The 48451-nt window shown below is 66.2% G+C and carries 36 protein-coding genes and 4 pseudogenes; 27 read left to right on the plus strand and 13 right to left on the minus strand.

The window, feature by feature from the left end:
• The first annotated feature begins 273 nt into the window (after positions 1 to 273).
• The 3 genes and pseudogenes from ACL03I_RS35950 (at position 274) to ACL03I_RS35960 (ending at position 2747) form a co-directional block, all read left to right on the plus strand.
• Positions 274 to 759 carry a hypothetical protein gene (locus ACL03I_RS35950; RefSeq protein ID WP_412808207.1) on the plus strand — a complete coding sequence of 162 codons (486 nt, stop codon included), beginning with the start codon at positions 274 to 276 and terminating at the stop codon, positions 757 to 759.
• A 158-nt stretch (positions 760 to 917) separates the two neighbouring features.
• Positions 918 to 1156: pseudogene (locus tag ACL03I_RS35955) on the plus strand (YnfA family protein); the annotation flags it as partial.
• A gap of 97 nt (positions 1157 to 1253) precedes the next feature.
• A complete protein-coding gene (locus ACL03I_RS35960) occupies positions 1254 to 2747 on the plus strand; it encodes a pentapeptide repeat-containing protein (RefSeq protein ID WP_412808208.1) in 1494 nt (497 codons plus the stop codon).
• Between the two features lie 347 nt (positions 2748 to 3094).
• On the opposite strand, the gene ACL03I_RS35965 is transcribed toward ACL03I_RS35960, so the two are convergent.
• Both ACL03I_RS35965 and ACL03I_RS35970 read right to left on the minus strand, forming a co-directional pair.
• Positions 3095 to 3553, minus strand: a complete 459-nt coding sequence (locus tag ACL03I_RS35965) for a hypothetical protein (RefSeq protein WP_412808209.1) — start codon at positions 3551 to 3553, stop codon at positions 3095 to 3097.
• 14 nt (positions 3554 to 3567) lie between these two features.
• A complete protein-coding gene (locus tag ACL03I_RS35970; protein ID WP_412808210.1) occupies positions 3568 to 3930 on the minus strand; it encodes a hypothetical protein in 363 nt (120 codons plus the stop codon).
• Between the two features lie 328 nt (positions 3931 to 4258).
• Here ACL03I_RS35970 and ACL03I_RS35975 point away from each other — a divergent pair, with 328 nt between their 5' ends.
• The 22 genes and pseudogenes from ACL03I_RS35975 (at position 4259) to ACL03I_RS36080 (ending at position 25079) form a co-directional block, all read left to right on the plus strand.
• Positions 4259 to 5197 (plus strand): tyrosine-type recombinase/integrase, encoded by a 939-nt coding sequence (locus tag ACL03I_RS35975; protein WP_412808211.1) that lies wholly within the window; start codon positions 4259 to 4261, stop codon positions 5195 to 5197.
• Positions 5198 to 5328: 131 nt separating this feature from the next.
• A complete protein-coding gene (locus ACL03I_RS35980; RefSeq protein WP_274752909.1) occupies positions 5329 to 6219 on the plus strand; it encodes an HAD hydrolase-like protein in 891 nt (296 codons plus the stop codon).
• On the plus strand, positions 6220 to 6783 hold the full coding sequence (locus tag ACL03I_RS35985; RefSeq protein ID WP_412808212.1) for a hypothetical protein: 564 nt from the start codon (positions 6220 to 6222) through the stop codon (positions 6781 to 6783).
• Between the two features lie 518 nt (positions 6784 to 7301).
• A complete protein-coding gene (locus ACL03I_RS35990) occupies positions 7302 to 7859 on the plus strand; it encodes a hypothetical protein (protein ID WP_412808213.1) in 558 nt (185 codons plus the stop codon).
• A 329-nt stretch (positions 7860 to 8188) separates the two neighbouring features.
• On the plus strand, positions 8189 to 8935 hold the full coding sequence (locus ACL03I_RS35995; RefSeq protein WP_412808214.1) for a hypothetical protein: 747 nt from the start codon (positions 8189 to 8191) through the stop codon (positions 8933 to 8935).
• Positions 8936 to 9011: 76 nt separating this feature from the next.
• A complete protein-coding gene (locus tag ACL03I_RS36000; RefSeq protein ID WP_412808215.1) occupies positions 9012 to 9572 on the plus strand; it encodes a type II toxin-antitoxin system Phd/YefM family antitoxin in 561 nt (186 codons plus the stop codon).
• On the plus strand, positions 9565 to 9834 hold the full coding sequence (locus ACL03I_RS36005) for a Txe/YoeB family addiction module toxin (RefSeq protein WP_412808216.1): 270 nt from the start codon (positions 9565 to 9567) through the stop codon (positions 9832 to 9834). Before ACL03I_RS36000 ends, ACL03I_RS36005 begins: the two co-directional genes overlap by 8 nt.
• A 28-nt stretch (positions 9835 to 9862) precedes the next feature.
• Entirely contained in the window at positions 9863 to 10123 is a 261-nt protein-coding gene (locus tag ACL03I_RS36010) for a hypothetical protein (protein WP_412808217.1), read from the plus strand.
• 250 nt (positions 10124 to 10373) lie between these two features.
• Positions 10374 to 10607 carry a hypothetical protein gene (locus tag ACL03I_RS36015; protein ID WP_412808218.1) on the plus strand — a complete coding sequence of 78 codons (234 nt, stop codon included), beginning with the start codon at positions 10374 to 10376 and terminating at the stop codon, positions 10605 to 10607.
• A 17-nt stretch (positions 10608 to 10624) separates the two neighbouring features.
• On the plus strand, positions 10625 to 11263 hold the full coding sequence (locus ACL03I_RS36020) for a hypothetical protein (RefSeq protein ID WP_412808219.1): 639 nt from the start codon (positions 10625 to 10627) through the stop codon (positions 11261 to 11263).
• 17 nt (positions 11264 to 11280) lie between these two features.
• Entirely contained in the window at positions 11281 to 12087 is an 807-nt protein-coding gene (locus ACL03I_RS36025; RefSeq protein WP_412808220.1) for a hypothetical protein, read from the plus strand.
• Positions 12088 to 12299: 212 nt separating this feature from the next.
• A complete protein-coding gene (locus ACL03I_RS36030; RefSeq protein ID WP_412808221.1) occupies positions 12300 to 13541 on the plus strand; it encodes a hypothetical protein in 1242 nt (413 codons plus the stop codon).
• Between the two features lie 8 nt (positions 13542 to 13549).
• Positions 13550 to 15003: pseudogene (locus ACL03I_RS36035) on the plus strand (SCO6880 family protein).
• Positions 15000 to 16715 carry a hypothetical protein gene (locus ACL03I_RS36040; RefSeq protein WP_412808222.1) on the plus strand — a complete coding sequence of 572 codons (1716 nt, stop codon included), beginning with the start codon at positions 15000 to 15002 and terminating at the stop codon, positions 16713 to 16715. Before ACL03I_RS36035 ends, ACL03I_RS36040 begins: the two are co-directional and overlap by 4 nt.
• A 6-nt stretch (positions 16716 to 16721) precedes the next feature.
• Positions 16722 to 17846: a C40 family peptidase gene (locus tag ACL03I_RS36045; RefSeq protein WP_412808223.1), complete on the plus strand. Its 1125-nt coding sequence runs from the start codon at positions 16722 to 16724 to the stop codon at positions 17844 to 17846.
• A 141-nt stretch (positions 17847 to 17987) separates the two neighbouring features.
• Complete coding sequence (locus tag ACL03I_RS36050) at positions 17988 to 19040, plus strand: hypothetical protein (RefSeq protein WP_412808224.1); 1053 nt, start codon at positions 17988 to 17990, stop codon at positions 19038 to 19040.
• Between the two features lie 43 nt (positions 19041 to 19083).
• The gene (locus ACL03I_RS36055) at positions 19084 to 19485 is read left to right on the plus strand and encodes a hypothetical protein (protein ID WP_412808225.1); all 402 of its coding nucleotides are present in this window, start codon (positions 19084 to 19086) and stop codon (positions 19483 to 19485) included.
• Positions 19482 to 20561, plus strand: a complete 1080-nt coding sequence (locus ACL03I_RS36060) for a hypothetical protein (protein ID WP_412808226.1) — start codon at positions 19482 to 19484, stop codon at positions 20559 to 20561. Before ACL03I_RS36055 ends, ACL03I_RS36060 begins: the two co-directional genes overlap by 4 nt.
• Positions 20562 to 20609: 48 nt before the next feature.
• The gene (locus tag ACL03I_RS36065; RefSeq protein ID WP_412808227.1) at positions 20610 to 21512 is read left to right on the plus strand and encodes a hypothetical protein; all 903 of its coding nucleotides are present in this window, start codon (positions 20610 to 20612) and stop codon (positions 21510 to 21512) included.
• Positions 21513 to 21574: 62 nt separating this feature from the next.
• On the plus strand, positions 21575 to 22390 hold the full coding sequence (locus ACL03I_RS36070) for a hypothetical protein (protein WP_412808228.1): 816 nt from the start codon (positions 21575 to 21577) through the stop codon (positions 22388 to 22390).
• A gap of 623 nt (positions 22391 to 23013) precedes the next feature.
• Positions 23014 to 23529 carry a hypothetical protein gene (locus tag ACL03I_RS36075; RefSeq protein ID WP_412808229.1) on the plus strand — a complete coding sequence of 172 codons (516 nt, stop codon included), beginning with the start codon at positions 23014 to 23016 and terminating at the stop codon, positions 23527 to 23529.
• Positions 23526 to 25079 carry a hypothetical protein gene (locus ACL03I_RS36080; protein WP_412808230.1) on the plus strand — a complete coding sequence of 518 codons (1554 nt, stop codon included), beginning with the start codon at positions 23526 to 23528 and terminating at the stop codon, positions 25077 to 25079. Before ACL03I_RS36075 ends, ACL03I_RS36080 begins: the two co-directional genes overlap by 4 nt.
• A gap of 666 nt (positions 25080 to 25745) precedes the next feature.
• Here ACL03I_RS36080 and ACL03I_RS36085 read toward each other — a convergent pair.
• From ACL03I_RS36085 to ACL03I_RS36130, 9 genes and pseudogenes are all read right to left on the minus strand, one after another.
• Positions 25746 to 31682 carry a SpvB/TcaC N-terminal domain-containing protein gene (locus tag ACL03I_RS36085; RefSeq protein WP_412808231.1) on the minus strand — a complete coding sequence of 1979 codons (5937 nt, stop codon included), beginning with the start codon at positions 31680 to 31682 and terminating at the stop codon, positions 25746 to 25748.
• Positions 31679 to 34942, minus strand: coding sequence for a Tc toxin subunit A-related protein (locus ACL03I_RS36090; RefSeq protein ID WP_412808232.1), 3264 nt, complete (start codon positions 34940 to 34942; stop codon positions 31679 to 31681). The genes ACL03I_RS36085 and ACL03I_RS36090 overlap by 4 nt, the downstream gene beginning before the upstream one ends.
• A gap of 1012 nt (positions 34943 to 35954) precedes the next feature.
• Positions 35955 to 36272: a methyltransferase domain-containing protein gene (locus tag ACL03I_RS36095; RefSeq protein WP_412808233.1), complete on the minus strand. Its 318-nt coding sequence runs from the start codon at positions 36270 to 36272 to the stop codon at positions 35955 to 35957.
• Complete coding sequence (locus ACL03I_RS36100) at positions 36265 to 37083, minus strand: SGNH/GDSL hydrolase family protein (RefSeq protein ID WP_412808234.1); 819 nt, start codon at positions 37081 to 37083, stop codon at positions 36265 to 36267. Before ACL03I_RS36100 ends, ACL03I_RS36095 begins: the two co-directional genes overlap by 8 nt.
• A 1097-nt stretch (positions 37084 to 38180) precedes the next feature.
• On the minus strand, positions 38181 to 39164 hold the full coding sequence (locus ACL03I_RS36105) for a hypothetical protein (protein WP_412808235.1): 984 nt from the start codon (positions 39162 to 39164) through the stop codon (positions 38181 to 38183).
• Positions 39165 to 39456: 292 nt separating this feature from the next.
• Positions 39457 to 40137 carry an HAD family hydrolase gene (locus ACL03I_RS36110; RefSeq protein ID WP_412808236.1) on the minus strand — a complete coding sequence of 227 codons (681 nt, stop codon included), beginning with the start codon at positions 40135 to 40137 and terminating at the stop codon, positions 39457 to 39459.
• Entirely contained in the window at positions 40138 to 40818 is a 681-nt protein-coding gene (locus tag ACL03I_RS36115) for a hypothetical protein (protein WP_412808237.1), read from the minus strand.
• Positions 40819 to 40846: 28 nt separating this feature from the next.
• Positions 40847 to 42422, minus strand: a pseudogene (locus ACL03I_RS36125) (ISL3 family transposase).
• Between the two features lie 232 nt (positions 42423 to 42654).
• A complete protein-coding gene (locus tag ACL03I_RS36130) occupies positions 42655 to 44172 on the minus strand; it encodes an ISL3 family transposase (RefSeq protein WP_412808238.1) in 1518 nt (505 codons plus the stop codon).
• A 674-nt stretch (positions 44173 to 44846) separates the two neighbouring features.
• On the opposite strand from ACL03I_RS36130, the gene ACL03I_RS36135 reads away from it, so the two are divergent.
• Positions 44847 to 45032: a hypothetical protein gene (locus ACL03I_RS36135; protein WP_412808239.1), complete on the plus strand. Its 186-nt coding sequence runs from the start codon at positions 44847 to 44849 to the stop codon at positions 45030 to 45032.
• 50 nt (positions 45033 to 45082) lie between these two features.
• Here the strand turns inward: ACL03I_RS36135 and ACL03I_RS36140 are convergent, their stop codons facing one another.
• Entirely contained in the window at positions 45083 to 45250 is a 168-nt protein-coding gene (locus tag ACL03I_RS36140) for a hypothetical protein (RefSeq protein WP_412808240.1), read from the minus strand.
• A 265-nt stretch (positions 45251 to 45515) separates the two neighbouring features.
• Here ACL03I_RS36140 and ACL03I_RS36145 point away from each other — a divergent pair, with 265 nt between their 5' ends.
• A complete protein-coding gene (locus ACL03I_RS36145; RefSeq protein ID WP_412808241.1) occupies positions 45516 to 48320 on the plus strand; it encodes a tetratricopeptide repeat protein in 2805 nt (934 codons plus the stop codon).
• Between the two features lie 10 nt (positions 48321 to 48330).
• Here the strand turns inward: ACL03I_RS36145 and ACL03I_RS36150 are convergent.
• A pseudogene (locus ACL03I_RS36150) lies at positions 48331 to 48451 on the minus strand (transposase family protein); the annotation flags it as partial.

A 48451-nucleotide genomic window follows, 5' to 3' on the forward strand; every position in this document is an offset into this window, starting at 1 on the left:
ACCGACCCGCCTCTGCCTGCACCGGTTCCGGCTGCGGTTGCGCCACCACCGCCACCGGCTCGCGAGCCCGGGTTCGAGGCTCGCCGGTCATGGTTGTGCTGGCGAATTCCGAGATCGTTCCTCGGCGAATTCCGACGTCGTATGGGGGCCGTGCGACGTTGTCGTGACGGTGAAAATTGACGTCACTGGGCGTCGGACTTCGGCAGTGCATACCTTGTGTGGAGCCATGAACTCGTGCTGCGCTCGGACAAGCCGGCCTGACAGCATGGCAGGATGCCGGATCTGCTGTGGAGTGAGGTCAAGAACTTCTTCGACCCCGGCCTGATGGGTGCGCTGCCAGATGTATCCGTGTCGGGCACCTCGGTCGAGGACTGGCAAGCGGTGTTCGATCTGGTCCGGTCGAAGGGGTGGGCATGGGAGTACTCGGAGGGTGACGTCACGCAGCGGCTGCCGTCTGCCGCGGAGGTTCTGTCGCGCCCTGCCGATGCGGAGATCGTCACGCTGCGTGTCTGGCCCGTCCCGGATGTGTTGGTGATCTTTCGTCCGTGGTCTGCCACGGAGATCGACTTCGATGTCGACCTCCGCCAGTTGCAGGGTCAGGCGGGGTTGGACACCCTGTGTGGTTTCCTGTGCACGGTCGGCCGGCGGTTGGGCAAGCCGGTGTCCATGAGCGCGGAAGGCGACTACGGTCACCCGGTGCTCGGTTTCGACCCTGCCGCCGACCGCGTCGTGCTGCTGGCAGATCCGGAGCTCGACTGATCTTCTTCCGCGTGCGAATCGGGCTCAAGCACACGAATCGGCGCACTGCAACAGAGAGCACGGCGTCAGAATTCGTCGATACGGATATCGTCCGATCGGCACCAACGCCAGCATTCACCGATCAGTGACCTCGCAGATCACCGATAGAACCACCGGTCATGACCGTGTTGCGTTCGATCCTGTTGTTCGTCCTGGCCGCCGTCGCCGAAATCGGGGGCGCATGGCTGGTGTGGTAAGGGGTGCGACTTCGGACGCATCCTCGCCGCCTACGGCGGGGTGTTCGTCGCGGGCTCGCTGGCTAGGGGCATGGCCCTGGACGGATTCCGGACCTGATCGCTGGGATCTGACCGGCGCCTTGTTCTGCCTGCTCGGCGTCGCCGTCATCATGTACGGCCCCACGCACCGCCTGACCGACAGTTCGGAGGTGTTGAGAATCGATCGTTTTGTGGAAATCTCGACCACGGCGAATCGCCTCCGGCAGCATCGACTACTGGGTGGTGGAGCATGATTTCGATCAGAATCGAGCGATGTTCGGGAGGGTAAGCGCTTCTGGCGCACAGGCACGGACGAGTACGCTGCATGGGCGGTCGAGAAGAGGCTCCCGCGCGGCTCTCAGGCGCCGCGCGAGCCGGATCGGGTTGTTCCCCGCCGTCGCGCTCGCACTACTCGCCGGACTGGCTGTTGCCTTCGCCGCCTACACCTTCTTACGGAGGATCACTCCCGTCGACGTGACCAAGACCGCCGCCGAGATCGACGTCACCCGCGTCGCCTTGACCGTCGTCGCCGGAGTCGGCGGAGTCGTCGCCCTCGTCATCGCCTACCGGCGTCAGCGCGATCTGGAGCAGAGCCGGTTCGTCGAACGCTTCGGCGCTGCGGCCGCGCAGCTTGGGGCGCCCGATGTCGCGGTCCGTATCGCCGGGGTCTACGCGATGGCTGGTGTCGCCGACGAATCTGACGGACTACGCCGCCAGCAGTGCGTCGACGTCCTCTGCGGATACCTGCGTCTGCCATACGACGCGGAACATGGAGCCAGCGGACGAACCAAACTGGTGATCAAAGCGCCTCGTATCGAACGCGGGCGAGTGCGCGGAGAGACCGAGGAACACATCGAGTACCGGCAGAACGACCGCGAGGTCCGCGCCACTATCGTCCGCGTCATCGCCGACCACTTGCGACCCGAAGCCGAGTACAGCTGGTCGACAAGCAACTTCGACTTCCGCACCGCCTACCTCGAAAACGCCGACTTCAGCCAAAGCATATTCTCCGGAGTCGTTCGTTTCGAGGCAGCCACGTTCAGCGGCGACGCCGCGTTCGGTGGGGCCACCTTCAGGAACTACGTCGCGTTCCGGAAGGCCACCTTCAGCGGCTTCGCTCGGTTCCACAGAGTTACCTTCGGTGGCGGGGCCGACTTCAGCGGGGTCGTCTTCGCCGCCGACGCCGCGTTCGGTGGAGCGACCTTTACAGGCGAGGCTGCGTTCGGTGGCGCCACCTTCAACGGCAGGGCCCAGTTCTACAAAGTCGTGTTCGGCAACTACACCGCGTTCGGCTCGGCTACTTTCACCGGTACCACCGAGTTCGAAGCGACCACCTTCACTGGTACCGGCGATTTCAGCTGGGCCACCTTCAACGATGTAACCCGGTTCGAAGGAACCACCTTCACAAAGGCCAAGTTCGAAAGAGCCACCTTCACCGGTATCACCGAGTTCGAAGCGACCACCTTCAGCGGTGATGCCGACTTCCACCAGGCCACCTTCACCGGCGCAACCAGGTTCAAGAGCGCCTTCAGCGGCGCTGTCTGGTTCCAGGGAGCCAGTTTCAGCTGTATCAGCTTCGCAGGCACAGATTTCGGCTCTGAACGGGTAATTTTCACCAGACCGCGGCAGTGGGGGCCGCCACCGCCCGAGTTCGATTGGGCCGCCGACGGCGATAGGAAGCCCTCGAACGTAGAGCCAGCAGACTGGCCACCGACAGTGGTGGCAGCCTCATAGTCACGCTGGAGAGGTGTTGAAAATCGTTCGGTTTTCGGACACTCGACACCCGGCGCCGAAGGCGCGGAATTCCAGCGCATCGCGTTGTCCAAGAAGCGTGTCAAGCCGCCGAGGGAAGCGAGGTCGGGCCCGGGCGGGTGGGTCGTAACGTCACCGGCCCAACAACACATCAGTCTGAAGCGGGTGCCGAGGACGGCCTGGAGACCGACGAGGCCCGTCGCTCCACGCGGAGCGACGGGCCTCGATGCACAGACGCGGCTGCGCTTCGCGAATGGTTTGATCATCCGCGGGATGTAGCTCTAGGACCGGTTGGTAGTCCTCGTCACCTGGGCGCTTCCGGAACGGAGTCAATCCGTGGTGGGTTGATCCCGGTATTGGCCCACGAGGTGCTGGTAGAAGCTGTTCTCTGGTGACTCCAGCGAGATGGCCCGCAGGCCGACGGTGACCTTCCGGCCGACCATCACTGAGTATCCGTCCTGATCGATGCCGAGATCCTCGACGATCGTGGACACCAGTTCCTCCAGCTCGTCATCGGTCACATAGACGGCGAGACGGCATTCAACTGGGACGCGCGCCGGGTCGTATGCGTAGCCCCATGCGCGCTGAGCGAACTCATCGACCGCGGTGACCGGTCCGAAGCTGGTAAAGCACGGGATACGGTTCATCCCGCGGATCCGGTGGGCGCTCTCCTCGAGCGCCAGCGCAACCGGGTGGATTCCCTCGCCGTCGAGGGCACCGGGCCCGGTCGCGTCCGGCAACCCGAGTCCTACCGCGAACTCCCACACTTGGCGTTCGTCGTCGTCCACGTACAACCTTCCTGCTATTTCTTCGATGAGCTCTCGACGCGGCAGTGCTTGACCTTCCGCCCCTTGGGCGCAGCCGCTTGCGCCTTGTTCCAAGCGTCTTTCTCGGCCGCGTCCTTGGTCTTTCCCGTTCCGGTGTACTTCTCTGGGCCGGTGGCGTCGGTCCGGTCCAGATTCTCGAAGTAGCAGGACAATGTCACGGTCCACTTGGCGGTGAGTTCGAACTGCCAGTGCGGGTGTGCCGCGTCGACGGGTTCGGCCGCAATCGTCGGTGTCTCAGCCTGTGCGATGCCGATCCCGGCTGCCGATACGCCCGCGATGCACGCAGCCGTCAGCGCGATTGTTGTGACAAGTCGCCGCCCGGCCGAAATGGTTCGCATGTCGTCCCCTCCGTTGGTTTGAAGGTATCTCCTTCACTGCTCTTGGACGATGCTGCGGCACAACAGGTTCCATCAGTGACCGGTGTCACAAGGCGATGTACTATGTTTTGCTCTGCAGCATCTACGAGCAGCCCACCAGGCACCGAAAATCCTGCCCGATACGGCCGAGCGTCATACGCGCCAGGATCTGCCGTAGACGAGCCATTGCCTGATAACTACGGTTATCGGGCAAGATGGGGCCGGGACGGGTCGAGCGACCTGGCGCGACGGCGCGCAGCGAGGGCTGTTCGTTTCCTGGTTATCGGGCAACTTGGCGGAGGAGGGCGCGGTGCGCGAAAAGACGGCCGGAATCGACGAGGAGATCGTGGTGCCGCTGGCGACCCACATCGAGGAGTTCCTCACCGATCTGGCCAACGCCAATCGGCCTGCCAACACCCTGCGTGCCTACCGCGGCGATCTGACCGGCTTCGCCGAGTACGTCGACGGCGGAATCGACGGGGTGACCGTCGCCGCGGTGCGCGGGTTCTTGTCCGTGATCGCGGATCTCGCGCCGGCCACGCGCAAGCGCAAGCGGGCCGCGGTCGCGGCGTTTTGCCGCTGGGCCGTGCGCCATGACCTGCTCGCGGCCAACCCGATGGACAAGGTCGACACGATCAGCGTGCCGAAGACGCTGCCGCGCCCGGCGCCGGCCGCCGACATCGCCAAGGTGCTCGCCGCGATCTGCGCGCGCCGCCCGCGCAAGGACGTCGCCCTGGACGTGCTGCGGGATCGGGTGCTGTTCGAGACCGCCTATGTGTGCGGCGCCAGGGCGAGTGAGGTGTGCGAGTTGTACGTGGAGGATTTCGACCTGCGCCTGGACGACGAGCATGTCCGGCTGCACGGCAAGGGCGGCTCGGTGCGCACCGTGCTGCTGGATGACCGCGGCTACGTCGCCATGCTCCGGCTCTACCTGGAGCGCACCGGCTACACCGCCGGACCGATGTTCCGGGCCAGCATCAACGGCCGCGGCGGCCCGCTGTCCTACAGCGCGGCGCATCACCGGTGGAGCCGCTACTGCGCGGCGGCTGGGGTGGACATCGACATCCACCAGCTGCGCCACTCCCACGCCACCGAGCTGATCAATGCCGGCGTCTCGATCGAGGTGGTGCGCAAACGCCTCGGGCACGCCTCCACCGAGACCACCCAGATCTACGCCCTGCTCGCCGACAAGGTCGCCGACGTCGAGATCCGGGCAGCCCGCCGGCGTCGCGATACAACGCGGCGCTGATCGATTGCCCCGCCCGACGCCAGCGCGACGCAGGCCGAAGGTAGAGGAAGACCCGGCGTCCAGAGTGCGGTCTCGTCCGCGCTGGGAGCGGAGATATCCAATGTCATAGCTGTCGACTACCTTCGGCTGCCATGGCGATGAGGCAGAGCGACAAGCCACAAGTCGCACTTCTGGTTACCGATCTCGATAACACGCTGTGGGACTGGTTCGAGACCTGGCATGTCTCCTTCTCCGCCATGTTGCGCAGGTTGGAAGAGATGAGCGGGATACCTCAGCCCCAGCTGGAAGTAGAAATCAAGGCTGTGCATCAGCGGAGAGGCACATCTGAGTACTCGGCACTTCTCACGGAGCTTCCCTCGCTTCAGAAGCTGCACCCGAACGGAGACTTGCTGCAGATCTATGACTCCGCGATTCACGTCCTCAATTCCGAACGTGTCCGCACCACCCGCCTGTATCCAGGGGTTAGGGAGACTGTCGAGGAGCTTCGTCAGCGCAACGTGCCGGTCGTCGCATACACCGAGTCAGTCGCCTACTGGTCAGAGTGGCGGATCAAGAAGACCGGTCTTGATGGCCTCATATCGACGCTCTACACCGCTCCCGACCATGACCTCCCCTTGGGCCTCACAGTCAACGACCTGAGGAAACTTCCTGCCGAAGAATACGGTCTGAGAGCAACCGATCATCGGCATGTCCCGAAGGGGGTATTCAAGCCGGATACCAGCATCCTGAGCAAGATCATCACAGACCGAGGCCTCTCCCCGGATCAGGTCGTCTACGTCGGGGACAGCCTCATGAAGGATGTGGTGATGGCACAGCGAACAGGTGCCTACGACGTCCATGCGCAGTATGGCGCCGCGCAGCACCGGCCGGAATATGAGCTCCTCCGTCGGGTATCGCACTGGACCGAGGAAGACGTAGAGCGGGAAAGAACCATCTCGGCAGGCGGCGATATCAACCCCAATTACACTCTCCAAAGGGAATTTTCGGAGCTTCTGCTCCACTTCGATTTCAGGGAGGCGTAGTTGGAGGAGAAAGACATCCCCCACTATCTCGAGATGTGGAAGAAGACAGTGGAGGTGCAGCAGCACTTCAACGACCTTGAGTGGCGCATCCGGGGATTGGCCATGACCGTCTTGACGTTCGCGTTCGGCGCCGCCGCCGTGGCGGCCAAAGACAGCACGGCCGTCAAAGTCTTCGGCTGGTCACTTCAGCTGTCATGCCTCGTGCTGGTTTTGGGCTTGGTTCTGTGGATGTCTTTCTACTTCGTCGATAAGGTCTGGTACCACCGCCTCCTGGCCGGCGCTGTCGAGCACGGCACCCAGCTCGAACAGGAACTCAGAACCCAACTGCCGCATGCAGGTCTGACCCGGCAGATCGGAGAAAGCAGCCCTCAGGTGATCCGGATCTTCTCCTGGAGAAAAGAGCTTCGCTCGACCGGGAAGCTTCGACTCTTCTACGCGATAGGAGCCGCGGCGTTGCTTGTTGCGGCCATCGCCCTCCAGCTCGGTTCGACCCCACCCTCCCAGCCCAAACGAGCCGAAACAACCACGTCGATGACCAGTTACCACTCCCTCAGCCAGCCGTAACTCAAGTAGTCACGCGATGTCGGCGGTAGCCACCTCTAACAGGAAGCTCCGCCCGGTCCGCACACTACGTATCAGAAGGTGGGGAGCCTAGCCAGACAGGGTCAGGATGATGCGAGGACCACTTCATCATGACGCTGTCCGCGCCGCTCAAGCGTGTGGCGGTGGGGTGTACCCCAGATACACGCTCTGATCAGGCCTCACCTGCGGTCCGAGGCGGAGCCGGAGTGCGAACGGGTTGTGGGAGGCTGCCCTGCTGGCTCCATCAGCACATCGCGCTCGACAGCCCACGCAGAGCCTCTGTGACGCCATGCGGAGTGTTCGAAAACTGAATATGTAGTCGCTACGATTCGCGCTACCTATCAAGATGAGGAGCATCATCCGCAATGGCAAACCCCCCCGAACTGCTGTTGAACCTGTTTCACCGATGGAACACGGGCGGGCGCCTAGCGCCCTCACGGCATCGGGGGTTCGAGGACGGCAGTCGAAGTGAGACAACGCTTCGTGAGCATGAGCAAGCTATGGCGCACATCACCGCGATTCGCAACTTGCTCGACGTGCTCGCCGCCACTGACGGCACCTCCGTGGCTGTTTGGCAACGCCAGATTCCTGCCTGGACGCACTATGTCCTCAACTACCCAAGCAGCTGGGCCTCGAACGCACCGGCGTTCGATCCCCATGTGCTCGACCACCTCGAAACGCTGAGTGGGCATCTGCGTCGGATTGTGCCGCCGGTTCCGGAAGCCACCCTCGAGCAACTCCGGGAGACACTCAACGATCTGCTCAAGCTACTCGGCGATGACACCACAATTCCTGCACACCTGCGGGCTTACCTTGCCACCCTCGCCAATCACATGCGCACCGTCCTCGATGAGTACCGCATCCGCGGCGACTACGAGGTCCGCATGGCCGTCGAGATCCTCTTCGCCACCGTCAGTCGCGCTGCCAATGCCAGCCAGAGCGAAGGAGAGACGCGGCAGAGGTGGCGGGATATGGCAGCACGCTTCGTCATTCCAGTCGTTGTGCCAGCAGCGATCGAGGCAGCCAGCGTCTTCTCTCAATTGCAGCTCGGCATGTAGAGAGGGCGTGTGCAGCTCGAGATCCAGGCCCTGACCGCCGAGTTCGAACTGCGCAAGCGACATGACGGCGACGACGGCCGCTGTCGCTGTCACGATGGCGGCGGCGCGTGCGACGGGATGTGCCAATGCGGACTGAACGATAGAGGGGGCACATGACGGAATACGAGTGGCAGCAGGAAGTTCCGGACTACCTGTGGTGCACGCCAGATGTTGTCGGGCAGAGGTTCCCGTCTGCGCTGGCAGGGGAAGCCGTCACGGTACACATGCCCGCAGAGCCGGAGGTCCCGGAGGGCAGGTACCTCACGAAGCCGCCCGTAATCCGCGCTCGGGTGGGGTTCTACCCCGACCCGGCAGCCTGGGGACTTCTTCGTCACGATGCCGTGGAGCCGAAGCTCGTCGCGATAGTGCGGCGGATCGGTTTCACCGCCCACCTGGCCGATCACGACGTCGTCGGCCGGGAAATGAACGGCTGGGCGCGGAGGTTCACGTCCTGGCTGGACATCTTGACCGGCCAGCACCTGACGCCGATCGGGCACAGGCCTCCGCGGGAGTACACCAACCGCACATGCCTGTTCATGCGAAACCCCGACGGCACCGTGGCTTCGCAGTTCACTCCCCGCGACTTCGAGCCGATGTACAAGCTGGCGTACGGTCTGGCGACTCCAGACACCATCGGGACGGCGATCGAGTGGGCAGGCGCGGGGCTGGAGGTCGAGCTGCCCTGGCTACTGCTGCGAGACGCTCGCGCGCTCCATCGGGTGGCTCACACACGTCGCGCCGTGCTGGAGTGCGGAAGCGCCGCAGAAATGGCCAATGTCGCTCTGCTGAAGGCAAGCGGGATCGACCCAGGCAACGCCACGCTCGGCAAGACCTTCTCGCTGCTCAAGGACAAGCTGAAGTACCCACTTCCCGCTGACTACAGGGCCGCGTTCCTCAAGGTCCGAAACGACGAGGTGCACATGAACCCCGGCAGCGGCTCCATCAGCGAGGCCACCTCAGCACGGATCCTGGAAATCACCACCGCGCTCGTCGAGGATGCCTTCCCGCTACCCGGCGGCAAGAAGAATGCATGGTGATCCTTGCTCGATCTCCTCACCCTGCACAGGAGTTGTACAATAAGTTGTACAACCCTGGATGGAAGGTGAGAAGCCGATGCCCGCGCTACCGATCTCGAACGTGCGCCAGAACCTGTTCGGGCTGGTGCAGCAGGTCAACGACGATCACGATCCGTTGACAGTGGTCACCAAGTCGGGCCAGAACGCCGTGCTGGTCGCCGAGTCGGACTGGAATTCGCTGATGGAGACCCTGTACGTGCTCCAGACCCACGGCGGCGTGCACCTGCTGAAGTCCGCGCAGGATGCCCGCGAGGGCCGCACACAAGCGCACACCCTCATCGATCCTGACGCGGAAACATCGGAGGAAGCATGGGACTTCGAAGAAGCGACGGCTGGGCTGAGGGCACTCGTCGCGAAGGTCGCCACTCTCCGCGATCAGCTCGCCGCTCTCCCCGTTCCGGAAGCTCCGGCCGCTGCCGGACTGGTCGATGAGTTGCAGCAGTACGTCTCCCGTATCGCACATGTGTCAGCGCCGCCGCCATTGCTGATGGACCACCCGGCACCGGCAGCCGAAGCGCAGCACGAGGACCTACCAGATGTACCGGATATGCCGGCCCCGGTGAGAACTGTGCCGGGGGAGCTGCGGCGACGTGCCTGACCGGAAACTGACATTCACCGCCCAGGGGTGGCGCAGCTACTCGGCATGGTTGGCACGCGATCGCGCGGTTCTGAAGGCGGCGAACAAGATGATCAACGCCGCTCTCGCCGACCCGTTCGCCGGGATCGGCAAGCCGGAGCCGCTACGCCACCAACTGGCAGGACACTGGTCGCGGCGGATAACCCAAGAGCACCGACTGATCTACTACGTCACCGACACAGAAATAGCGATCGTGCAGGTCGGCGGACACTACGACGACTGACGACCAACCGGTCACCGGAGCGGTCACTGTGCTCGCGCAAGAGATCAAGATCACCCCGAAATCCCCGCCGGGGGCGGACAAGCTGGTCAATCTCGTCAACTATCTGTCCTGGATCGTCACTCTCGCCGGAATCGGTGCCTTGATCTACGCCGGCGGCAAATTCGGCTGGGAACGCTTTCACGGCGGTGCCGTCGAGTCACCCAAGATCATCATGGCCGCCCTGGTCGGTGGCATCATCGCCACCAGCGCCGGACAGATCATGAACGCCGCCGTCAGCGGAGGCGGATAGAAATGCGCCACCTCCGGATCCATCCGCAATTCTTCACGACCACAGGATCGGTCGTCGCCGAACGACCAGCGGCCAGAGGTGGTCAGGACGGCTTGCGGCCGTTGACCATCCTCGGCTCTGAGGAGCTGCGGCTGTCGGGACGCACGCCTGGCTACACCCTCGGTGCCTCCGACGGTGATCGTCAAGACCGCCGAGCCGATCCCGGCCGCCCTCGAGGTCGCCTACCGCACCTATCAACAAGGCACGACCCATGCTGACCACCAAACCGATACCCCCACAGGTGCTTTTGCCGCTGACACAGCTACTGGGCTGGCTGGCGTGGTTCGTGCTGCTGCTGTGCATCGCCCGCGCGGTCTGGGTCGGCGGTCTGCTGGCGATCCGGCTTCACCGGGAGGAAGCCGTCGAAGGACTCGTCGGTGCCCTGGCAGCCGCAGTCCTGCTCGGCTCGGCCAGCTCGCTGGCTCTCGCCGTCCTGCCCACGTAACCGAGGAGACCCTTCCCGTGCACCCGTCCCGAACACGACGAATCGCCACCTCGACGGCCCTGGCCCTTACAGGACCGATCGCCGCTGGTGTGGTCGCCTGCGGCAGTGATGACACCCGCGACGTGGCACCCGACCACAGCGTTACCGCCACCACCATCGCACCCACCGGAGTCCGGTGGCAGCCGTTCCAAGGAGTCAACCTGCCGGTCGCCCACGAAGGTCCCCGCCACATCGATGAGCCGGTGGCCACCGGATTCGATCGGGCCCCGGCCGGTGCCGCGCTGGCGGCCATCCACGCGACCGTGCGAATGTCCATCGCCACCGACAACCAATGGCCTGCGATCGGGCAGCGCATGCTCGCCCCCGGATCAGGCCGCGATGCCTGGGCGACCGCGCGCGCCCAAATCTCGATCACCGCCGCGATCACCAAAGACCCGCCGAAAGTCCTCGGCTACGTGATCACCCGCTACACCCTCGACGCCACCGACGTCGACATCTACAGCATCCACCCCGACAACTCCGTCACCCGCAACCACACCACCGTCGTCTGGCACGGCGACGACTGGCGCCTGCAACTCCCCGACAACCCGACCACCGCGCCGGTCACCGACGTCGGCGTGCCCCCACCTGATGTGGTCACACTCACGCCGCGCTGAGAAGAGACCCGATATCCATGAACTCCCATCGCCTGCTGACCATCCTGCTCGCCAGCATCACCGCCGTCGTCATCGCGGTGTTCGTACTGACCGTCACCAACGACAACAGGGCCCCCGACCGCTCCGTCGATCCCGGCCATTCGAGCGCCCCGACCACCCGAACGTTTCCCGACCAGCCGCCGTCCCCACCGGCACTGCCGCCGACCACCGATCTGTTCGGCAACCGACTGGAAGTCACCGGCGAGGACGCCGGTTCAGCCCTTCCCCAGGATCCGAGCACCCGCCCGGACCCTACCCGGCCGGACTATCTGACCACCTCGCCCGCACAGATGCGATGGCAGCGCGGCTGGGGTGGCGCCGCGCTGCCGGTGTCGGGCAGCGACGGACCCGCCCGCATCCAACACGGCATCGCCACCGGATTCGCTCGCACACCCCAAGGCGCAGCGCTGGCCGCCGCAGATGCCCTTGCGCGTGTTCTGGCCGCCCCGGACGGGGTGTGGCAGCAGGTGGTGCGCGAACGCTACTACGGCGGAGGCCAGGCACTCACCGATCGCTTCGCCCGCTCACGCCAGCGCACTCCGGGCGCCGCGCGCTACGTCGTGGTCCCCGACGGAGTGCGAATCCAGCCCGGCTACCGCGATGACCTGGCCATCGTGCAGTTCGCCGCCCACGATGATTTGGGCTACACCGTGTCGACCTGGCCGATGGTCTGGATCGACGGAGATTGGCGAGTCCGTGTACCCGAGGACATCGAAGCACTGTCGGGTCCGGGCACGTCGACATCCACACTGACCGGTTTCGGGTCATGGAAGGCCGCACCGTGACCGAAAGCTTCTTCGCGCAAGCAACAGCCTCCTCGGAGCCGTGGCGTGCGCAGTTGCCGCCGCTGCCGCCGTCGGACCTTTGCGATATACCGTTAGGACCCCAGCAGGCATGCGAACAAGTCGGGCAAGCCGCTTCCAAGGCCGCTGGTTCGGTTCTCGACGACCTGACGTCGCAACTGGGGGAAAGCTTCGGCGCGCTTCTGCGATTCGTCATGACGTGGTGGACAGCGCTGCCGTCTCCGCAACTGGCAGACGAACGCGGGGGATTGGGACCGGCGTTGTCGGGGATCCGGGAATACACCAGTGGGCTGCAGGTGCTGCTGCTCACCTGCGGGATCATCTTCGCCGCGGCCCGACTGGCGCTGGCCAAACGCGGCGGGGTCGCGGGCGAGGCACAGGAAACCTTCTTGATGTTGGCGCGTGCGGTGTTCGCCTCGATGGCCTTCGCGGCGATCATCGCCACTGGAACTCGTGCCGGTGATGCCTTCGCGGAGTGGGTGCTGTTCGACGCTTCCAGAGGAGACGCACACAAGATCGTCGCCGAAGTGGCCGAGTTCGAGTTCGAGACGAACTCCGGACTGGGTGCCGGGACCTATCTTGTGCTGTTCCTGCTCGGGATCATCAGCATGCTCATCCAGCTGGTGATGCTGGTTCTCCGGCAAGCGCTGCTGATCGTGGTCGTGGCGGTGCTGCCGCTCGCGGCAGCCGCCTCGGGTACCGGGCCGGGTTCCCAGGCATACAAGCGCCTGCTGAGCTGGTCACTGGCCTTTGTGCTGTGGAAACCGGTGGGGGCCTTGGTTTATGCGATCGCCTTTACGGTGGCGGGGCGCGATCAGCAGGACCCGCAGTTGGTGCTGCTCGGCTTGATCCTGCTGGTCATGACAGTGATTGTCCTGCCCGCGCTGATTCGGTTGGTCGCCCCCGCCGTCGCGACACTCGGTGGCGGAGGCGGTGCGGCTGCTGTTGTGGCCGGCGGTGCGGCCGGGATCGCTATGGCGGCGGTCGGGGAACGGTCGAGTGCCCGCAAGCTCAGCGAGGGTGAGAACGCGCCTGGTGGTGGGGGCCCCGGCTCATCTATGGCTGGAAGTCCAGCCGGAGGGGGCGGAGGCGGGGGTGGTGGCCGTCCGATGCCTGGCGGCGGCGCCGGAAGCCCCGCCACGACCAGCGCTGGGACGGGCGGCGGAAAAAGCGGAGGTCCGGCCGGCGGCAGCGGCGGTGCGCGTCCTACCGGTCCCGGAGCAGGCAAGCCGCCGTCGGGGTCCGCAGCGGGTAGCGGCGGCAGTGAGGCGGCCGGTGCCGCGGGCGGTGGTGTGGCTGGTGCGGCGGTGGTGGGTGCGCAGATGGTCAAAGACGCCGCACAGCAGACCATGTCGGCGATCGAAAGCCAGACCCGCGAGGCAGCCGCGACAAGTTTGGACCCGGATGCTTTGGGACCGGGGGAGGTGCGTCGATGACTGCACGCATGTATGGCCGCTGGGAGCGTCCGCGTTCCGCCGGGTTCTTCGGTCTGACCTGGGGCGTGTCGATGCTCGGGCTCGGGCTGATCATCATGGTGATGGTCGGGTTCTTGATCACCCGATCCCTGCTGGCGGCCGGTGTGCTGATCCTCGGCAGCACGGTGGTGTTCACCCCGCTGGCGGTCACCCGTAACGGCCGCACCGGCTGGGAGTTCGCGTTGTTGCGGCTGCAGTTCGCCGCAGCCCACGCCCGTGGCGAGCACCTCTACCGCGCCGGACGATTCTCCCGCATCCCGGAATCGCGAAACTTCCCGGGTTGTTGGCGGATTCGCGGCTCAGTGAGTACGAGACGGCGGGCGGGCACCGGTTCGCGATGGTCCATATCCGTCGCAGCGACCACTACACGGTGGTGTTGAAGGTGATTCCGCGCGGTAAGGAATTGGTCGACCAAGCCCAGATCGACGCCTGGGTCGAAGGGTACGGCCAGTTCTTGGCGACCCAGAGCCGGGGTGGGGAAGTGGTCGCGGTGTGCTCGGTGCTCGAGAACGTGGTCGAAACCCGCCTCAAGCAGGCGCGGGAGGTCGCCCGCTTGGTCCGCCCGACCGCGCCGGAGTTCGCGCAGTCGGTGATGCGGGAAGCCGCCGCCGATATCGGCGGGGTCGGGGTGCGCATCGAAGCCCGGATTTCGATCACCTACCGCGCGATCGGCAAGGGCCGTCGCGACGACGCCGAGCAGGCCCGTGAGATCGGTCAACGCCTGCAAGGCGTGCTCTCCCAACTCGCCCGCGCGGGGCTTCCCGCGACCCCGTTACAGGCATGGGAAATCCTCGGGCTGGTACGTAGCCGCTACGACCTCGCCGCACAACGCGACGTCGAAACCGCAGGCTCAGAGATCACCAGCACGCAGTCGTGGGATTCGGTCGGCCCGGTCGCGCATCAGGATCGCTGGGATCACTACGTCCACGACGGTGCGCGGTCGATCACGTGGGAGATGGATGCGGCTCCGCGCGGGGCGGTGATGGAGACCGTACTCGAGGAGTTGCTGCGCCCACGCGCGGATGTGCCGCGTAAGCGTGTGGCGATCGTGTATCGGCTGCACAGCGCGGCGGAGGCCACCACCCTTGTCGACTCCGATTTCCGTGACGCTGTCGCGGCCGAGCAGACCGAACGCGGCATCGCCTCGGCGTCGGCGCGGATCCGGGTGGGCAACACCCAAGCCGCGCGCGAGGAACAAGCACGCGGCGCCGGGCTGACACGGTTCGGGGTGCTGGTGACGGTCACCGATCACCTCGACGGTGACCTGCCCGGGATCGAAGCCTCGGTCAAGGGGATGGCCGCAGCGTCCCGGTTGAGTGTGCGCCGCTGCTACGGCACCCAAGCCGCCGCCTTCGCCGCCAGCTTGGGAATCGGACTGATCCTGCCCGAGCACACCTCGATCTCCAAGCGGGTGTCGGCATGACCAAGCCCCGTAGTCAGAGAACGCCACGGCCCGCCCGTACCGAAACCGTCGCCGGTGTGCGGGTGCTCTCCGCCTCGGCGCGCGCCGCGACGGAGGCGGCTGCCGCCCAGCCCGGCCTGCGCGGTTGGCGGGCCCGGTGGGCGATATCGAGCGATGATCATCGACGCGCCACCGCCGCACGCCGCGCGAAAGACCGCGGCAGGGATGGCTTCAACCGATGGCCGCTGGCGAATCTGTCCGACCGCGGCTATCGCGGGCTCGGCGGCGGCCGCGCGGCCGTCGTGGCCACCAACCCGGAATGGCGCGCGACCACCGTGCAGGTCGCGGGATTGTGGCCGTTCGCCGTCGGAGCTAGCGCTCCCACCGTCGGCACCCCGATCGGAGCGCACTACATCACCGGCACACCCGTCCACTTCGATCCGATGTCCTGGTTTCTCAAAGGGTTCATCACCGCGCCGATCGCGTTCGTGCTGGCACTCAACGGCTTCGGGAAGTCCTCGCTGATCCGGCGGTTGGTCACCGGCGCGGTCGCGGCCGGAGAAACCGTGCTGTGCATGGGCGATACCAAACCCGACTACCGCGACCTCGTCGAACAGTTGGAGGGGCAGGTCGTCGACCTCGGCTATGGCCACGGCACCGTGAATCCCCTCGACGTCGGCGCCCTCGGCGCCGTGGTCGAACAGCTCACCGACCCAGACCAGCGTCGCCAAGTCGCCGCGCGCGTGGAAGCCGGCCAAGTCAACATCGTCGCCGGACTCGTCGAACTCGGGCGTGGCTCCCGGATCGCCGACTACGAAGAAGTGCTGCTCGCCGCCGGACTGCGCCACCTCTACAGCCCCACCGGCGGCTTCACCTATCAGCGCCCGCCCCAGCTGTCGGACCTCCTCGACGTGATCTCCGGCGGTGCCGAACAACTGCGCCAGTTCGCCGAAGAGGACGACGAGACCGCCTACCGCGCCAGCACCAAAACCCTGCGCCGCTCATTGCGGGCACTGGTGGAGGGCCCATTCGGGGCGATCTTCAACGGACCCACCAGCACCCGGCTCGACCTCGGCAGTCCGGCGGTGTGCGTGGACGTCTCCCGCATCCCCGAAGGCGACACCAAACTACTGGCCGCGGTGTTGATGGTCTGTTGGAGCGAAGGCTTCGGCGCGGTCGCCGCCGCCCACGCCCTCGCCGACGCCGGTCTCGCGCCGCCACGCACGTTCGAGGTCGTCATGGACGAGATCTGGCGCGTCCTCGGGGTAGGGGAGTTCATGGTCGACCGCGTCGACGCCCTCACCCGGCTGAACCGGACGCTGGGCACGGGGTTGATCATGTGCAGCCACACCATCAAAGACCTCGCCGCGTTCGACTCCGCCGCCGCGCAGGCGAAAGCCCTCGGGTTCTTCGAACGGGCGCGAGCGAAGCTGATCGGGCCGGTCGGGCCGGAAGAGATCAACCGCATCCGCAACGCGGTCGGCATCACCGACACCGAGAAGCTTCTGATCACCTCTTGGGCCGCGCCGCGGCCGCCCAGCGACGACGATTTGGATCCCGCCCAGCGTGAAACACCGCCCGGCACTGGCTGTTTCCTGCTGAAGACCGGGGAGGCGAACGAGCCAGGGATCCCGTTCCGGATGGTGTTCACCCCGACCGAACGGGCTGCGGACCTCCACAACACCAACCGACGTTTCGACAACCTTCCCGGCGCAGAGGAGGCGAGCAGGTGAGCGCTGATGGACACCGCATCGAAATCCGTGACAGCGACCGCACTCGGACTCCCCGTCGCGCTGCTACTACTGATCTTGGTGATCCTGGGTGCCGAGCAAGCGACCTCGTGTTCGACACCGTTGTCGGCGGGGGCAGCGGGCGGGGCGAGCGGCCCGACCGGCAGGACGCTGGCGGGGTTGTCGGAGGCGCAGTTGCAGCTGGCGCGCAACGGAGTCTCGATCGGCAGACAGCGCGGCATGCCGCAGAACGTGATCCTCGCCGAACTCGCCGCTCAAGCCACCGAATCGAGCTTCCGGAACCTGGCGAATCCCGTGGTGCCCGAATCGTTGAACTACAGCAACGACGGTCTCGGCTACGACCACGACTCGGTCGGCCCGCACCAGATGCGCGCCAGCGTCTGGGGTTCGGTCGGCATCGCGATATTGATGGACCCGATCTATCAGATCAACTGGTTCTACGACCACGCCGCCCACTTGGGAGCCGCCGCAGAGCAGATGTCCCCGGCCGAGTTGGCCCAAGCGATCGAACGCTCCGCACCCAACGCATACTCCGGGCAACTGGAATTGGCGCGGCGACTGTATGCGATGTTCGCCGACCTCGACCCCGCATCGATGCCCCGTCTACAGCGCGGATCCCAGGCGACCGGGTGCGGGCCGGGGGCCTCCGGTGTGCCGCTACCTGCGGAAGTGAGTGCGTTCGGCAGGGCGGTGATCGAGCACGGCCAGCGTTGGATCGGCACACCCTACGTGTGGGGCGGCGGCGATGCGAACGGTCCGACCGGCGGCGGGTTCGACTGCTCCGGGCTGACCCTCTACGCCGTCTACCACGCCTCCGGGGGCCGGATCCGCTTGCCGCACTACACCCAAGCCCAGCAAGACCACCCGTCCTCGCAGATAGTGCCATTCGCGCAGCGGGCACCGGGGGACCTGATCTTCTTCACCGCCCCGGGCGATACGGATTCCCATCACGTCGGCATCTACTACGGCCGCGACGCCCAGGGCCGCGAGCTGCTGCTGCACGCCCCGCAAACCGGGCAGACCGTCACCCTCACTCCGCTGAGCGCGTGGGAGGGCGAACGCATGGACGTGCGCCGCTACACCAGCCCATCTCCAGGAGAACGAAATGCGTGATCGCACCCACTCACTGATCATTGCGCGCCGCCGAATCCGTGTCCCGGTGAGCGGCTGCTTTCCGGCCGCGGATGAGGAAGCTTTCATGAACCGGCACATCGTTCACCTGCGCAGGTTCGCCCACCGGGCGGAGGTTCGGCGGTGACCGGGGCAGGGCTGCTGCCGTGGGAGGTGTTGCCGCCGTGGAAGGTGCGGCTGCTGGAGAACATCCAGGAGCTGTCGGTGGAACGCGCGCATCTGCTGCGTCGCGGCTACCCGACCTACACCTCCGGCAACGATAGTGAGTTCCAGATCCAGAGCTGGCATAGCCGATTGCGGACCTTGGACGCGATCCGCGGTGACGCCGAAATCCACGCCCGCGCGGAGGAAGTCCCGCCGCAGTGGATCGAGGCCGCCCGGACGCTGGGGCGCCACGGGGTGCGCTGGGCCGAACGCGACCCCGCGCCACCACGCCCGCCGCGCGGGCCGGAAGCCCGCCGAGCCTGGGTCCTCAACACACTCGCCGACGATGTGTGGCAACTGGAACACATGGCCGCGCTCACGGCCGCGCGCCGCGCCCGGCTCGCCGCCCAAGGCATCCATTCCGAGCCTGACCCCCTCCTGGCCAGCCAATTCCACAACAACATGACCGCGATATGGCAACGCGCGTGCCAGCTCGCAGTCGCGGTCGACCTCCTCGACAGCGAACGCGGCCAGTTGTGGGACCGAAACGCCCGTGGGTGGGATGCGTTGCTCACCGCCACGGTCCACACATACGACGAGGACACCCTCGAGGAGCGATGGCTCACCCACGCCTGGCCGGGCATCGAGCGGGAAGCACGCGACGTCGTCGACAACCTCCGCGACAGCATCGACCGCTCCCACGATCAGGTCCTGTACGCCGACAGGTTGCCGCCGCGACCTCAGCAGTTGATCCAGCACGCGATCCACCACTGGTGGCACAACACCGCAGACGACGGCGTCGGGCACGCGACACGTGCCGAACCCGACGATGCGGCGGTCATCGCCGCCCTGCCCGACGAGCTCGAGTGGAGCACCGAACCCGAGCCCGGCGCTGCACCCTCACCGCAAGAGTGGGGCGTGAACCATGAACACCCGCACGAACACACCGATACGGCTCATCGCCCTCACCGCGATCCTTGTCGCCGCGGGATGCGGTGCGAGCGCCACAACGCCGCCAGACCACAGCAGTGAACCACACTGCCGTACAACGCGTTTCGCGCGTCCCTTCAGCGCGGTGGACCCCTGTTCGATCGAGCAGGTATTGGCCGCGGCGGTCGAGGCGGTGTTCGGTTACCACCCCAGCGAGCAGGTCGACCAGCGGGGAGCGTTGCGAGCGGCGCGCGCACTGCTGGATCCCGGGTTCGCCGAGCGCGCCGAGCCCGCAGCGCTGGTGTGGTCACCGGTGACCGCGACGCAGTGGCAGCAGTGGCGCACCGACGCCACCATCCTCACCACCACGGCCCGGGTGACCAGCGACGATCACCCCGCCGACACCGCCACCTCCGCGCACCGGGTGTTGGCCGTCGAACTCCAGCCGACCGGTCAGCCGCCGATCCGGTGGGCCGTCTACGCCCACGCCACCCGCACCACAGCCGGTTCGGCCTGGTTGCTGTCGGGATTGGAGGTGGCATCGTGAGCGGCGATCCGGTCGAGGAATCCAGCCAGGCGGTACGTCAGGGTTTCGTCCAAGCGTTGCAGACCGCGCACACGACCGCCGCGCTGATGCGCGGCCAGAGCGGACACGCAAGGTCTAAAGCCGAATCCGAGCAGCGCATGCAACACGCCGATGCGAAAGAGCATCGCTCGTCGGTCGAACATTGGATGCGCGTGCGCAACGCTGTCGAAGCGGCAGATCACGCGCGCGACCTGAACACCGCCAGGGTTGAGGAAGTCCGTGCCCGGATCGAGCGCGGCGGTGAGCAGCACACGCTCGAGCAGCGGCAGAAGCAGCGGCAGATCGAACGCGCCGATGCCGATCTGACGCGGCGAAATATGGCGGGCTCGCTCGAACGCAGACAAAGCCGGGAACTTCACGACGCGAAGATCACCGCATACAAGAATCGAGAGACCCGCGCCAACGAGCTACACGAACTCGACGTCGACTACAAGCAGCTGCTCATCGACATCCGCCGCCGCGCGGCCGGTTTCAGCGACACCTTGAGCGCGCACGGTGACACCGGGGAAGCGATGGCCTCCGCCGCCGCGTTCGCCGCCGCCAAGAGCGCGGAAGATCTCTCGCCGCAGCACGCCGACGAGGCGGAGGCGTTCGCCGAGCGGTTCACCGAAGACACCGGCAGTGATCCTTCCACCATCATCGACGCCGCTCTTGTCGAGGACATCGACCCCGCGCAGGGTAGCGCGCATCAGATGTCACCGTTGGCGCTCGATAGCGGCCCTTTCATCATCGACGCCGCCCTCGTCGAGGACATCGACTTCCCTTCGAGCGCGGCCCACCGGTCGCCGCGGGTGGCGATCGAGGACGTCATCGGGCTGACCGAAGAGCTATCGCTGGCCACGCACCTCACCCACGAGTTCGCCGATCTCGTAAGCGAGCCGGACACCGTGTCCGATGGAGGATCGGTGATCGGCAACGCGGTCGACGCGGCCGGACTCACCGGCGACAGCCCGACCCCAGCAACGGATTTCGAGATCGAGACCGAACTGTCCACTGCTGCGATGCCCCGAACCCCCGACCTGGGGCAGGAGCTATGACCAGCCGAAGCATTGCGGCAGCGCCGCGGCGGGGCGGAGGCCGGTGAGATGGACACCCCGACCCCGTTGCAGGCGCGCCTGCTGAAGGCGGTGCAGAACCTCGCCTACGACAGCCAGCAACTGCTCGAGCGCGCTCACAATGCCGGTCACACCAACCCGCCACCGGAGGTGGTCGAGCAGGTACGGATCGGGCAGCGCTCCCGCGAACAATGCGAGACGGTCGCGTTGGCGGTCGGGGTGCCAAAGGCGTGGATCGACTACGCCCGCGCAGCCGGGGAACGCGGCAGCCGCTGGCAGCCCGGACAAGTCCTCCTCGGTTCAGGCCATGTAGAGCGGCACGCGCTGATCACAGCGCTGCGCCGGGAGATACACGGATTGCAGGACATGGCCGGTGTCGGCGCCGCCTACCCGCGTCGTGTCGGCCTCGATGGAGATGCGGTGGCGCGGTTTCGGCGGGTGATGGGCATGACCTGGCAGCGCCTCGGCGCGGTCTCGCACGCGCTGGGATTGAGCCAAGAGGAACGCCACCAGGTGTGGCAGCGCGGGTACCGGCATTGGGCCACGACGGTGGCCGACCAACTGCGCGGACAGGCCGACCACCAGCTTGCGCAGCGGTGGAGCCAGCTGGCCGGCGCGGACTTCACCGCCGCGGCGATGCCGGTCATGGTGCTGCAGGCCGCCGGAATCACCCCCGACGACATCGCCACCCAGATGCCGGACTCGCCCGACCGCATGGTCGAACACGCCGCCGCCGCTCTCACCACCGCCGACCGCATCCCCACCGCACTCATCGTCGACCCGGACCGCGACCCGGATCCCGCCGCCGACATCACCGCCGCGATCGACGCCGCCGGTCTGACCGACACCCCCAGGGCCAGACCCGACTCCGGCGAGGACGCGCTCGACGCGGCCGGTTCGCGGCAGGAACTCGGCCCAGGACCCGAGCCATGACCTATGCCCCGTACGGACCCAAAGCCGTCATACCAGGCATCTCGAAGAAAGGACTTATGCCCGTGAGTCAACCATCACCCGAGCTGGAGGGGTTGCCGAGCTGGAAGCTGCGGCTGCTCGAACGCATCCAGAACACCGCCGCTGACCACACCCGCGTCCTGCGCCAGGGGTATCCCATCTACCAGCCGCACTACGGCACCGGGGAGATCCCGATACAAACCTGGCGCACCCACCTGCGCGCCCTTGACGCCGACCGCAGCGAGATCGAACTCCACGCCGCCGCCGTCGGCCTGTCCGATTCCGCGATCACCGCAGCCCGCGCCGCCGGACAACGCGGCCAACGTTGGGGCGACAGCGTGCACTCCCCACCCACCATGCGCCGTGGCGAAGACCCGGTGCGCGCGCACATGGTCGAAGGCATCGCCGCGGATATCTGGCAACTCGAGCACATGGCCGCCATCAGCGTCGAACACCGGCTGCGCGGACTCGACGACACCGTGACCGACGACCCCGCCGCACGCGAACAGTTCGACCGCAACATGGCCGCGCTATGGACGAGAGCCAACGAAACCGCGCATGCCATCGAGTTGAGCGCCGAGGAACGCGCGCAGCTGTGGGACCGCGACGACGCCGGCTGGTTGAAGCTGGTGTCGGTGACAGTGCGCGGCTACGACGACACCGCCTTGCTGGAGCGCTGGCGCACCTACGCCTGGCGCGGCATCGAACACGACGTCCGCCGAGCACGCGCCACCCTCGGGCGACGGCCGGTGGCGTTCCCAATCCACGTGTGTTCGTACTGGTGGCGGGCGGGCAGCAGAACGCTGCAGGCGTCGGCGGAAACGCGCACGGTGCGACCGTATTCACCGGTGCGTCCATGAGTAGGCCCGTCGTATGTGCTCGGGTGAGCTGGAGGTGGGTACGGGCGGCCAGCAGCAGGGGCCGGGCATGGGTGGGCACCGAGAATACTCGTCGACCTTGGGCTCCACTGGAGATCCAGGAACCGTCCTCTGCCAGGTGGTCGCGGTGCAGGGCCGTCATCTCGCCGGGTAGTGCGCCGGTGAACAGGGAGACCGCCAGGGCTGCGGCGCGGACGGGGTTCGATAGGCCGGAGCGGATCCGGTCGGCCAGTTCGGCGGTGAACGCGACGGTGGTTAGCCCGGGCCGACCGCGAAGGGCAGGTGGGGTATCCAGGCGCCAGCCGTGCAGCCAGAACGCGGCTTGGGCGCCGCGCAGAAGAGTGATGGTGTAGTTCGGGGGCAGGGCTGTCGGCGACCGGGCCGCCCAGGGTCCGGCGTAGCCATGGCAGGTCGGTGATTCGGGGAAAGCCTTCCGGGGGGCGCCGGGTTCGGCGAGGAAGTCGTGGACCGGGCCGCGTGGGCGACGGCGCCGCAGGCCGAGGTGGTCACTGTCGTCGCCGAGCGCGGCGCGGCGGGTGGTCGAAGTCGCGGGGGTGACCAGATTTCCTTGGCGCGGGCGCTGGCTTCGGGGTTAGTGGTCGGGCATGCTGATCACCACGGCAGTTGCACTCGGGTGGGAGGCATTTATGGCTATGTCGGCATCGCACGATCACGGCAACCGTAAGACGTTCGAAGTGGGACCGGATGTCTTTCGCATGGTGTACGATTCCCCCGCGTCGCTACCCGGCCGGGACAAGTGGGTAACTCCGGAGGGGGACGTCCGCCGTCTCGAGGAACTTCTAGGCATGGACGCGGACACGATCGGTGCGCCGCTGTGGGTGAGTGCCGACTCCCGACACTGCGGAAACTGTGGCCGCACGGTCAGTTGGCTCGACATCGTCTCCTCGGCACTCACGGATGTGCATTCTCGCGCACAGGTCGCTTCGGTGATCCTCGGCGACCGCAAATGGGTCAACATCGAGACACCCGAGGCCATCGAAGGTGTCCGCTGTATCGACTGCGGCACAACGAAACTCGATATCCGAGCATTCAAGTGCCACAACTGGGCCTATGCCATCGGAGACCTCGAAGAGGTCGTTCGCCGAGTGGAGCAGCGATGAGTCGGCCTCCGGAAGTCGATGTCACGATCGCCTTGACCGAATTTGTCATCGGCCGCACCCGCGATAGCGATGGAGATGAACCGTATCTGTGGGTGATGCGGTTCAAAGTCGATGCCGACACCATCGATACCGGTGTCTTGCCGCCTCATCTCGGGGTGCGGACCTTTCCGGGTACTTTGCTGACTTTGGTGGCACCCGCCGAACAGGAGATTGGCCCGGGAGATACCCCACTGGCGATCCGTCCACAGTTGGGAGCTTTTCAGACCCGGGTGCGACCGTGCCGGACGGTGGGCGGCTGGTTCGAGGGCTTGGTCGGGATCGTCTGCCTCACATGGGAAGTCGACAATTTCGATTACTCGACTCAGGAGGCGGGGTACCACGCATTCCAGAAGTCGTTCGGTCCTTTGCTCGAGGTAGAACTGAACACGCTGTTGGCCGGGGATCCTGAATACGATGATGCTCTGTCGCGCAACGTGCACGGTGATGTCGTCTCCGCTCCGCCGGATGATCTAAAGATCCTGTGGCGGGTGGACAGACTCGGCGACCGTGATGCACGATCCAACGTCGTCGAACTGGTGATCAAACGGGTGAAATCGCAACTTCGCGCGAGAATCGAGTCTGCTGTTCTGGCCGAGGCCGATATTTTCGAACTCGCCGACCCGGACAACCTGACCGGTACCGGCGCGGCCGTGTTCACCTCCCGCGAGCTCCTCGGCGGTTTTTCTCCGATTCGATTGCGCTACACCGAGGAGGGCGCCGACTACATGATCAACGGCTACACGTTGGCGCGGCGGTCCCACCACTACAGCATCGCAGGCACAATCCTGTCGGCATTCCCGTGCCCCGCCGTCTGGACGCAGATCGAGGCAGAGGTCTGCGACTACGGGAAGAAGACGTACACGGTGACGGCCAACGAAGTCATCGTCACCACCAGGTTCGCGCTGACGACCCTGGCCGGTGAACAGCCCACGCGAGTGGTGTGGTTTCTCGACAGCGTGCCGTTGACCGGTGCATCCGGGTCCGTGGCTGTACCTTTTGCCGGTGTCGCCGATATTGCGCTGGGTCCCGCCTCGCCACTCGCCACGCGCTGGCCCGGCGGCGAAGGCCACATTGCCTATACGATCATCGACAAATTCACCATCGACCTGACGAATCAGGATTGCCACGGCACCTACTCCGGCCGACTCCACGCCTTTCTCACCTACGACGGCGATCCCCCGATTGACCCTGACCAACCCGGAACGCTGCAGCAGCTCGATGATCGCAGCTACCACACCTACGACGACTTCAGCATCCTCTCGGTGGAATTCGACTACGACGAAGCCTATGTCAGAGACCTTGAGAACTGCCTGCATCAACAGATCACGAACCAGACCGGTCAAACCTTCATAGGCATCAGCGGCCCGAAACCACGCCCCGGCCAGCCGCGACCGAACGAGCTGACCATCGCACAATCCCTCATCCAGGCCCACCGCCTACTCGACGACATCGTGGTCGTACACACCGCGCACCCGGACATCACCGTCTTACCCCGGCTCCGTCCCCGATGAGCGGGCTCTCTACTCACGAGTTCACAATCACTGATCGACACCAGCGACCACCTCCGGACCTCTGCTCGGCGCTGCCTACGACAACTCTGCGACGGCCATGTCCGAATCCACTACCTAAATCGCGTCAACCTGGGGATCTCAGTGAACGCCGACGTCGCCGAAGATTACCCGCGTCGAGCCTGCCGGGCTTGGTGCCGTCGGCCGCAGTCGCGCGGGAAGAGGCCGGATGCTGGCTGTGACGCCTCGAGTAATCAAGTTGCCGGGCGACGCCGCCGTCGTCTGCCGCATGGGTGTCGAGAGTCGTTCGGACTGCGGACAGCACACGTCGACCTGTAGGTCGGCGTGCTGTGGCCGCAGCATAGGATGCTACGCGAAACGATTCGAACGGGCGACATCCGACTGTCCAACCGTTGTTGCGGGAGAATGCACTACCCAACAGTGGGGGCTGAACACGCTTGGCGGACGAGACCCGCACACCAGCCCAGGCCAAACCCTGGGGTCCACGCCACTTGATGCCGCATCCGATCAGTGGCTGCTGGGCAGGGTCGACCGGCCGTCTGGCGAGCACGGTTGTCGATCGCCGCGCCGAGGTCATCCGCCGTCACAGGTAGGCGTTTCGGAAACGCAGGGGTCTAGCTGGCCCCGGGATACGAGCGACGCTCGCAGTCAGAACTCGCCCTTGACGCCTACATTCACGTCGTTCTCACGCAGCCAGCGGCTGACTTCATCGACCGCATCGAGGGAGAATACCGACGTGCCGCCCATGATCAAAAGGTTCTGTGCTACCGGGTTGAACACGAGCACTTCCAGGACCGGGAAGCCGCTGGTTCCGCCGTACGTGTAGAAGTTGGACGCGAACGAGCGGACTGCTTGGGTTGCTCCGGTGGCCAGCTCAGCACCACCGAGGCTGCCTGCTTTGCCAGCTGCGGCCAGGCCCTTGGCGGCCCCTTCGGAGAGGGCGCGTTGCCCGGCCTTTTCGATCGGCTCCTTCGCGCCGTGGACGGCGAGCCTGCCGGTGCCGAGGGCCCCCTGCTGGAACAAGTAGCCGGCGATCCCCGTTCCGACGCCGATCGCCATGCCGATCAGAGCCGACTGCCAGGTCTTTTTCCAGATGTCGCCGGCCGAGCCCATGCCGCCGGCGAAGCCCGCCGCGAAACCGGTCGCCGCGCCGAGCAGCAGGCCCGTCGCCGCCCCAGAAAGCAGGTGGGCGAGGAACGACACTTTGACGCCCGTTCCAAGGCCAAGGCCAAACCCGATCATCGCTCCGCCGAGCGCTGCCGCGCCTGCCAGGGCAGCCCCCACGAAGATGCCGAGCAGAATCTCCTCAACGCCGCCACCGGCCTGGGCGGCAGCAATCCCGCCGACCGCGCCGCCCGCAGCCATCGCCGCGAACACACCGATCATCCCCCCGAGGCCGATGAGGCCCGCGCCGAACGTCACGATGGTCAGGGCAACAACAGCGACCACCGCCACGATCGCCACCACGACATGCCACCAGGCTCGCCCGCTGGGATCGCTGTGAGTGACCGGATTGTTCGCGACGTAGACGTAGCGGTTGAGCGCGATCGGGTGCCACAGATCCGACACCGTCGGGTCGACGGTCGTGAATCTGCCGAGCCCGGGTTGATAGAGGCGCCCGTCGACGAACTGCAGCCCGAACCCGTCGAGGGTGCGGTACCCATCCGCGCGGCGACCTGAATCGACGTGATCGACGGCCGCCTGCTCGGCGAGGACGGCGCCGAACGGGTCGTAGGCGAGACGCTGACGTATCTTGCCGTCCTTGCCGGTGATGAGCGTGGTCGAGTTGCGGTGGTCGCTGTGGAGGTGCTCGACCGGCTGGCCGGCGGTGAACTGGGCAATCCTGTGCTCGCCGTCAGACACCGAGCAGATCATCCTGCCGCCGCGGATCTCGACGAGATCGTCGAGGCAGATCGTCGTGAGCGTGCCCACTGCGTTGGTTTCCGTGCGGATCGTGGGCCGCCCGAATGCGCCGAACCGCTGTTCGACGGTCTTGGATCCCGAGGTGATCGAGGTCATCCGGTTCATCGGGTCGTAGGCGATGGTCCCCTCTGGCCCACCGGTCTGCCGCCCTATCGCGTCGTAGTCGAGCGTGTCGGCGCCGACCGTGGTAGCGCACCCGGCCGGGTGGCCGTTTTCCCCGTAGAGCACTGCACCGACGTCGGATCCGAATACGATGTTGCCAGCGACATCGTATTGGTAGGTGCGCGCCGTGCCATCCGCTCGGTTGGCAGCGGTGAGCTGATACAAGTGATCGAACTCGTAGGTCCAGGTTCGGGTGGCGTCGAAATGGTCAGTGACGCTGCGAACGTTGCCCGTGCCGTCGAGGTCGAGTGTCCAACTCTCGAGCAGGGTGCCGCTGCCATCGGTCACCGTCGATGCGACCGTCCGGCCCCGCGTGTCGTGGTCGACCCGGGTGACGACGCCGTTGGCATGGGTGATCTCGGTTGCGTCGCCGCGTGCGTCGTAGACAACGGCGTCGACGACGCCGCTGATTGAAGCGATCCGACCGAACTCGTCGTAGGTGTAGTCGACATCCTTCGCCGCGACCGCCCCGAACCTGGGATAGGTGACGCGTGCGAGCCTCCCGAGCCGGTCGATCACTCGCACGATGTCGAATGCCTCGCCGCTGGGCAGTGCGACATGCTTGCTGGTGAGTTCACCGCGTGCGTCGTAGCCGAGCGTCGTCACACCGAGCGTGTCGCGCAACTCGACCAGGCGACCCGCCCGTCTGGACACGTCGACTCCTCCCATCGCATCGGCCTGGTCGACATACACGTATTGCACCTCCGGCTCCCCCGTGTCGGGTGAGCTGACGAGGCGCAGGCGGTTGAGTTCGTCGTAGGTGCTGATGACACGTTGCGCGAGTCCGTTGCGGCGCTCGGTCAGATTGCCGCTGGCGTCGTACACGAATGTCGTCATCCCCGCGTCCGGGTCGTCCACCGAGATCTGGCGGCCCTCGAGGTCGTAGGCGATCGCGGTGGTCCGTCCGGCAGGGTCCACGATCGTCACCGGCTTGTTGCGGATGCTGTACCGGTACTCGGTAGTGACCGTGCCGTCGGCCTCGGCGATCGACTGAACGCGTCGCACCCGTCCCGCGCAGTCGAGGTCGAACACTGTGGGCGTGCCCTCGTGCGCGCCGCCGACGACGAGATCCTCCTCGTCGTGCATCACCGATCGCCCTGGCTCGTGGGCTGCGGTGCGGGCGGTGCCGTCGGGATGCTCCTGGCGCATCAGCCGCCCGAGTGCGTCGTACCGGTACGACTCCCCGCCGTGGTCGGCGGCAACAGGGCCGAGGTCGGCTCCCGGTGTGCGATGCGGCGTGAACTGGATAGCGGCCAGGCCGCGCCAGTTGTATTGAGCGGCCTCGTTGACGATCCACGTCCCGTCGCCGCCACGCGTGCCGCGCACCAGAAGGTGGCCGTCGGCGTCGAACAGTTCGCGTTGCACGACGTCACTCGTGCCACCGCTGATGTGGGAGGCGGTGCGCTCGCTGAACGGCACCGCCGCGTCGGCGTTGGGGACCAGCCGCACGGACGGATCGTCGGCGGGATCACCGGGGCGGAACTCGGTGACGAGCCGGCCAAGCGTGTCGTACTCGTTGCGCCAGGTGCTGCCGTTCGCGTCGGTGACCGAGCCGACCTTGCAGGCGCGCGCGTCGCGCACGCCGGCTGTGACGTTGCCGCGCGCGTCGATGACACGGGTAGGTCCCAGCCGGTCGGCGTCGAACTCGACGACTTGAGCCGCGCCGCGCGGATCGCGCGTCGTCATCGTCGGGGTGGGTCCGGCCATGTCGGCGCGCTCATAGCGGGCCGACCAGATGAACCAACCAGCGGCGTCAGGCCGACGGTGGTAGCCGAGCGCCGCAAAATCGGGCGGTGCCGACCCGTAAACGTCGGTCACCATCTGGTCGGTTAGCGCCAGCCGTTCCTCCGAGGTGAGGTGGCCGTCACCCACCTCGCCTTCAGGCAGCCCCTCGCCTGTGCCGTCGTAGCGCAGGATCCGCAGGTTGTACAACGAGCCGTCCGGCGCCGTCTGCACGACGCGAGCGGGCCGGTCGCGGACCCCCGTGCCGTTCGGCACCGCGAACACCGACGTCGACCGGACCTCTTGTACGTCCGCGGGATCGGCGCTGCGCTCGTCGCGCTGCACCGACTCGGTGACGTTCTCCCAGTCGTCCCACGCCACATTGGTGCTCGTCGTGGTGCGCCACGGCTCAGGCGCGCCGTCGAAATGCAGCTCGCGGCGCTCGCGTTGGCGGGGACGTGCGCTGCGACACCCGTCGACGTCGAATAGGTGCGCCGCCCAGTCCTGCTCGACCACGAGCAGCGGGCCGCCGACGACGGGTGCGGCGTCACCGTCGAGGTCGGCCGAAACACCATCCCACGCCCTGACCGACGACCGGATCAAGCGGCCGCGCAGGACCTGGGCACCCAAGCGCTCGTCCTCCGACGGCGCATGCCCGACTCGGTCTGGCGGCCGCCCTACGTGAAACTCGCTCTGCGTCAGGATGCCTGCCGCGCTGTCATCGCCAACCTCGAACGACTCCACGCGGCCGAAGCCGAGGAACCGTTGCAACGCCGCATCCCACGCCCCGTCGTGGTAGCGCATCAGGGTCTCGTGGGGGTTGTCACCGTCGAAGCGCCACCGCACGACCCGCGCGACCACTGGGATCGCAATCGGCAGGAACATCGACCAGCGCGCTCCGCTGCGTCGGTCACGGGCGGCATGGTCGACCGACGACTCGTAGGTGATCTCGAGGCGATCGCCGATACCCCCGTCGACCGACGCGAGCAGCGGCCCGCCGCCACGCTGGAACGACAGGAACCACGCCGCTGGGCGACCGCGCCGCTCGCCGAGGAGGACAAGCCCGGCAACGCCACGCCCGTCGAGATCGGCGAACTCCACTCGGGTGGCCGTAAGCCCGGGCACGTTCGCGATCACGCGCTCCGGACCGAAGCTGTTGCCGTTGCGGTTGTACCAGACCCGCACAACGTCGCGGTCGACGTACACCAGGTCATCGCATCCATCGCCGTCGACGTCCACCAGGAACAGCCGATCGGTCCGGTAGCCGGTCGGCAGCACGGGACTGGCGTCCATGTCGCGCGGGGCGGCCCACCGGCCACCACCGAGAGCCGGCCACCAGCGCACCCGGCCCGACCGCACCGACACGAGGTCGGTACGCCCGTCACCGCTCATAGAGGCGAACGACAGGTGCTCGTCGAGCGTGTCCACACCCGCGAGTGGGTCATCGCCACCAAGGGCGCGTCGCGTCGTCTCCCAGCCGTCGTCGGCTTGACGGTCGACGGTGAGCACCCGGCTACGCACCGACACGAGGTCGACCGCACGGTCACCGTCGACGTCTGCGACACGCACGTCCGGCGTCCCGGGCACGAGTGCAGGCCGGTCACGGGTGACGATCGGGCGCCCGACCTGTCCATCTCCCTCGATCGGATAGCGGTACGCGAGGCCGTCGCCGCTCGACAAGAGGTCGACGCGTCCACGGCCGGTGGTGTCGGCGGCGAACATGTCGCCGACACCGAAGTTCGGTACGCCTCGGCCGTCGAGCGCGACCATCCGGTCGAACTCGAGGCCGCCGCGGTTGCGGCAGACCGCGATCCGGCCGCCGCCCAGTTGAACGACGTCCGGCAGCCCGTCACCGGACAGATCGGTGAACACAGCGCCGGAGGCCAGCGCGGTTGCCACGTGCCCGGGCAGGGCGTGCAGGTCGGCATCGTATCCGCTTGTGTACTCGAACCTTGCTGTGGGCAGTGCGAGGTCGGCTCCGGCTGCGTCGACACCGTGCGTGGTGACCGACGCCAGCAACGACTGTCCCGATGTCGGGCTCGCGTCGTAGGTGAACGACCAGCGACGCACGACCGGTTGCGCCTCGGTCGTCACCTCAAGGTCGACGTGCGAACACCGCTTCGAGGTGGTGACCAGGAATCCGAACCGCCCGTCGTGCGACTGGTCGCCGCGGTTCTCGTAATGGAAGACGAGCCGGTAGACAGCCCACCGGATTTCGGCGAGCAAACGTCCCGCGCCGTCGGCGATGTATCGGTACTCAATCGCCTCGCCGTCGGCGGTCACCGACCGGTGGACGAGCCAACTCGCGACTCGTGCGGCATCGGCCGGGTCGCTCACGCGGGATTCCGCCGTCGACCCGAGGGTGTGGCGGATTCCGTCGCGCTGCAGGATTTCGAAGCCGTCATCGACCCGCCGCACGTCCCACACCAGCCCGTCGGTCTCGGGAAGGAAGCGATTCGGGTCGGTGGCGCCGGGCCGCAGGGGACCAACTCCCGGCGCTACCAGCGGGTCACCGGCGGCGTACTCGGGTGCGCCGCCGCTGGTGTCACGGTCGAGACGGATCAGCCCGATGCCCCATCCGAGCCCGAACGGCCCGTTCGGCATACCCGTGCCGTACCGTAGCGCTACGGCTGGAGTGTGCCCGTTGCGCCCCTCGGGCAGGTCGAACGGGATCTCATAGCCCCCGCCGCCGGTATTGAGGTCGGGGCTGAAGCTGCCCCCCAGTCCACCGACCGCACCTCCTCCCTTGGGCAGCGATACCTGCTGGTCGCCGTTCATCCCGCACCCCTGGGCGTGTAGTCGTATTCCACGAAGAGCACGACGTCGTACACGTCCGCCCGCACATTCGGGTCGTCGGACAACGAAATCGGCCAGACCCCGTCGGTCACCGACCGCCCAGTGAGCGGCGCCAATGTCGGATTGGACGACTCGACGCGGCCCTTGGCGTTGGTCGTTACCGCAACCGCGGCCACACCGGGCGCACCGATACCGACGTCGAGCCCCGCTCCGAGGGGGCCGTCCGCGCCGAGCAACTGGACGCTCACCGAACGGACCATCGGATCAAGGTGATGGCGCGGGAAGTACTCCGGCCCGAGTTCTAGGTCGGCGGCTCCTGTGCTCTGCAGCACGAAGAAGCGGTCGGGCAGATCCCATCGCAGCGAGAAGGCGGTGTTGGCTCGCTTCGCCTCCGGCGGCAGCGGTGTATTACGCAAATTGATCTCGAGCTGGCGATCGAACCCGGCCTCGTAGTGGAACGTCAATTCCACATCGACGACGAATTCATAATTGATGTCGTTTGCGCTTGGTGGGAACTCGATCGTCCATGTCGAGGCGAGCCCGGCTCCCTCGAACACACCGAGCATCTCGGTCCGAGGCCGGAACATCGCCATATCGCCGCGGTCGTGCGCGGACAGCACGAGCGTCTCGACATCCTGGACACGGAACTTCCTCTGGCCGTCGCGCCGCCGGTACTGGGAGAACCCGCTGTTGCGTAGCGTGCCGTGCAGCCCCTCGATCGGCACCGGTCCAATGACCCTGGCCTCGACCGCTTGGATGCGCTGGTTGAATGCGCCCGGGTGCGTCCGCTCGACGTCATCGAGGCTGATGTCGAACGTCATCCCGCCGCCGGTGCGGAACTGGGTTTGAAATGCGAACGGGAACCGCTGGGCGAGTGAAAGTTGGGTCGTGACCCGTTGTGGACGGTAGTCGGTTTGTGTCAGGTGGTGGTAGGTGAAGTAGTCGATGTCCCCGAGTAGCTGATCGGCGCCGAGCAAGCCCGCCACCGCCCCGGTGATGTAGTCGGTGCGGATCCGGTCGACCACGGTGTCCTGCTCGAACTCGTAGACTCGCTCCATCAGCCGCGCGACCTTCGTGGCCCAGCCGAGGTAGCGGCGCGCGTGGTGCCGCATGAATTGGGCAAGCTGCCACCACACTTCTGGTGTGAATGTCTGCGAGTTGAACTGGGCAGCGAGCTGGGACGCCTGGTCGGCACGCAGTACGGACGCCCGCACGGCCCAGTTGGCCGCCTCCAGCCGCGCTTTCGCGGCCTCTACCTGGTTAGCGGCCTGTTCGGCGCCGATCCCGAGCTGGGCAATGTTCTGGTCCATCCGCAGCAGTTCGTAGGTTTGGCTGGTTTCCCCCAAGCGGTGCCGCATGTCGCTGACCACCTCGTGGACGTGGCGGCCAGCGTCGGGACCCCCTTTGATTTGCGCCTCTTGTTCCCACGAGTTCTGCAACGAGTAAAAGGCGATCATGTACTCGAGCGTGTTCTGCTCGGTCGACATCGTGGCGTACTCGTCGCGAGCGATTTCGGCATCGGATTTGCGCTGATTGGCGAGCCGTAGGGCACTACGGGCAACCGTCGCCTCCAATGCGGCGGCGTCGCGCTGTTTCATCACGACGTCCAGCTCCGCCTTGGCTGATGCCGCGGCGTGCTCGAGCTGCATCTTTGTGAGCGTTGACGACTCGTGTTGCTCGGTGAACTGGATGTAGTCGCGCTCGGCGAATTTCGCCTGCTGAGCGAGGTAGCGCGCCGAGTTCTGGAGGTGATCGAACGTGAACGGCGGCACGAAATTCGCGGGAACGCCGAACCAGTCGAGCCCCGCCGCGATCTGACTCAGTCGCTGTGCGATGTCGAGGACGAGGGCCGCGGTGCCGGCACCGAGCTTGTCGGGTGGCGACTCCGGGTCGGTCATCAGTGCCGGGATGAGCGCGCCCGTAGCAGACAGCCGGGTGTGTTCGTAGAGCGGCGAGGCGATGGGTGCCGTCAGATCGACCGGCTTCAGGACGTTGGCGTAGGCGTGGGCTGCCTTCTGCAACTCGTCGCGGCGATACCATCCGTCACCCTCGCCGAGGTAGGTCGCCGCAATCCGGTGCCACAGCAGCGGCGCCTCGATCGCCATGTTCACAAACTTGTAGTCGGCCGCTGCGAGGTACCACGAGCGGGCGAGATCCCATTCCTCAAGGCCAGCGTAGGCATCGCCGAGCCCGAGCGCGGTCTCGAAGTAGTAGATGTGCGCCAAGCGGGCCGCTGTGTCGGCGGTGGTGGCAGGGGCCCACACCAAACCAAGCAGTGACGTAGCGTCCCGACGTGGTTCGTAGAGTTTGGCGATCAGGTCGGCGACGGCCGGACCGTCGCTGCCGGTCCAGGACAGCGTGCGCACCTTGTCCGCGGTGAGGAAGCCGGCGGTCATCGCGGTCGCCTGAGGTTTGGCGAAGTCTGCGACCAAGGCAGTCGAGTGGAAGGTCGCGGTGTCGGCCGGGTCGCGCAGCACGAGCATCAGACCGGCGCCGAGGTCGTCGAGCCCTCCCTCGGAGATCGACACCGCTTCGGCACTGCGCAGGGCTGTCGCCGCTAGTGCCGGGCCAGCCGTGATGGTGGGGTTGGGGACACGGGTGGCGAGGCGGCCGCGGATCATCGGTGCGGCGCCGAGGCGCACGTTCGTGTCGATGCGCCGCCCATCTGTTCGGCGCACCAAGTCGGCCAGAACGGGCTTTTTGCGACCGATGTCTGCGACGACCTTGGCTGCGCTGTTCAGGTCGCCGGCCGCCTTGCGGGCAGCGCCCTCCGCCGCGACGAAGAGCTCACGGGCCTCGCTCGCCTGGCCCTTCGACGCGAGCAGCACCGCTAGGTTCTGCTTCACCTGCGCGCCGCCCAGCGAGTCGCCCGCCTGGGAGAAGCCCTGTTCCGCCCGCTTGAGTGTCGCCTCGGCGGCGTCGAGCGCGCCGGTCTGTATCAGGGCAGCGCCCAAGTTGAGCTGCAGCGCAGGTCGTTCCGCGTCCGTCGCCGACTCGATCGCGGCGCGGAAGTCGTCCACTGCGGCGTCGAACCGGCCCTGGACGGCGGCGGCGAGGCCGGACTCGGCGCGGCCCGCCGCAGGCGCGAGGCTGCGCTTCCGGTGCAGGCCGAGCGAGTCGACCTTGGCGGCCGTGCCGTCGTCGATGCCGACGTCGATCGAGGACCCGACTCGCGAGGCGGGTGTGAGCCGCCCCAGCACATTCGACGACCCTTGGAGGAAGGCGACAATCTGGCGGGCCACGTGAGGTGTGCGAAGAGCCGGCGAAACGACCCCGCCGCGGCGGCCGTTGATGAACGAGTACGTCTTGGAACGTACGGCGTCATAGGCTGTGACCGCCGATTGGTTCTGCCCCGATGCCAGGAGATCGTCGGCGCCGTCAAGTGCCGACTCGATCGAGGCAAGCTCTGCTGCATCGGAGTTGGGTCGGTGATCCTCCAGCACTCGGGTCGGACGGATCCGCTTGGTGTAGAGAAGCTCCCGGACGTCGGCGAACGACATAGTTCCTACCTCCTCGACGTGGGCCACCCATACCGAGGTGTGTGCGACGGAAATGTTCGCTTGGACCGCGGACATCAAGCCCGCCCCGACCTCTCGAGAAGGAAGGCGGCCGAGACCGATGAACATCGACAGTTTCGGTATCCACGGGAAACAGTGGCCTCGGGATTTTCTGCCGCGCGCTTAGTCGATTCCGAACGCAGCACATTGTCAATAATTTACGCTGCTGACCCCGGTGCGGGTCTCATACCCATACCAGCGTAGGAGCACCCAGCCGGGGCGTGCTTCATCCTTTGCGGGTGAAATGCTCGACCCGGGCCCATGGCGGGTTCGGGTGACAGCATTCATGCCTGTAGATGCGCTTGAGTGTCAATTGCGCGGGGTTAATTCCGCCACCATAAACTCGGCCCAGTCGTCGTGAACCAGCAACATGGGTGATCGGCGGACCGGCGGCTCGCGCCCATCAGAGTCTGTCACGCATGGTCCCCAGCATGCTCTGCTAGCTACCTTCAGTTCTCCTAGAGCTGCCGAAGCTCACCCTCGACGCCGCGCAAGCCGCACCGGTGCGCCGTGATCCGAGACGGCGGTGCTGCATGGTGGAGGACATCGGGCAGTAATCTGCGCGGAAACGGTGACGCCGCATCAGACGCCGAAGACAGCTGATGTGACAGCTGTCACATGTCTCATGAGACATGCGGATTCTGGAGAAATGAGGTTGTGGCACAGCAGTACATCGAAACAGTCGCGACCGAACTCGTCACCGAGGGCGTCGAGGCTGGCGTGCCGAGTGGTGACGCGGTTCGTCCAGGCCGCGGTGCGCGGCCGCGGCACGCGCCTCGGCGAGGGACTGCTCGGAGATGTCGGCGATCGTGACGTGATGGCCGCGTGCGGCGAGTTCGAGCGCGTCGAGGCCGTTGCCCCCGCCGACATCCAAAATGTCCAGCGGGCCCGCCGGTAGGTGGGCGGTGAGGTTCGCCGCGGCGGTGGTGTAGCGCAGCCGACCCCACGGGCTGGCTTGCCACCGCGCGAACTCATCGAACTTGTCGTCGAACACATCGGCTCGTGACTCATTCACCGCGCACCACCCGGCCTTTCGGAAAGGGTTCGATTCGCGGTTCGATGACCGCTGCCTCGGTGAGGCAGCGCACGATCCTCTCGGCGAGTAGATGATCGCCGAGATCGGATAGGTGCACTCCGTCCGCACGCCACAGGACCGTCGACGCCTCAGCAGCCGCGTAAACGCCGGGAACCCACCCCAACGCCGTTGCTGTCGCCAGGAACCGATCCCGCACGTCGATGAAGCACGCACCGGCGCCGAGGGCGGCGCGGCGGGCGCGTTCGTTGTATCGGGCGAGCTCAGCGTTGACCGCGGCGGTGTCGATGCCGGGCAGCCACCCGATCGGCGGCGCCGCGATGACCGCCAGCCTCCGCGCGCGGGGTTCGAGGGCGCGCAGAGCGGCGCGCATGTTGGCCTCGTACGCGTCGATCGGCACGCCTTCGGGCCGCTGCTGGAAACGTCTCCAGACGTCGTTGGTGCCGCAGCCGACCACCGCTACGTGCCATGCCTGGCCGGTGTCGCCGGCACGGACTTCGGCGAGTACGTCAGCTGAGGTCGCCCCGCCGATAGCGAAGTTGACCGACTCGACCTCGACCGATGGGTATCGAGCTTGCAGGGCGATGGTGGTGGCATAGGCGAAACCGCGGTGGCGCCATTGGGTGATCTCGACCGTGCTTCCGACCGGCGGGAGGTCTGCTGGGTCGACGAGGCGCGGACTGTGCGCTTCGTAGGCTTCGATCAGGCTATCGCCCCACCACGCGATCCGTACCGACCTGCGCGGGCTGTCGGCGCGCCGGGATGACCGTGAACTCCGATGTCCTGCTTTCACAGCGCGGGCCCACGGTAGTCGACTACCAGTGATTTCTTCGACATCGTTTCCTCGCGAGTGTGGTGGCGGACCGAGGGTCCATGTTAGGTCGGGCGCGATGCCCCGACACCCAACTGCGCTGCGACGGCGTCCGATTGCGGGGATTCTGCCGGACTCGCCTCGCCTAGCGCTGCGCAGCGGCATGAATGTCTTTCGATCGGAAACCGAGGTAGGGGCAATGAGTGAGCGAGTATTCCGATGACGACCCGCGGCCGGGTGTGACACCGCTGCAGGTGCAGGCGGCTCGTGCTCTGGATGAGCTGTCGGTCGAGGAGGTACACGAACTGCTGCGCCGAGTTGCCGGCGGTAGCGCCACCCCCGCGGAGCGTGCTCGAGTGGCCTGGTGGGGGGGACGCTGCGGTCAGTATCGTGCACTCGGTCCGCAACATTATTCGCAACAATGTCGGCGGCCGCGACGAAGACACCTTGCGCCAGATCTGCTGGTTCCTGGGCCTCGCTGAGCTTCCGCCCCGGCCCCTCGATGCTCGCACCCAATTCCGACGAGGACATTGCGATGCTGCGCGAGCATGTCGGCCGCGATGCTGGGCTCCACGGTGCCGCTGGATCGCCCGAGCCCGGCACCTGGTGAATTTCGCAGTTCAACGGTCACGCCCTCTGCGCAGCTGAGAGCGCACTGACACCGAGCCCGCGGACAGTGCCGCGGGGCCTGCACGACCGCTTGAGGTTGCCAGGGCCTGACCATGCATCGCGGCCGGGCCGGTACATTGTTGTCAGCGCCGACCCCCGACCGCGACCCCTGAGGCAGCAGCGAGCTCGAACCGATTGAATCGGAACGATTGCATGCAACACCATTGGGCCTCCTTTCACGGTACGGACCAGCCCGCCATCGTGGCCGGTCTCGTCGTGGCTGCGGGCCGGTCGCGCGGGGGCAACCACAGCCGGAAGCTGCCGGAAGAGCTGTGAGACAGCACAATCCAGATCAATCCGGTGTCACGCTCCACTGACACCAAAGTGAGAAAACCCCCATGAGAAAACCCCCATGAGAAAACCCCACTGACACTTCGGTGGGAAATCGCACCGACAGTCACGAACCCCCGCTACCTCTGGATGGACGCGAACTCCTCAACGATGCACTGGATGCGCTGGGTGAGCGTCTTTTCGAGGTTCCAGGCGTACAACATTTCACGAATGCTCGACAGCCCAGTTGACTGCGCCTTGTTGTAGTGCACGAGCACCGGCATGCCGTCGTCGAAGACACCGAAGCTGGGCCCGCCGCGCTGCGGCACTTGCGATCGCAGCTTCGGGGAATCCGAGACGAAAATGTAGCCCGCAGGATCCTTCTTGTTCCGCTGGTACTGTTTGGTGCGCACGCCGTCTGAGAAGCGGATTCGAAAAACCCCTTCTCGCTGTCCAACGCGTGGGCGTGTTCGTCGTGACGCTCCCCCCTCGTAGGTGAACACAAGAAGCTGGTCAGGATTCGGGCGCAGCATCGGTGCAGAACCCGGACGTACCTCGAAGTACAGGTCACCCGGCTGAAGGCCGAGACTCAAGAGCTGCTGCCATTCGGCGTCCTGAGCGGCCGCGCGCTCGGCAACCTTCCTGCGATGATCGGCCCCCTTCTTCCAGTCTTTGTACTCTCGGGTGATCGACAGGTCCCATCCGTACTTTCTCGGTTTGCTCGAAGGTGTGGCCGGTTCGGGTGCGGCGAGCCGCTTCACCGATGGGTAGGTGATGCTTCCGTCTTCACCAAGGATCGTCGTGACGTTGGAACTCCAGGTTCCGGTGCACCACCCCCGTCCTCGTCGTTCTAGCCGCAACGTGTCGGCACGATCTGCCACGACTATCGGCAACCCCCATAAGCGGACGCCGCAGCCGTATTGGATTTCACCGAAGTATTGCGCCTGTCCAGGCGGGCCGTATGTGTATGGATTCAGGATGTCGATCGCTTCGCCGAGCAGCTCGGCGATCGCCGTCGCTGCGGCAGGCATTGCCCGCCTGGCAGCGTCGAGCCGAGTGTCGATCGAGTCGGAATGGCTTCTGATCTCGCCCTCGAAATCGCCAAGATTATCCAGGATTCCCACCACATGATGGTCTCACTGTGTGTATTTCTCTTCTTGTAGTTTCGCCTGTCCTCTTCCAGTTCGGTCGTCCTGATGGTCGTGTCATCGTCAGGCGGCACGGGGAACGACCTTTCGCCGACAATCCAGCGTCGTGTGGAAGGCCAGCACCGGAGTGCTGGGATCCCTGTGCCGGAAGTCGGAGGTGAACAACCTATCGGCGTGTTGGTTCGATCGTGCTCGCGCAGCATGCGCAGGACGGTGGCCGGTGAGGGGTGCAGGCCTTTCTTCTTACCTTTGCCGCGCGCGTGCGAGGTCAGACGCTTGCGAGTTCGGGTAGCAGGTGGGCGATGTCGGCGCGCAGTTGTCCGGGTTCGGTGAAGTGGTAGGCCGATCCTCCCCATTCGCGGAAGATCTGGCAGGTGTCGGCGCAGTCGTCGATGAGTACCGCGTCGGCTGGGGTGAGGCCGTAGCGGTCCAGGGTCGGGCCGAAGAACCGGTCCGGGGACTCCTTCTTCGACGATCCGACCGAGGAAGACACGATCAGTTCGTCGATGCGCAGCTCGCCGGTGAGCACGCGGGGTGCGGCGTGGACGAAGCATTCCATGTTGTCGGAGGCGACTGCGAGGAACGCCCGGTCGCGCAGGGCTCGGACGATGTCGGCCATGTCAGGGTTGATCTTGGCGTTGCGGCAGTCGCGCAACAGCTCTCGCAGCAGGTAGTCGTTGCTGTAGCCGCGGGGCAGGGTCAGGTTCAAGGTGTCGATGACTTGTTCGTCGGTGACCAGCCCGCGCATCCAGGCGCCGACGAATTCCTTGCGGCCCCGGAACAGGTCTTCCAGCGCGGCGTTGAGCGGTCCGGCGAGGGGGTGGCGTTGGTTGCCGAGGATCGAGTCCCAGAACTGGGCTGTGGACAGGGTGTTGTACCAGTCGAAGAAGATGAAGGTGCCGAAGATCGGCAGCACGCACTGCGTGGGGGCATCGACACGGTTGGCCATTTACCTCTCCCGGGTCCGAGGCTGTATCGGTGCGCGGCCGCGAGCGACGTCGCGGGTGAGTAGCCCTGCTCCGCGCAGTCCACCGGCCCAGCAGCTCACCGCGGCGACTGGGTAGTAGAGGATCGCGTGGGTGATGTGTCGGTGTCGGGGCCGTGAGTCGCTGGGGAAGTCGAGGCGGCGCAGGCCGGTGAGCATCGCGATCAGCGGCCCGTACAGCGCGAGGAGCCATCCGACGGTGGCCATGACCCGCTGGCGGGGAGATGCCACGATCAGGGCGATCATCTGGGCGGGCACGGCCAGCGCCCATTTGACGCCGCCGTAGGTGGCTTGGGCGGCGATGAGTTGGCCGCGGCGAGTGCGCGGGTATTCGATGCTGCACAGCGGTCCGCGGATCCAGGTCGAGCGCTGTCGTTGCAGTTCGCGGGCCGAGCGGGGCGCGTCGCCGCATTCGAGAGTGGAGAACGGGTGGATGTGCAGGTCTGCTTCGCGGATCGCGACGCCGAGGGCGGCGTCCTCGAGACCGTAGCGGGGGCGCGGTAGCCCGCCGAGTCGATAGGTGCTGGTCGCGATGCCCGGCGCTGGAGCGCGCTGACCCGCCGATGAGGAGGCCGTGTCCGACGGTGTGCTGGTACCAGATCGACCGCACCTGTCAACAACTCGTGAAGGCTGGTTCTGGCCCATATTTCGTGATCGGGAGGTCGCGTGATGCTCAGTGGATGAGCAGGATTCGCTTACGGAGTAGATCTGGGTTCGCGCGGCCGAACATCTGCCGTTTGAGCATCTTGATCCGGTTGACATGGCCTTCGACGGCGCCACTGTTCCAGGGCAGGCTCAGACCGGCGGTGACCGCGTCCTGGTCGCGGCGCAAGCCGCGGACGAAGGAGTGCAGGGCGGGCTGGTCGTCGGCGGTGACGGCGGCCATCCAGCCTTCGAGGTCTGGGCCGCGTAGCTCGCGCATGATGGTGGCTGAACGCGCGGACGTGTCCGGCGAGGGCATCGAGTTCGGGGCTGGCGGCGAAGATCGCGTCGAGTCGGTGTCGGTCGGCGGGGTCGATTCGAGAGGGGTCGGTCATGATCCGAGCGGTGACTCGACGAACCGAGGGTGGTGGGGGTGGTGGTGCCGGGATGTGGGCGGTGGTGCGGAACGGCTGCAGGGAGGCGCGTACGAGGTTGGCTTGTCCGCGGTAGCCGCGGATTTTGATCTCGGTGAACAATCGGGCGGCGTTGGTGGTGCCTTGGTTCCATCGCTGGTGAAGGTAGGGCTTGAACTCGTCGAGGAGGCTCTGGTCGCGGTAGCCGGTGCGATTGTTGACCAGCAATTCATCCGGTGAGGCGGCGCGAGCGAAGCGGCGGATCGTGCCGCGGGCCAAGTCCAACTCGCGACCGATGCTGCGCAGGCTGTGGCCCTGCGCGAGCAGGGTGTGGACCTGGGCATGACGCTCGCGGGTTCGGACCGCGGTTCGGTCGGCACGCAGATGCGGTTCGACCGGGCCGTGTGGCAGGGCCGCCGCGATTTCGTTGATGTCGGGCCGTGCTGGTGTGTCGTCGAGGTCGGGGACTGCGGTCAGGTGGCGGCGGTGGCGGGCGACGGTGCGTTCGACGGCGTCGCCGAGGTTTTTCCATATGTGCCAGCGATCAGCGACTTGGATCGCTTGCGGTGCTGCTGTGGTCGCTGCTTCGGCGTAAGCGCCGGCCCGGTCGCGGCAGATGATTTCGATGCCGGGACGGTCTCGAAGCCAGGCGGTCAGGCTTTCGGTGCTGCGGTCGGTGAGCATGTCGATCGGTCGGCGGGTCGTCATGTCGATCAGGATCGTGCCGTAGCGGTGTCTGCGGCGCAGGGCGAAGTCGTCCACACCCAAGACCCGCGGGATCGAGGGCTGGGGATCGGGCAGCGCGCGGATCTGGCGCAGTAGGGTCATGCGGCTGACCTGCGCGGCCAAATGCCCGGTCAACCGGGCCCCGGCGCGGCCACCCAAGGCGAGTGCGACCGCGGACAACACCCGCTGCAGCAGCAATGTCCGCCGCCCGTAGCGGGCGGCGAGTCCGGGTACCTGTTCGGCGAAAGTCTTTCTCCCGCAGCTGGTGTTGTCGCAGAACAGGCGCCGGACCCGTAGCACGATGACGACCTCGCGGCCGGTGATCGCGGTGTCGGCCAAACGGCGCCGGTAGCGGCTGTGCACCCGCCGCGACGGTGTCGAGCAGCTCGGACACGCCACCGCCTCCTCCCGGGTGGCTGCATCGATACGAACCGTGGAACCCGCAACACCAACCGCACTGATGACCATCTGGTCCAGATGCGGGAACAGAACCCTTAACACCCGAGGATCACAGCACCAGCAAACCAGCCAACCCCACTGCGCTCCAACGCATCCCGACCTGGGTCAATCACCAAGTGTGTGCCAGAGCCCGAATTCCTTGCCGATCATGCTCGCGGCAACCTTTAGCAGCAGCAGGACGATCCCACCGACAATGAGCCAGAGCATGTTGGGCTCTGGCTCACTTCCGGTGGTGACCCAGCTATGCCAGCAAGATCCGGTGTCGGAGTAGCTCGAAGCTGGCCCGGCCATACATTTGTCGCTTGATCAGCTTCGTCTTCGTGTTCACGCCCTCGATCGGGCCGTTGCTGTAGGCCACGGTCAGGCCGGCGACCGCCGCGTCGTGGTCCTGGGCGAGACCGCGCAGGAACGGGTCTAGTTCGGTCAGCCCGGCCTCGCGGACCTGTTTCATCCAGCCATCCAGGTCGCTGCCGCGGCGTTGGGCCAGGATCGAGGCGAACTCACCGACGAGCCGGACGAGGTCCGTCATCTCGGGGCAGGCGGAGACAAGTTCGTCCAGGTGAGCCCGGCGCCCGGCGGGTAGATCGGTGGGCCGACTCATGATCCAGGAGGTGAGCCGCCTCGGCGAGGGGCTGATCCGGTCGTTTTCGGCGCGGCCTTGGTTGAGATACTTGTGCAGCAGGTTCAGGTCGCCGGTATAGCCAAGGGCTTTGATCTCGTGGAACAGATGCAGCACCGCGACGCCGGGCTCCTCGGTGCGGCGGTGGCGCAGATGGTCGCGGTAGGGGTCGACCAGGCAGGCGCGGTATTGCGGTGGGCGGCGCAGCTGGTCCGGCTCACGAACGCGGGAATAACGCTTTACCGTGTTCAGCGACAATCCCAGACGTCGGGCGCAGTCCAACAGTCCGACACCCTGATCGAGCAGCTCATGCACCGCATGCCAGCGTTGCAATGTCGTCGTCTCACGGGTGAGCGTTTGCCGTTCAGGGCCGGACGCAGCCCAGCACCGGCCGTGCGCGGCGACGACCTCTCTCACCGATCGGGCCAAGCCGTGCCACAGGTGCCAGCGGTCGCTGACCTGCAACGCGCCGGGCAGTGCCCGGCGGATGGCTTCGGCGTAGGTCGCCGATCCGTCACGAACGACGATGTCCACGCCGGGATGCTCGCGCAACCACGCTTCGAGGGTTTCGGACTTACGATCGCCCAGAACATCGACCCGTTCGTGGGTGACCGCATCGATCACCGCTGTGCCGTCGCGATTTCGACGCCGCAGCGCGAAGTCGTCCACGCTGACTACCCGAGGAGTCGGCCGGTGTGGGAGCCGGATCCGCAGCAGTACCCGAACTGCGGTGTGGCGGGACAACCGAACCTGCAAGGCAGCCAGGAGCCGGACCGCGGCTCGTCCGGCCAGTTCCCTCACGACTGCCCGCACCTGACCGGTCAGCCGGGTGGTGCGCCGCTGGTACCGTTCGAGCAGGCCGCGAACCTGCTCACGAAAGGTCCCCCAGCAGTGCGGCGTCGGACATACCAGCCGCCGAACCCGCACCCGCAGCACCACCAGGCGGCCATCGACCGGCAGATCGGCGACGGTCCGACGATGATAGCTGTGGAGCTTCGCCGACGCCGCGCCGCAGCGCAAGCACACCGCAGGGCCCGGCGCCGTCCTGGCCCGAACAACGACCCTCGAACCCTCATCGACAACGTCGTCGATCACCAGCGCCGACAAACCCGACAACGCAAGTCCGACAGCAATATTCACCACACCCACCAAGGCATCGTGCCGTCAGACCATCATCTTGAGCCACCGGAAGTGAGCCAGAGCCGTTGTTCCGACAGTCCCCCAGCACCCCGGGCGCGAGGCTCAGTTGGGCATGCTGGCCCGCTCTGGTGAGGCTGTGATTGCGAGCTTGGGCGGGCCTGGCCATGACTGAATGAAATGTGTGGATCACGGAGTTTCGCATCGGCTGGCTACATCGGGAGGCCCGCCGGTCGAGTGAGGGTTCCGAGCGGGCCTCCGGATGCAGAGCTGTCCTCAACGCTGTCACGAAATTCGGAGCCGAATCCGTGACGGCGCGATAGTAGGACCCCTATCCGTTCGGGTTCCTGCTACCGCGCCTCATGCGTGTCGCGCGGGCGGCGGCGTACCGCTTCACCCCGGCATCGTCGAGTGGTCGTGGGGGACTAGCGTCCGCAAGTATCGCTTGCCGTGGGGAGCATGTCGGGCGCTGTGCGCGCTGGGAAGGACTTCGACCGCCGATTCGCCCCGGAGGGGAATCGTGTGCTGGACTGAGTGCGGACCTCGGCGGGTCGCAAAAACATGCCGAAAGTGTGCAAGGCTGAGTAAACCAACCGACGACCCGTTCTGCTCGGACGGTCCCGTAGGTGCAGGTTGGGCTGATTCCCGACTGACGCGAGAAGGACCACGCATGAACCATGGCCACCGGCCGCTCCGGGTCGACCTCGCCGAAGGGCAGCTGCGGATGCCGCCTGCGAGCTCACGAACCCCAGCGCCCGCATGACCTCGACAAGTGCGCGAAGACACCGACCGTCATCGACGCCGACGACGGCGAGGACGTCGTGCTGGTCGTCAACCTGATCTGCGATCACACTCTGGCCTGAAGGATGCCGTCTTGACCGGGCGCACAGAGTCGCCCGGTCGAGGGCGGGCGTTACCAGAGCCAGTCGATGAGGTGGGCGCCGAGTTGCTGGAGTGCGCCGTTGGCGAGCCAGATGGTGGCGGTGGCCGCGGCGGTCAGCGCGGGGGTGCGGGCTCGGCGCCACCACCGGCTCGCCCGTCCGGGCTGGGGTTCGGGCTGGTGGTTGGTGGTGTCGGTCATCGGTGCGGGCTCGCTTTCCGGTCGAGACGGGAGTTGTGTCCTGACAGGAAGCGCCGCGAGTTCGGCACATACAACGCGGCGGGTCCGCTACGGTGAGCGAAAACGCATGTCGTAGACGGTTTCTCACTCATCCGAGTCGGGTCGAGTCGGCGACGAGTCGGGGAGGGAGACACCGCCGGTGACCGAGGGCGTAACCGGGCCCCCGAGGGCTTCAGCGCGAGCACGCTTCGTTGCCGAACTTGGCGAGCTGCGGGGACGGTCAGGGTTGACCGCGCAGGATATCTCCGACTGGATCGACCACCGGAGGAAAAGGGCGGTAGCACCGTCGACGATCGGCGACTGGCTCAAGCCCCAGCCGGTGATCCCCCGCACGGACGAGAAGTTCCTGCTGGTCGTGGAGTGCCTCCACGCCGCGGTATCGGAGCAGTGGACCACCGCGGCCCGCGAGCGCTGGAAGAAGTTGCGGGCGGCCGCATACGCCGAAGTACGGCCGGTCCCGCAGCGAACCCGGGGAGCCGACATCGACGCCGGGGACGCCGAGCCCGTCGGCGCTGATGAGAACCGCGGCGGTCCGGCCTCGGTAGTCGTGGGCCTGGTGCCGCAGGAGCCTGTCCATTTCGTGGACCGCGAGCAGTTCCGCGACTTGGACCAGGGCTTGGCCCACGGTCGGGTCGCGGTAGTAGTCACCGGGATGCGCGGGGCGGGTAAGACACAGCTGGCAGCCGCCTACGCCCGCCAGGTCCTCGACCATGAGCGCGGTCTGGTCGGGTGGGTGAACGCTGAAACCGTCGACACCCTGTTCACCGGGCTGGCCGAGATCGCCGACCATCTCGGTGTCGCCGCTCCCGACGGGGACCCGGCGAAGTCCGCGTATCGGCTGCGCGACCACCTCAACAACCATCTCGACCGGCACCTGCTCGTGTTCGACAACGCCATCGACCCCGACAAACTGCGCGCCGTGTTGCCCACCCGAGGCGGCACCCGGGTCGTAATCACCACAACCAACCAGGCCATGACCCGCCTAGCCGACGTCACCGTCGACGCCGGCACCGGCTACACCCCCAAGCAGGCCCACACCTACCTGCGTAAGGCCACCGGCATCCGCGACGACCCCGACGGCGAGCAGCAACTGGCCGAAGAGCTGGGGAGTCTGCCGTTGGCAGTGGCCGCCGCCGCGGCCGCGATCAACCCGCCCTATGGGCCCGCTCTGACCTACGACGTCTACCTGACCAGATTGCGTGCACAGCCGCTGCCACGAGCATTACGCCGCCGCGAAGGAGCCGACCATCCGCAGTCGGTGGATCAGGCGATCACGCTGTCGATCCGGGCCGCCGAAACCAGTACCGGCGATCCTGAACTCGACACCGTTGTGACATGGCTGCTTGGGCTTTTTGCCGTGCTCTCCACCGCAGGTGTGAAGCGGGCTCTGCTCATCCACCCCGACCCGTCCCTGGACGAGCTGGTCGATGAGGCGATCGACCGTTGTGTCCAGTACTCGCTGCTGAGCTGGTCCACCGACAACACCGCCCTGTCCACCCACAGGCTCACCGCTCGTGTCCTGCGCGAACGAGCCCGCGACGCCGACACCGAGGAGACCCTGCTCAGTCACGCGTTGGAAGTGATCGAGCCGCGACTGTTCGCCAGCAGTGAGGCCTGGTCACGGCGGGTAGAGGGTGCTCATCTGGTCGATCAAATCCAATCTCTCCACGCCGCAGACCTGCCCACCGGCACCGACACATCTACCCGGCTTCTGGCCGCCTTCCGCTGGGCCACCGCCCAGCTCACTGCAGCCGCCGACCTTGGCCGGGCCATCACTCAGGCCCGCCACACCCACACCCGCCACCAACAGATCCTCGGCCCTGACCACCCCGAAACTCTGACCTCTCGTAACAACCTCGCCCACGTCTGCCGATTGGCAGGCAAGGTTGCCGAAGCGATCACATTGTTCGAACAGAACCTCGACGACCGTATACGGGTCCTGGGTGCCAGCCACCCCCACACTCTGATGTCTCGCGGCAACCTCGCCACCGCCTACCAGGTAGCGGGACGGGTGGCCGAGGCGATCTCGCTGTACGAGCAGATCCTCCCCGACTTCGAGCGGGTCTTCGGCCCCTATCATCTCCACACCCTGACCACCCGTAATAACCTCGCCGATGCCTACAAGTCGGCGGGGCAGTTATCCGCAGCGGTCTCGCTGTTCGAGCGCAACCTCGCCGAGTCCGAGCGTGTCCGCGGGGCAGACCACCCCGACACCTTGAGCTCCCGCAACAACCTTGCCCACGCCTACCAGTTGGCGGGCCGGGGCGCCGAGGCGATCCCGCTGCACGAACGGAACCTGGTCGAGCGCATACGGATCTTGGGCGCGGATCACCCCGACACTCTGGGCACCCGCAACAACCTCGCCCAGGCATACGAGTCGGTGCGCCGGATCACCGAGGCGATCTTGCTGTACGAGCGCAACCTCGCCGACTACGAGCGTGTCCTCGGAGCAGACCACCCTGCCACCTTGATCTCGCGCAACAACCTCGCTGCCGCTTACCGCTCGGTGGGTCGATTAGACGAAGCGATCTCTCTGTACGAGCAGGCCCTTATCGAGTTCGAGCGTGTCCTCGGAGCAGGCCATCCCAACACGCTGCAATCCCGCAACAATCTCGCCTACGCCTACCAAGTAGCGGAACGGATGACCGAGGCTATCCCATTGTTCGAGCGGAACCTCACCGACCACGAGCGGCTTCTCGGTCTTAACCACCCTGCCACCCTGGCCTCGCGTAACAACCTCGCCGCCGCCTACCAGACTGCGGACCGGGTGGATGAGGCGATCTCACTCTTCGAGCGGAACCTCACCGAGTCCCAGCGAGTACTCGAGGCAGACCACCCCGAAATCTTCCATGCCCGCGGCAATCTCGCCCTTGCTTACCAGTCGGCAGGACGGATCGCCGCCGCGATCCCGCTCTATGAGCAGATTCTCACCGAGCGCAAGCGCAAGCTCGGGGCAGACCACCCCGGCACCATGGCACTGCGTGATTTTCTTGTCGTGATGCGCATTTGGGCCGGGAGAAGTGAAGACTGACTACCTCCGAACCCTTTTGGCAGATTGTGAGTCGTCGAACCCGTACCCGGACGATCACCAGGCGACCGTCGGCCGGCAGGTCGGCGACGGTCCGGTGGTGGTAGCTGTGGACTTTCTCCGACTTCTTGTGG

Source organism: Nocardia sichangensis (assembly GCF_047200615.1).
GTDB lineage: Bacteria > Actinomycetota > Actinomycetes > Mycobacteriales > Mycobacteriaceae > Nocardia > Nocardia sichangensis.

Coding starts and splice junctions, on each gene's coding strand:
- ACL03I_RS36115 (WP_412808237.1), bottom strand. CDS start 40,818: ATGGGCCAGAACCAGCCTTCACGAGTTGTTGACAGGTGCGGTCGATCT.
- ACL03I_RS35990 (WP_412808213.1), top strand. CDS start 7,302: ATGGCGCACATCACCGCGATTCGCAACTTGCTCGACGTGCTCGCCGCC.
- ACL03I_RS36000 (WP_412808215.1), top strand. CDS start 9,012: ATGCCCGCGCTACCGATCTCGAACGTGCGCCAGAACCTGTTCGGGCTG.
- ACL03I_RS36065 (WP_412808227.1), top strand. CDS start 20,610: ATGGACACCCCGACCCCGTTGCAGGCGCGCCTGCTGAAGGCGGTGCAG.
- ACL03I_RS35980 (WP_274752909.1), top strand. CDS start 5,329: ATGGCGATGAGGCAGAGCGACAAGCCACAAGTCGCACTTCTGGTTACC.
- ACL03I_RS36140 (WP_412808240.1), bottom strand. CDS start 45,250: ATGACCGACACCACCAACCACCAGCCCGAACCCCAGCCCGGACGGGCG.
- ACL03I_RS36040 (WP_412808222.1), top strand. CDS start 15,000: ATGACCAAGCCCCGTAGTCAGAGAACGCCACGGCCCGCCCGTACCGAA.
- ACL03I_RS36030 (WP_412808221.1), top strand. CDS start 12,300: ATGACGTGGTGGACAGCGCTGCCGTCTCCGCAACTGGCAGACGAACGC.
- ACL03I_RS36110 (WP_412808236.1), bottom strand. CDS start 40,137: ATGGCCAACCGTGTCGATGCCCCCACGCAGTGCGTGCTGCCGATCTTC.
- ACL03I_RS36135 (WP_412808239.1), top strand. CDS start 44,847: ATGGCCACCGGCCGCTCCGGGTCGACCTCGCCGAAGGGCAGCTGCGGA.
- ACL03I_RS36080 (WP_412808230.1), top strand. CDS start 23,526: ATGAGTCGGCCTCCGGAAGTCGATGTCACGATCGCCTTGACCGAATTT.
- ACL03I_RS35970 (WP_412808210.1), bottom strand. CDS start 3,930: ATGCGAACCATTTCGGCCGGGCGGCGACTTGTCACAACAATCGCGCTG.
- ACL03I_RS36025 (WP_412808220.1), top strand. CDS start 11,281: ATGAACTCCCATCGCCTGCTGACCATCCTGCTCGCCAGCATCACCGCC.
- ACL03I_RS36085 (WP_412808231.1), bottom strand. CDS start 31,682: ATGAACGGCGACCAGCAGGTATCGCTGCCCAAGGGAGGAGGTGCGGTC.
- ACL03I_RS36015 (WP_412808218.1), top strand. CDS start 10,374: ATGCTGACCACCAAACCGATACCCCCACAGGTGCTTTTGCCGCTGACA.
- ACL03I_RS36075 (WP_412808229.1), top strand. CDS start 23,014: ATGCTGATCACCACGGCAGTTGCACTCGGGTGGGAGGCATTTATGGCT.
- ACL03I_RS35950 (WP_412808207.1), top strand. CDS start 274: ATGCCGGATCTGCTGTGGAGTGAGGTCAAGAACTTCTTCGACCCCGGC.
- ACL03I_RS36045 (WP_412808223.1), top strand. CDS start 16,722: ATGGACACCGCATCGAAATCCGTGACAGCGACCGCACTCGGACTCCCC.